General features: G+C 57.9%; 50 protein-coding genes and 1 riboswitch (2 of these 51 running past the window's edge). Of the genes, 26 read left to right on the top strand and 24 right to left on the bottom strand.

Annotated features, from left to right (window positions below; all coding sequences use genetic code 11):
- Positions 1-333, bottom strand: the 5' portion of a protein-coding gene (locus ACXKZD_RS13730) for a response regulator transcription factor (RefSeq protein ID WP_033756983.1). Its footprint begins 249 nt before the window's first position; only the first 333 of its 582 coding nucleotides appear in the window; it begins with the start codon at positions 331-333; its stop codon lies beyond the left edge, outside the window.
- Positions 334-431: 98 nt separating this feature from the next.
- Positions 432-800, bottom strand: coding sequence for a YbgS-like family protein (locus tag ACXKZD_RS13725; RefSeq protein WP_022626030.1), 369 nt, complete (start codon positions 798-800; stop codon positions 432-434).
- Between the two features lie 287 nt (positions 801-1,087).
- On the opposite strand from ACXKZD_RS13725, the gene aroG reads away from it, so the two are divergent.
- Positions 1,088-2,140 carry a 3-deoxy-7-phosphoheptulonate synthase AroG gene (gene aroG, locus ACXKZD_RS13720; protein ID WP_010669658.1) on the top strand — a complete coding sequence of 351 codons (1,053 nt, stop codon included), beginning with the start codon at positions 1,088-1,090 and terminating at the stop codon, positions 2,138-2,140.
- Positions 2,141-2,213: 73 nt separating this feature from the next.
- Here aroG and gpmA read toward each other — a convergent pair whose 3' ends face one another.
- The 6 genes from gpmA to modE form a co-directional block, all read right to left on the bottom strand.
- Entirely contained in the window at positions 2,214-2,966 is a 753-nt protein-coding gene (gene gpmA / locus ACXKZD_RS13715; protein WP_033756988.1) for a 2,3-diphosphoglycerate-dependent phosphoglycerate mutase, read from the bottom strand.
- A 151-nt stretch (positions 2,967-3,117) separates the two neighbouring features.
- Positions 3,118-4,152, bottom strand: coding sequence for a galactose-1-epimerase (gene galM / locus ACXKZD_RS13710; RefSeq protein WP_163640605.1), 1,035 nt, complete (start codon positions 4,150-4,152; stop codon positions 3,118-3,120).
- Positions 4,146-5,294, bottom strand: a complete 1,149-nt coding sequence (gene galK / locus ACXKZD_RS13705) for a galactokinase (protein WP_010669660.1) — start codon at positions 5,292-5,294, stop codon at positions 4,146-4,148. Before galK ends, galM begins: the two co-directional genes overlap by 7 nt.
- Positions 5,291-6,337: a galactose-1-phosphate uridylyltransferase gene (galT, locus tag ACXKZD_RS13700; RefSeq protein WP_089414463.1), complete on the bottom strand. Its 1,047-nt coding sequence runs from the start codon at positions 6,335-6,337 to the stop codon at positions 5,291-5,293. Before galT ends, galK begins: the two co-directional genes overlap by 4 nt.
- 237 nt (positions 6,338-6,574) lie before the next feature.
- On the bottom strand, positions 6,575-8,047 hold the full coding sequence (modF, locus tag ACXKZD_RS13695) for a molybdate ABC transporter ATP-binding protein ModF (protein WP_488981682.1): 1,473 nt from the start codon (positions 8,045-8,047) through the stop codon (positions 6,575-6,577).
- A 69-nt stretch (positions 8,048-8,116) separates the two neighbouring features.
- A complete protein-coding gene (gene modE / locus ACXKZD_RS13690) occupies positions 8,117-8,899 on the bottom strand; it encodes a molybdenum-dependent transcriptional regulator (RefSeq protein WP_245116813.1) in 783 nt (260 codons plus the stop codon).
- 136 nt (positions 8,900-9,035) lie between these two features.
- Here modE and ACXKZD_RS13685 point away from each other — a divergent pair, with 136 nt between their 5' ends.
- The 4 genes from ACXKZD_RS13685 (at position 9,036) to modC (ending at position 11,853) form a co-directional block, all read left to right on the top strand.
- Entirely contained in the window at positions 9,036-9,191 is a 156-nt protein-coding gene (locus ACXKZD_RS13685; RefSeq protein ID WP_010260183.1) for an AcrZ family multidrug efflux pump-associated protein, read from the top strand.
- Positions 9,192-9,335: 144 nt separating this feature from the next.
- Positions 9,336-10,109, top strand: a complete 774-nt coding sequence (modA, locus tag ACXKZD_RS13680; RefSeq protein ID WP_031293050.1) for a molybdate ABC transporter substrate-binding protein — start codon at positions 9,336-9,338, stop codon at positions 10,107-10,109.
- Positions 10,106-10,795, top strand: coding sequence for a molybdate ABC transporter permease subunit (gene modB, locus ACXKZD_RS13675; protein ID WP_010260189.1), 690 nt, complete (start codon positions 10,106-10,108; stop codon positions 10,793-10,795). Before modA ends, modB begins: the two co-directional genes overlap by 4 nt.
- Positions 10,795-11,853, top strand: a complete 1,059-nt coding sequence (gene modC / locus ACXKZD_RS13670; RefSeq protein WP_488981681.1) for a molybdenum ABC transporter ATP-binding protein ModC — start codon at positions 10,795-10,797, stop codon at positions 11,851-11,853. The genes modB and modC overlap by 1 nt, the downstream gene beginning before the upstream one ends.
- Here modC and ACXKZD_RS13665 read toward each other — a convergent pair whose 3' ends face one another.
- Positions 11,854-12,672 carry a pyridoxal phosphatase gene (locus ACXKZD_RS13665; protein ID WP_010260198.1) on the bottom strand — a complete coding sequence of 273 codons (819 nt, stop codon included), beginning with the start codon at positions 12,670-12,672 and terminating at the stop codon, positions 11,854-11,856. It abuts the gene before it with no gap.
- A gap of 155 nt (positions 12,673-12,827) precedes the next feature.
- Here ACXKZD_RS13665 and pgl point away from each other — a divergent pair, with 155 nt between their 5' ends.
- A complete protein-coding gene (pgl, locus tag ACXKZD_RS13660) occupies positions 12,828-13,829 on the top strand; it encodes a 6-phosphogluconolactonase (protein WP_022626021.1) in 1,002 nt (333 codons plus the stop codon).
- A 264-nt stretch (positions 13,830-14,093) separates the two neighbouring features.
- Here the strand turns inward: pgl and ACXKZD_RS13655 are convergent, their stop codons facing one another.
- Both ACXKZD_RS13655 and bioA read right to left on the bottom strand, forming a co-directional pair.
- On the bottom strand, positions 14,094-14,570 hold the full coding sequence (locus ACXKZD_RS13655) for a kinase inhibitor (protein WP_013357177.1): 477 nt from the start codon (positions 14,568-14,570) through the stop codon (positions 14,094-14,096).
- 75 nt (positions 14,571-14,645) lie between these two features.
- Complete coding sequence (gene bioA, locus ACXKZD_RS13650) at positions 14,646-15,950, bottom strand: adenosylmethionine--8-amino-7-oxononanoate transaminase (RefSeq protein WP_064689960.1); 1,305 nt, start codon at positions 15,948-15,950, stop codon at positions 14,646-14,648.
- An 85-nt stretch (positions 15,951-16,035) separates the two neighbouring features.
- Here bioA and bioB point away from each other — a divergent pair, with 85 nt between their 5' ends.
- Genes bioB through bioD form a run of 4 tightly spaced genes read left to right on the top strand, consistent with a single transcriptional unit; the run spans position 16,036 to position 19,625 of the window.
- The gene (bioB, locus tag ACXKZD_RS13645) at positions 16,036-17,067 is read left to right on the top strand and encodes a biotin synthase BioB (RefSeq protein WP_031593833.1); all 1,032 of its coding nucleotides are present in this window, start codon (positions 16,036-16,038) and stop codon (positions 17,065-17,067) included.
- Entirely contained in the window at positions 17,067-18,218 is a 1,152-nt protein-coding gene (gene bioF, locus ACXKZD_RS13640; protein WP_033771178.1) for an 8-amino-7-oxononanoate synthase, read from the top strand. Before bioB ends, bioF begins: the two co-directional genes overlap by 1 nt.
- Positions 18,202-18,957, top strand: a complete 756-nt coding sequence (bioC, locus tag ACXKZD_RS13635) for a malonyl-ACP O-methyltransferase BioC (protein ID WP_031593835.1) — start codon at positions 18,202-18,204, stop codon at positions 18,955-18,957. Before bioF ends, bioC begins: the two co-directional genes overlap by 17 nt.
- A complete protein-coding gene (gene bioD / locus ACXKZD_RS13630; protein ID WP_336998930.1) occupies positions 18,954-19,625 on the top strand; it encodes a dethiobiotin synthase in 672 nt (223 codons plus the stop codon). Before bioC ends, bioD begins: the two co-directional genes overlap by 4 nt.
- Before the next feature lie 146 nt (positions 19,626-19,771).
- Here bioD and ACXKZD_RS13625 read toward each other — a convergent pair whose 3' ends face one another.
- Positions 19,772-20,494, bottom strand: coding sequence for an ABC transporter ATP-binding protein (locus ACXKZD_RS13625; RefSeq protein WP_010260222.1), 723 nt, complete (start codon positions 20,492-20,494; stop codon positions 19,772-19,774).
- 893 nt (positions 20,495-21,387) lie between these two features.
- Here ACXKZD_RS13625 and uvrB point away from each other — a divergent pair.
- A complete protein-coding gene (gene uvrB / locus ACXKZD_RS13620; protein ID WP_010260230.1) occupies positions 21,388-23,409 on the top strand; it encodes an excinuclease ABC subunit UvrB in 2,022 nt (673 codons plus the stop codon).
- Here uvrB and ACXKZD_RS13615 read toward each other — a convergent pair.
- A complete protein-coding gene (locus tag ACXKZD_RS13615) occupies positions 23,393-24,316 on the bottom strand; it encodes a gluconeogenesis factor YvcK family protein (protein ID WP_010260233.1) in 924 nt (307 codons plus the stop codon). The genes uvrB and ACXKZD_RS13615 overlap by 17 nt on opposite strands.
- A gap of 204 nt (positions 24,317-24,520) precedes the next feature.
- Positions 24,521-24,654, top strand: a riboswitch (molybdenum cofactor riboswitch).
- Between ACXKZD_RS13615 and moaA the strand changes: the two genes are divergently transcribed.
- The 5 genes from moaA (at position 24,644) to moaE (ending at position 27,340) form a co-directional block, all read left to right on the top strand.
- On the top strand, positions 24,644-25,630 hold the full coding sequence (gene moaA, locus ACXKZD_RS13610; RefSeq protein WP_022626014.1) for a GTP 3',8-cyclase MoaA: 987 nt from the start codon (positions 24,644-24,646) through the stop codon (positions 25,628-25,630). (Overlaps the previous riboswitch by 11 nt.)
- A gap of 14 nt (positions 25,631-25,644) precedes the next feature.
- A complete protein-coding gene (moaB, locus tag ACXKZD_RS13605) occupies positions 25,645-26,160 on the top strand; it encodes a molybdenum cofactor biosynthesis protein B (protein ID WP_022626013.1) in 516 nt (171 codons plus the stop codon).
- A 2-nt stretch (positions 26,161-26,162) separates the two neighbouring features.
- Positions 26,163-26,648 (top strand): cyclic pyranopterin monophosphate synthase MoaC, encoded by a 486-nt coding sequence (moaC, locus tag ACXKZD_RS13600; RefSeq protein ID WP_010260240.1) that lies wholly within the window; start codon positions 26,163-26,165, stop codon positions 26,646-26,648.
- Positions 26,641-26,886, top strand: coding sequence for a molybdopterin synthase sulfur carrier subunit (gene moaD / locus ACXKZD_RS13595; RefSeq protein WP_022626012.1), 246 nt, complete (start codon positions 26,641-26,643; stop codon positions 26,884-26,886). Before moaC ends, moaD begins: the two co-directional genes overlap by 8 nt.
- Before the next feature lies 1 nt (position 26,887).
- A complete protein-coding gene (gene moaE / locus ACXKZD_RS13590) occupies positions 26,888-27,340 on the top strand; it encodes a molybdopterin synthase catalytic subunit MoaE (protein WP_010260246.1) in 453 nt (150 codons plus the stop codon).
- Between the two features lie 105 nt (positions 27,341-27,445).
- Here moaE and ACXKZD_RS13585 read toward each other — a convergent pair whose 3' ends face one another.
- Entirely contained in the window at positions 27,446-28,231 is a 786-nt protein-coding gene (locus ACXKZD_RS13585; RefSeq protein WP_010260249.1) for an OBAP family protein, read from the bottom strand.
- A gap of 106 nt (positions 28,232-28,337) precedes the next feature.
- Here ACXKZD_RS13585 and ACXKZD_RS13580 point away from each other — a divergent pair, with 106 nt between their 5' ends.
- Both ACXKZD_RS13580 and ACXKZD_RS13575 read left to right on the top strand, forming a co-directional pair.
- On the top strand, positions 28,338-29,432 hold the full coding sequence (locus tag ACXKZD_RS13580) for a DUF1615 domain-containing protein (protein ID WP_010669679.1): 1,095 nt from the start codon (positions 28,338-28,340) through the stop codon (positions 29,430-29,432).
- 246 nt (positions 29,433-29,678) lie between these two features.
- Positions 29,679-30,386, top strand: coding sequence for a Bax inhibitor-1/YccA family protein (locus ACXKZD_RS13575; RefSeq protein ID WP_010260256.1), 708 nt, complete (start codon positions 29,679-29,681; stop codon positions 30,384-30,386).
- 50 nt (positions 30,387-30,436) lie between these two features.
- On the opposite strand, the gene ACXKZD_RS13570 is transcribed toward ACXKZD_RS13575, so the two are convergent.
- Genes ACXKZD_RS13570 through ACXKZD_RS13560 form a run of 3 tightly spaced genes read right to left on the bottom strand, consistent with a single transcriptional unit; the run spans position 30,437 to position 33,404 of the window.
- Positions 30,437-31,402, bottom strand: coding sequence for a lysylphosphatidylglycerol synthase domain-containing protein (locus ACXKZD_RS13570; RefSeq protein WP_031594393.1), 966 nt, complete (start codon positions 31,400-31,402; stop codon positions 30,437-30,439).
- On the bottom strand, positions 31,402-32,646 hold the full coding sequence (clsB, locus tag ACXKZD_RS13565) for a cardiolipin synthase ClsB (RefSeq protein ID WP_010260263.1): 1,245 nt from the start codon (positions 32,644-32,646) through the stop codon (positions 31,402-31,404). Before clsB ends, ACXKZD_RS13570 begins: the two co-directional genes overlap by 1 nt.
- Positions 32,643-33,404 (bottom strand): endonuclease/exonuclease/phosphatase family protein, encoded by a 762-nt coding sequence (locus ACXKZD_RS13560; protein ID WP_022626009.1) that lies wholly within the window; start codon positions 33,402-33,404, stop codon positions 32,643-32,645. The genes clsB and ACXKZD_RS13560 overlap by 4 nt, the downstream gene beginning before the upstream one ends.
- Positions 33,405-33,583: 179 nt before the next feature.
- On the opposite strand from ACXKZD_RS13560, the gene ACXKZD_RS13555 reads away from it, so the two are divergent.
- The 4 genes from ACXKZD_RS13555 (at position 33,584) to ACXKZD_RS13540 (ending at position 37,784) form a co-directional block, all read left to right on the top strand.
- Entirely contained in the window at positions 33,584-33,976 is a 393-nt protein-coding gene (locus ACXKZD_RS13555) for a YbhQ family protein (RefSeq protein ID WP_031594396.1), read from the top strand.
- A gap of 217 nt (positions 33,977-34,193) precedes the next feature.
- Positions 34,194-35,573 (top strand): ATP-dependent RNA helicase RhlE, encoded by a 1,380-nt coding sequence (gene rhlE / locus ACXKZD_RS13550; RefSeq protein WP_163792476.1) that lies wholly within the window; start codon positions 34,194-34,196, stop codon positions 35,571-35,573.
- A 2-nt stretch (positions 35,574-35,575) separates the two neighbouring features.
- Positions 35,576-36,526, top strand: coding sequence for a tRNA dihydrouridine(16) synthase DusC (dusC, locus tag ACXKZD_RS13545; protein ID WP_488981680.1), 951 nt, complete (start codon positions 35,576-35,578; stop codon positions 36,524-36,526).
- A 70-nt stretch (positions 36,527-36,596) separates the two neighbouring features.
- Complete coding sequence (locus ACXKZD_RS13540; protein WP_033766739.1) at positions 36,597-37,784, top strand: MFS transporter; 1,188 nt, start codon at positions 36,597-36,599, stop codon at positions 37,782-37,784.
- Between the two features lie 21 nt (positions 37,785-37,805).
- Here ACXKZD_RS13540 and ACXKZD_RS13535 read toward each other — a convergent pair whose 3' ends face one another.
- The 4 genes from ACXKZD_RS13535 to ACXKZD_RS13520 all read right to left on the bottom strand — a co-directional run bounded on the left by ACXKZD_RS13535 (position 37,806) and on the right by ACXKZD_RS13520 (position 43,558).
- Positions 37,806-39,407: an inorganic phosphate transporter gene (locus ACXKZD_RS13535; protein ID WP_060679790.1), complete on the bottom strand. Its 1,602-nt coding sequence runs from the start codon at positions 39,405-39,407 to the stop codon at positions 37,806-37,808.
- Between the two features lie 187 nt (positions 39,408-39,594).
- Positions 39,595-40,716: a L,D-transpeptidase family protein gene (locus ACXKZD_RS13530; protein WP_010260287.1), complete on the bottom strand. Its 1,122-nt coding sequence runs from the start codon at positions 40,714-40,716 to the stop codon at positions 39,595-39,597.
- Between the two features lie 214 nt (positions 40,717-40,930).
- Complete coding sequence (locus tag ACXKZD_RS13525; protein WP_010669684.1) at positions 40,931-42,745, bottom strand: glycoside hydrolase family 15 protein; 1,815 nt, start codon at positions 42,743-42,745, stop codon at positions 40,931-40,933.
- A gap of 231 nt (positions 42,746-42,976) precedes the next feature.
- A complete protein-coding gene (locus ACXKZD_RS13520; protein WP_010260294.1) occupies positions 42,977-43,558 on the bottom strand; it encodes a DedA family protein in 582 nt (193 codons plus the stop codon).
- Positions 43,559-43,763: 205 nt separating this feature from the next.
- On the opposite strand from ACXKZD_RS13520, the gene ACXKZD_RS13515 reads away from it, so the two are divergent.
- The 3 genes from ACXKZD_RS13515 to ACXKZD_RS13505 all read left to right on the top strand — a co-directional run bounded on the left by ACXKZD_RS13515 (position 43,764) and on the right by ACXKZD_RS13505 (position 48,151).
- Positions 43,764-44,351 carry a Yip1 family protein gene (locus tag ACXKZD_RS13515; protein WP_010260296.1) on the top strand — a complete coding sequence of 196 codons (588 nt, stop codon included), beginning with the start codon at positions 43,764-43,766 and terminating at the stop codon, positions 44,349-44,351.
- A 178-nt stretch (positions 44,352-44,529) separates the two neighbouring features.
- Positions 44,530-45,477, top strand: coding sequence for a D-alanyl-D-alanine endopeptidase (gene pbpG, locus ACXKZD_RS13510; protein WP_010669685.1), 948 nt, complete (start codon positions 44,530-44,532; stop codon positions 45,475-45,477).
- A 226-nt stretch (positions 45,478-45,703) separates the two neighbouring features.
- On the top strand, positions 45,704-48,151 hold the full coding sequence (locus ACXKZD_RS13505; protein ID WP_488981679.1) for a DUF3772 domain-containing protein: 2,448 nt from the start codon (positions 45,704-45,706) through the stop codon (positions 48,149-48,151).
- A gap of 454 nt (positions 48,152-48,605) precedes the next feature.
- On the opposite strand, the gene ACXKZD_RS13500 is transcribed toward ACXKZD_RS13505, so the two are convergent.
- The 3 genes from ACXKZD_RS13500 to dld all read right to left on the bottom strand — a co-directional run bounded on the left by ACXKZD_RS13500 (position 48,606) and on the right by dld (position 54,700).
- Positions 48,606-51,257 (bottom strand): beta-N-acetylhexosaminidase, encoded by a 2,652-nt coding sequence (locus ACXKZD_RS13500; RefSeq protein ID WP_488981678.1) that lies wholly within the window; start codon positions 51,255-51,257, stop codon positions 48,606-48,608.
- Positions 51,258-51,305: 48 nt separating this feature from the next.
- Positions 51,306-52,703: a chitoporin ChiP gene (chiP, locus tag ACXKZD_RS13495; RefSeq protein ID WP_400368363.1), complete on the bottom strand. Its 1,398-nt coding sequence runs from the start codon at positions 52,701-52,703 to the stop codon at positions 51,306-51,308.
- Between the two features lie 293 nt (positions 52,704-52,996).
- Positions 52,997-54,700: a D-lactate dehydrogenase gene (dld, locus tag ACXKZD_RS13490; protein WP_187505320.1), complete on the bottom strand. Its 1,704-nt coding sequence runs from the start codon at positions 54,698-54,700 to the stop codon at positions 52,997-52,999.
- 155 nt (positions 54,701-54,855) lie between these two features.
- Here dld and bglX point away from each other — a divergent pair, with 155 nt between their 5' ends.
- A protein-coding gene (gene bglX / locus ACXKZD_RS13485) for a beta-glucosidase BglX (RefSeq protein ID WP_488981677.1) crosses the window boundary here: on the top strand, positions 54,856-56,951 show its 5' portion. The gene runs 202 nt beyond the window's last position; only the first 2,096 of its 2,298 coding nucleotides appear in the window; it begins with the start codon at positions 54,856-54,858; its stop codon lies beyond the right edge, outside the window.

Below are 56,951 nucleotides of genomic sequence, written 5' to 3'. Positions count from 1 at the left end.
AAGCAGCTGCGCCATGCGCTGGCTCTTCACCACATAACCGGCGGCACCCAGCGCCTGGGCACGACGCACATAGTGGCGGGTCTGCTGAGCAGAGTAGATCAATACCGGACAGTCGGGCCGATGGATCTTCAGGCGACGCAGGAACTCCAGCCCATCGCTATCCGGCAGGCCAATATCCAGCACGATGATGTCCAGTGGCTGCTGAAGCAGGGGACGGGCGGCTTTTTCACTGCTGGCAGAGAGGAGCTGAACCGGAATAGGCGACTGGCTCAGAGCGGCTTCAAGTGCCACTTCAACCAGCGGATGATCGTCAATCAGAAGCAAAACGGCCATGAAGGATTTCCTGTAAAATTCACAGGATTAGCATAGCGGAAGAGTGGGACAGAGGGGAGAAAAACCAGGAGAGCGTCAGCTCTCCTGGCTAAACAGAATTACTGGGTGGTGCCGTCGGTTTTGGTATCTACGTCACCGCCGCCCACTTTAGTCTGAACTTTTTTATTGATGTTCGGACATTTACCATCTTTACACTGGGCGTTCTGGTCCATTTCGTTAGCAGACATATTACCATGGCTGGTGGTGCTGCCGGACGTTGCAGGATTGGTATCGTTGCCAGTGTTATTAATTTTGCTGTTATCGACATTATTTGGCGGCAGATTCTCTTTCGCTCCGCCCGCTGCTGCACCTGCACTGGCTGCCTGATTCGATGTACCGTTATTGCTGCTGCTGTCTGCAGCCAGTACCGCACCGCTGCTCAGTGTCATTGCTGCTGTCAAAAAGAGTAAGGCAAACTTTTTCATCATTATGCTCCCGTTAATAAATGAAGATGCTTTAAGCCCAGAGGTGCAATTTCGGGTAAGAAAATCCCTGACGAAATATAATTCGCCGGTTGGCTTAAACAGGGTGATTTAATTTGGTAAGCGGGACGTTCCTCAGTGCTTACCATTAAAAAGTCTAGTCGCTAACCTGATTAATGCAAATATCACCCGCACATTTAACCCGCAGCGGGAATTTACACCCCAGGCGCTTCGGGCTACATTGGGCAGGTTGTGTCCGGCGGGCGCCGGGCCAGAAATAATATGGAATCAGTATGAATTACCAGAACGATGACTTACGCATCAAAGAGATTAAAGAGCTGTTACCTCCGGTTGCGCTGCTCGAAAAATTCCCGGCGACCGATCGTGCTGCACAGACCGTTTCACAGGCCCGTCAGGCGATTCATCAGATCCTGCAGGGCAAGGACGATCGCCTGCTGGTGGTGATCGGCCCCTGCTCAATTCATGACACTGAAGCGGCAAAAGAGTATGCCGACCGCCTGCTGGCGCTGCGTGATGAGCTGAAAGGCGAGCTGGAAGTGGTGATGCGGGTCTATTTTGAAAAGCCGCGCACCACGGTGGGCTGGAAAGGGCTGATCAACGATCCCTACATGGATAACAGCTACCAGCTCAATGACGGTCTGCGTCTGGCGCGTAAACTGCTGCTGGATATTAACGACAGCGGCTTACCGGCGGCGGGCGAGTTTCTGGATATGATTACCCCGCAATATGTGGCTGACCTGATGAGCTGGGGCGCGATTGGCGCGCGCACCACGGAATCTCAGGTACACCGTGAGCTGGCGTCCGGTCTCTCCTGTCCGGTCGGCTTCAAAAACGGCACCGATGGCACCATTAAGGTGGCGATCGATGCCATTAACGCGGCGGGATCGCCGCACTGTTTCCTGTCTGTGACGAAGTATGGTCACTCCGCCATTGTGGAAACCAGCGGCAATGGTGACTGCCATATCATTCTGCGCGGCGGCAAAGAGCCGAACTACAGTGCGCAGCATGTTGCAGAGGTCAAAGAGGGCCTGGCAAAAGCGGGTCTGCCACAGCAGGTGATGATCGATTTCAGCCACGCCAACAGCAGCAAGCAGTTCCAGCGTCAGATGGTTGTGGCAGACGATGTCTCACAGCAGCTGATTAATGGTGAGCAGGCGATTGTCGGTGTGATGATCGAGAGTCATCTGGTGGAAGGCAACCAGAGTCTGGAGAGCGGCGAGCCGCTGGTCTATGGCAAAAGCGTCACCGACGCCTGTATCGGCTGGGAAGATACCGACAAGGTGCTGCGTCAGCTGGCGGCAGCGGTTAAACAGCGCCGCGGTTGATTGCTGGCGAGACTTTGTCATAAATAAAAAAAGGCCAGACTTTCGTCTGGCCTTTTTGCATTTCAGCGAGAAATTACTTCGCTTTACCCTGATTCGCAACGGCTGCGGCTTTCGCGGCAATCTCGTCCTGGTCGCCCAGGTAGTAGCGTTTCAGCGGTTTGAAGTTTTCATCGAACTCATAAACCAGCGGTACGCCGGTAGGGATGTTCAGTTCGAGGATTTCATCTTCGCTCAGGTTATCCAGATATTTCACCAGCGCACGCAGTGAGTTGCCGTGTGCGGCAATGATCACTTTCTCACCGCTTTTGATGCGCGGCAGAATGGTTTCGTTCCAGTAAGGGATAACGCGGTCAATAGTCAGCGCCAGGCTTTCGGTGGTTGGCAGCTGCTCTGGGGTCAGTTTCGCGTAACGCGGATCATGGCCCGGGAAGCGCTCATCTGAACGATCCAGCTCTGGCGGAGTAACGGCAAAGCCGCGACGCCACTGCTTAACCTGCTCATCACCATATTTGGCAGCGGTTTCCGCTTTATCCAGACCCTGCAGCGCACCGTAGTGACGCTCGTTCAGACGCCAGGTTTTCTCAACCGGCAGCCAGGCCTGATCCAGCTCATCCAGCACATTCCACAGCGTGTGAATTGCACGCTTCAGTACTGAGGTGTAAGCGAAATCGAAAACAAAGCCCTCTTTTTTCAGCAGCTGACCTGCTGATTTGGCTTCGCCACGACCTTTCTCAGAAAGGTCAACATCATACCAACCGGTAAAGCGGTTTTCGTTGTTCCACTGGCTTTCGCCGTGTCGCACCAGAACCAGCTTAGTTACAGCCATAGCTTAACTCCTTAATACTGTGATGTTTCTGTGAGATTGGAAACCTGCTGCTGCCCGCCTGACACGCGAGCTGATTGCGCCATACCATAACGGAAAAGCGGGCAGCGCGTAAGCCTGTGTGTGACGCACTGCGCGTTTTTCAGCCGGAGGCTCAGCGTGGCGTGAAGCGATAACGCGTCACGGATTCCCAGCGATCTCCCGGCTGCAGCCAGCAATCAGGCTGAGGCCATTCATCATGATTAGGCGAATCCGGTAAAAATTCGCTCTCCAGCGCAATACCCTGAAATGCAGTATAGCTCGCCTGCTCACGGGCACGGGTGCCCGCCAGGTAGTTGCCGGAGTAGAACTGCAACGCCGGTGCCGAAGTGGTCACGCTGAGCTGCAGTCTGCCATCTTCCGACCAGAGTTCTGCCGCAGGCTGAGTGTCGTCGCCTGCGCTGTTGAGCAGAAACGCATGGTCATAGCCCTTCACCGCTCGCTGGTCGTCGTCTGCCAGAAACTCCTGTGCCACGACTTTGGCCTCGCGGAAATCAAAACTGGTTCCGGCAACCTCTTTCAGCGGCGCATTCGGGATGCCTTCGCTGTCGACCGGCAGATAATGGTCGGCGTGCAGTTGTAAGCGATGCTGGCGGGCGTCGCCATGATGCGCATCAAGGTTAAAGTAGGCGTGGTTAGTCAGATTGACCGGGCAGGGCTGATCGCAGCGCGCTTCATAGCTAATGCTCAGGCAGTTCTGGTCATCCAGCTGATAGCGCAGATCGGCAATCAGATTGCCGGGATAGCCCTGATCGCCATCGGGCGAATCAATGCGGTAGTGCACCTCGCTGTCAGACTGGCTGACAATCTGCCAGCGGCGCTTATCAAAGCCTTCCGGTCCGCCATGCAGCTGATGTCCGCCCTGGTTCGGCACCAGCTGGCGGTTCAGTTTATTCAGTTTTGCCCCGGCGATGCGGTTAGCGTAGCGGCCGACCGTCGCGCCCAGATAGGCATCCTGATGGAGATAGTCAGAGGGCGTGGCGCAGCCGAGCAGCGCTTCACGCACCGTGCCATCCTGCATCGGCACGCGGGCGGAGAGCCAGGTTGCGCCCCAGTCCATAAAGGTGGCCAGCATGCCGTTGGCATTGCGCAGCACCGTTATGCGCCACGGCTGACCGTCGGGCGCATGGGAGTTGACGTCGTTCAGCATTGGCCAGCTCCTTCAGAGGCTTTGCAGACGTAGAAGGTCTCTTTGATGCCGGTTGCTGCTTCATACTGCTCCGCTACGGCGGCTTTGACCTGATCGACCAGATCCAGTGGCATCAGCGCGACGATACAACCACCAAAGCCGCCGCCGGTCATACGCACGCCGCCGCGCTCACCGATCTGCGCTTTCACGATCTCTACCAGGGTATCGATCGGTGGCACGGTGATCTCGAAGTCGTCACGCATCGAGGCGTGAGATTCGGCCATCAGCTGGCCCATACGGGTCAGGTCGCCCTGCGTCAGCGCATCGGCTGCTTCCAGGGTGCGGGCGTTCTCGGTCAGAACGTGACGCACGCGTTTTGCCACCTGCGGGTCGAGCTGCGCCTGTGCCGCTTCAAACTCGGCCAGTTCAACGTCACGCAGTGCCTTCTTATTGAAGAAACGCGCGCCCGCTTCACACTGCTCACGACGCGTGTTGTATTCGCTGCCAACCAGGGTACGACGGAAGTTGGAGTTGATGATCACCACCGCGATATCTTCCGGCATCGACACCGGACGCGTGCCCAGCGTGCGGCAGTCGAGCAGCATGGCGTGATCTTTCCGGCCCAGCGCGGAGATCAACTGGTCCATGATGCCGCAGTTACAGCCGACGAACTGGTTTTCCGCTTCCTGACCATTCACGGCAATGGCGGCGCCATCCAGCGGCAGATTATAGAGCTGCTGCACCACGGTGCCGACCGCCACTTCCAGCGACGCAGATGAGCTGAGGCCCGCGCCCTGAGGCACGTTGCCGCTGATCACCATATCGATACCGCCGAAATCGGCATGACGCTGCTGCAGATGTTTCACCACGCCGCGCACATAGTTGGCCCACATCGGTTCCTGCAGGCTGACGATCTCTTCATCCAGCGAGAATGTGTCCTGCGCATTTTCATAATCCGCAGCGACCACCCGAATCTGGCGATCGTCACGGCGGGCACAGGCAATCACCGTCTGGTAATCGATGGCGCACGGCAGCACGAAGCCGTCGTTATAGTCGGTATGCTCGCCAATCAGGTTAACGCGGCCCGGTGCCTGAATGGTATGCGTAGCGGCGTAACCGAAGGTGTCAGAGAAAAGCTGCTGCGTGATGGTTTTTAAGCTCATTGTTGTGCCTCACGGAAGTGAACGTCGCTGACAGAACGCAGACGTTCCGCCGCCTGTTCCGCCGTTAAATCGCGTTGGGTTTCGGCCAGCATTTCATAGCCAACCATAAATTTACGCACCGTTGCTGAGCGCAGCAGCGGCGGATAGAAGTGAGCATGCAACTGCCAGTGATCGTTGGCTTCGTCGTTAAACGGCGCGCCGTGCCAGCCCATGGAGTAGGGGAATGAGCACTGGAACAGGTTGTCGTAGCGGCTGGTCAGCAGCTTCAGCGCCAGCGCCAGGTCGGTACGCTGCGCCTCATTGAGGTCGGTAATTCGTTTGACGTGCGCTTTCGGCAGCAGCAGGGTTTCAAACGGCCAGGCGGCCCACCACGGCACCACCGCCAGCCAGTGATCGGTTTCCACCACGGTGCGGCTGCCATCCTGCTGTTCGCGAGCCAGATAATCGACCAGCATCGGCGAGCCATGTTTAGCGAAATAGTCGCGCTGATGATCATCTTCACGCTGCGCTTCATTCGGCAGGAAGCTGTTGGCCCAGATCTGACCATGGGGATGCGGGTTGGAGCAGCCCATCGCCGCGCCTTTGTTCTCAAACACCTGCACCCAGGGATAGTGCTGACCCAGATCGGCGGTCTCTGCCTGCCAGGTACGCACCACCTCTTCCAGCGCGTTCAGCGACATCTCCGGCAGGGTTTTGCTGTGATCGGGCGAGAAGCAGATGACCCGACTGGTGCCGCGTGCGCTTTCACAACGCATCAGGATATCGTCGCTCTCAGGCGCGTCTGGCGTGTCGGTCATCAGCGCAGCAAAGTCATTGGTAAAGACGTAGGTGCCCGCATAGTCCGGGTTTTTGTCGCCGGTGATGCGGGTGTTTCCGGCACACAGGAAGCAGTCCGGATCGTGCGCCGGTAACGTATTGACCGCCGGGGTTTCCTGCGCGCCTTGCCACGGACGTTTGGCCCGATGAGGTGAAACTAAAATCCATTGATCAATCAGTGGATTGTAACGGCGATGCGGGTGATCGACCGGGTTGAATTTTTCCATGTTAGATCCTGGTAAGCGTCAAAAGCCAAAGAGGCATCGGTAAAAAGTAGCACATCAGCGCGCCCGAAAGCGTGATCAAGTCTGGATAAATGGTATCGTTTACACAAGCTGAATATTCTTATTTCGTGGCATTGTGTGCGGATATATGGCGTGAAAGGTGATGTGGAATGGTAGCGCTTACACAAGGGTGCTTTAAAACGCCGCAGCAGCGGCGTGGGGTGACGCGTTACAAGAGCCTTAGTGCAGGGTTTCCTGCTGATAGTGATAGCCGCCGTCATGGGCGATAAAGCTCAGGCGATGTGTGATGCAGGCGGGCGCATCTTCCGCGTGATGCGAAACAAACAGCAGCTGAGTCCGTCCCTCGCCAATCAGCACATCGACAAAGCGCCGCACCAGCTGGCGGTTAATCGGGTCGAGCCCCTGTAGTGGCTCATCCAGTATCAGCAGCGTCGGATGCTTAACCAGCGCGCGGGCAATCAGCACCAGCCGCTGCTGTCCCCATGAGAGCGAGTGGAACGGCGCATCGGCCTGTCCGTTATCCATCCCCAGCAGTGCCAGCCACTGCTGTGCCAGCGCTTTTTGCCGGTCAGAAGCCGCCTGATAGAGACCAATGGAGTCGAAGAAGCCCGACAGGATCACCGTGCGCACATTGGTGCTGACGCGGTAATCGAGATGCAGGCTGCTGCTGACATAGCCAATATGCTGCTTGATATCCCAGATGGTTTCACCACTGCCGCGACGGCGGCCAAACAGGGTTAAATCATTGCTGTAGCCCTGAGGATGATCGCCGGTCACCAGGCTGAGCAGGGTCGATTTCCCTGCGCCGTTCGGGCCGGTAATCTGCCAGTGCTCGCCGGCGTTGACCTGCCAGTTCAGCCCCTGAATTACTGGCTTATCGTTATACGAGACGGTGCCGTTGCGCAGGATAACGCGCGGCGCATCATCCGCCAGCGATGGCAGCTGATCCGGTACATCCGCCTCAGGTAACGCCATTCCCATCAGTTGTTCACTGTGTGCCAGCTGCGCCACCAGCGCTTCCGTTAAAATGGCCTGGCGTGGCCCACTGTGGGTGAGGGTGCACTCCGCCAGCACGCCAACCTGCTGAATGAAATCGGGAATATCGTCAAAGCGATTGAGCACCAGCACCAGGGTAAATGTCGGTTGCTGCAGGCCGCGCAGCGTGTCGGTCAGGCTGGCGCGCGACGCCACATCCAGCCCGTCAAACGGCTCATCCAGAATCAGCAAATCTGGCTGGTTCATCAATGCCTGACAGAGCAGGGTTTTGCGGGTTTCGCCGGTAGAGAGATATTTGAAGCGGCGTGAAAGCAGCGCTTCGATGCCGAACTGCTGTGCCAGCTGCTCGCAGCGCTCGGGCTGCTGCACCTCCGCCTGAATCACCTCTGCCACGGTCAGCCCGGTATCCTCTTCACCTTCGCTGAGCATATCGGTGTTGTTGCGCTGCCACTCCTGCGCCACCAGGGTTTGTAGCTGCTCCAGCGACAGCCGGACCGGCAGTCTGAAGTCGCTGCTGACTGAACCGGCCAGCGGCGGCAGTTCTCCAGAGAGTGCGCGCGCCAGTGATGATTTGCCGCTGCCGTTGGCACCGACAAACGCCCAGCTTTCGCCGCGCTGCAGTTCCACCTGATTCAGGCTCAGTATCCGGGTATCGCTAAGACGAAACGTGCCTTGCGAAATGTGCAATGAAGCCATGTTCTGTTCCATTTTTTGCATCGTGTCACTGAGTTGTAACCATTGCCCGTAATGAAGTCAAATCAACGGCTAGAGCAGGGTGGCGACGATGGCGTGTTCCGCATTGAAACTGGCGATCACGGCGTCGCCGGGCTGCAGCCTGAGTTGCTGCAGCTGATCGTTGCTCAGGGTCGCGCACAGGGTTTCGCCGCTGGCGAGCTTCATCAGCACTTCACTCATCTGCTCGCCGGGTTCGATGGCACTGACCGTCGCTGCCAGCTGATTGTCATCCTGTGCGGCGTCACGACTGATGCGGATCCACGGCGCCTTGATCAGCACCAGCACCTCTTTACCGGCGGCCAGTTGCAGGCGATCGGCGCTGCGCTCGGTCAGCGCCACATTAAGCTGCGTGACGCCATCGGCCAGTTGAATCAGCAGATGCTGGACCACCTGCTGCGCATCGTTACTGACGACGGTGCCAAACAGCTGGTTACGGGCGCTGGTCTGCAGCGAGAAGCGGGCGATGGCCGCCAGCAGACTGTCGAGCGGTAACGTATCCTGCTGTAGCGCATCAAAGGCTTTCTGCTGGATCTGCTCCATCAGCTGGAACAGCTGAATCAGGCGTTCACCGTAGCGGGTCAGCGTGGCACCGCCGCCGCCTTTGCCGCCGGTGGCCCGCTCTACCAGCGTTTCATCCGCCATCTGGTTCATCTCATTAATCGCATCCCAGGCACTTTTGTAGCTGATGCCGGCCAGCTTCGCACCCTGACTGATCGACCCGGTCTGCTGTACGCGTTTCAGCAGCTCAATACGTCGCGGATCGGCAAACAGTTTCTGTTGTAAACGGATATGAAGGGACAGTTCGGCTTCCATGACAGCTCCGGCAAAGGGTTAAGGCGAAGGCCGATGATAGCGGCGTTTTGTGACCAAAGTAAAAGCACGAAAAGGTCTGCGCAAAATTTTGCTGACCCGTTACAATCTCTTTTTTGTTAGCAGAGTGAGACTCTCCATGCTGGAATTACTTAAAAGCCTCGCCGTTGCCATACTGATGGTGCCTGTCGTGATGGCGCTGATGCTGGGCATGATTTATGGCCTGGGTGAAGTGTTTAACGTCATCTCTAAAATTGGTCATCGCGAAAAATCCTCAGCCCGTTCGCACAATTAATTGCTGCCACGCCCGCCATCTGCGCGGGCGTGGTCGTTTTTACCTCTTCTGATTTAACCTTTTGTTGCCCCTGCCGATAATTTACTGAACCTCACTGACATTGCGCTATATTATCCGCTACACAACGAATAGCCGGAGAAAATCATGTCATTTAAACACTATCGCTGGGGCGTCGCGGCCCTGATCACCGTTTCGCTGGCCGGACAGGCTGTGGCCGCCGACAACATTACTGTGTTTGCCGCGGCTTCACTGACCAACGCGATGCAGGATATTGCCAGCCGTTACAAGCAGGAAAAGGGGGTGACGGTGGTCTCTTCGTTTGCCTCCTCTTCAACGCTGGCGCGCCAGATTGAGCAGGGTGCTCCTGCCGATCTCTTTATCTCTGCCGATCAGCAGTGGATGGATGATGCGGTGGCGAAAAAAAGTGTGATTACCAGTAGCCGCTATACCCTGCTGGGCAACGATCTGGTATTGATTGCGCCACGCAGTGCCGCCGCGAAAGCGGTGACGCTGGACCCGCAGACTGACTGGAAAACCTTGCTGCACGGTGAGCGTCTGGCAGTCGGCGATCCGGACCACGTTCCTGCGGGCATCTACGCCAAAGAGGCGCTGCAAAAGCTGGGTGCCTGGGAAGGCGTTGCGCCTTCGTTAGCGCCAGCCAATAATGTGCGGGCAGCGCTGGCGCTGGTCGAGCGTAATGAAACGCCCTATGGCATTGTCTACGGGTCCGACGCGGTCGCCAGCGACAAAGTGCAGGTCGTCGGGCATTTTCCGGCAACCAGCCATAAACCCGTAGAATATCCGATGGCGATCGTGAACGATCACGACAACGCTGCCGTTAAAGCGTTTTATGATTATCTGAAAGGGCCTCAGGCCGCGGCTATCTTTAAACATTACGGATTCACACCGACGAAATGATACTCAGCGATCCCGAATGGCAGGCGGTACTGCTTAGCCTTAAAGTCTCTGGCATAGCCGTGATAGGCAGTCTGCCGTTTGGCATCCTGATGGCCTGGATTCTGGTGCGCTGCCGTTTTCCTGGTAAAGCGCTGCTCGACAGCCTGATCCACCTGCCGCTGGTGCTGCCGCCGGTGGTGGTGGGTTATCTGCTGCTGATTAGCCTTGGGCGGCGCGGCATCATAGGCGAAAAGCTTTATGACTGGTTCGGCTTCAGCTTTGCTTTCAGCTGGCGCGGTGCCGCACTGGCCTCTGCCGTGATCGCCTTTCCGTTGATGGTGCGTGCCATCCGGCTGGCGCTGGAGGCGGTGGATAGCCGGCTGGAGCAGGCGGCGCGCACGCTGGGCGCCGGACGCTGGCGGGTCTTTTTCACCATTACGCTCCCGCTGACGTTGCCAGGCGTGATCGTTGGAACGGTGCTGGCGTTTGCCCGATCGCTGGGCGAGTTCGGCGCCACCATCACCTTTGTTTCCAATATTCCCGGCGAGACGCGCACGCTGCCGCTGGCGATGTTTACCCTGATAGAGACACCGGGTGCGGAAGGGGCGGCGGCACGGCTCTGCGTCATCGCGATCGTGCTGGCGCTGGCGTCACTGCTGGCGTCGGAATGGCTGGCACGTGCAGGCCGTAAGCGGATGGGAAACTGATGCTATCACTCAACATTATGCAGCAGCAGGGCGATCACGTGCTGGAGGTCGACCTGCAGATCCCGGCCAAAGGGATCACCGCTATTTTCGGCGTGTCAGGCGCCGGAAAAACCTCCCTGATCAACGCGATCAGCGGGCTGACTCAGCCGCAGAGAGGACGGATCCAGCTGCACGATCGTCTGCTGTTTGATGCGGAGCAGAAGATTGCGCTGCCGCCGGAAAAACGGCGTATCGGTTATGTGTTCCAGGATGCGCGGCTGTTCCCGCACTATCGGGTCCGTGGCAACCTGCAATATGGTATGGCACCTAAGATGAAAGCGCAGTTCGACAGTCTGGTCTCTCTGCTGGGTCTGGAGGCGCTGCTGCCGCGCTTTCCGCTGTCGCTGTCGGGCGGGGAAAAGCAGCGGGTCGCGATTGGCCGTGCGCTGCTGACCGCACCGGATATGCTGCTGCTGGATGAGCCGCTGGCGTCTCTGGATCTGCCACGCAAACGTGAACTGATGCCCTATCTGCAAAAGCTGGCGAAGCAGGTTGAGATTCCGATGCTCTACGTTTCGCACAGTCTGGAGGAGATCCTGCAGCTGGCTGATAACGTGCTGGTGCTGGATGCGGGCAAGGTCAAAGCCTTTGGTCCGCTGGAGCGGGTCTGGAGCAGCAGCGCGATGCGGCCCTGGCTGCCGGTGAGTGAACTGACCAACGTGCTGCGGGTGCAGGTGCTGGAACAGCATCCCGACTATCCGATGACCGCGCTGTCGCTGGGCGATCAGCACATCTGGGTCAGCCGGGTGAATCAGCCGGTTAAAACCCCGCTGCGTATTCGCATTGCCTCGGCCGATGTCTCGCTGGCGCTGCAACCGCCGCAACACAGCTCGATCCGCAACATTTTACCGGCTCAGGTGGTGGAATTGCTGGAGGTCGGGGACCAGGTTGAGGTGAAACTGCGCATCGGCATCAGCGAACTCTGGGCGCGCATTACGCCGTGGGCGCGGGATGAGCTGGGCATCCGGCCGGATCAGTGGCTTTATGCCCAGATCAAAAGCGTCTCGGTGACGCCCTGATTACAACACGTACTGATAGAGGGTATCGGCAATACCGGTTTCAAGGTTGGTGCCGATCACCATTTTCGCCCGCGCTTTGATCGCCTCATCGGCATTGCCCATCGCCACGCCCAGTCCGGCCGTTTCCAGCATGCTGAGATCGTTATAGTTATCACCGAACGCGATCACATCGGACATACTCAGCCCCAGTGATTCAACCCACTGCGCCAGTCGTTTGCCTTTGCTGTTGCCGCCTTTGGCGATATCCACCTGATCGTGCCACGACCATTCGCAGGCCAGTCCCAGTTCCGCTTCCACCCTGGTGGCGAACTGCTGCAGTTCCGGGATGTTGTTGTGCGACAGGGCAAACTTCCAGATCGAACCGGCGTCGCGTGCCGCCTGGGCCAGGTCGGGCACCTGGCGGAACAGTGGACGCTGGTGGGCGGGCAGCGATTCGGCCCACTTCAGGGTGCGCATCACGTGGCCGGTCGGGGTCTGATAGAGCATCGCATCATCCACGTAGAGCAACCCGTGAATCTGCTGCTGATTCAGCATCTCAATCACCTGCAACGCCAGCTGCGGGTCGAGGGGATCGGACGCCAGCACCTTTTTCGCCTGGTAATCATACAAATAGGTGCCATTACAGCAGATTGCGGGTGTATCCAGCTGTAACGCCTGATAAAAAGGGTGGATAGCGCAGTGATGGCGTCCGGTCACGATAGCGACATGAACGCCCGCCTGGCGTGCCTGATTTAGCGCTTCGATTGACTGCGGCAGAATCGTTTTGGCTGGGGTCAGCAGCGTGCCGTCGAGGTCGAGGGCAATTACACGGTAGTTCATTAATCCTCTCGTTTTTCCTGGTTTGCAGGTGCTGAAGTCTACACCTCACCACGGCCTGGAGACAAAAAACAGGGCACAAATGATCCCAGCGCAGGGCAATAAAACAGGCTACAGTGATTCACAGATCATGATCAGGCAGCAAAAAAGGAGAATGCATGAAACAAGTTGTCTACACCGCCAGTCCCGAGAGCCAGCAGATCCACGTCTGGCAGATGAATGATGAGGGCGGGCTGACGTTGCTTCAGGTGACCGATGTCGCCGGCCAGGTTCAGCCGATGGTGGTGAGTCCGAACCGCGATTTTCTCTATGTCGGTGTGCGTCCCAATTTCCGCGTGCTGGCGTTTCGCATTGCCGCCGATGGCACGCTGACCGAAGCGGGTCAGGCGCCGTTGCCCGGCAGTCCGACTCACATTTCCACCGATCGCCAGGGCAGGTTCCTGTTCTGCGGCTCCTACAATGATGCCTGCGTCAGCGTCAGCCCGATTGGCGATGACGGCATTCCGCAGGCCCCGCTGCAGGTGATCAGCGGACTGGATGGCTGTCACTCGGCCAACATCGATAATGACAACAAGACGCTCTACGTGCCGGCTCTGAAGCAGGACCGTATCTGTCTGTTTAAGCTGGGCGAAGACGGTCAGCTGACGCCGCGTAAACAGGCTCAGGTCACGACAGTAGAAGGCGCTGGCCCGCGTCATATGCAGTTCCATCCGGGCGGCCAGTACGCTTACTGCGTGAACGAGCTCGACAGCACGGTTGAGGTGTGGGCATTAAATACGGGCGAAGGCGAAGCAGAAAGCGTGCAGACGCTGGATATGATGCCGCCTGATTTCAGCGGTACGCGCTGGGCAGCCGATATTCATCTGACGCCGGATGGCCGTTTCCTCTATGCCTGCGATCGCACCAGCAGCACGCTGGCGGTCTTCAGCGTCAGCGACCTGGGCGATGAGCTGACCCTGGAAGGGTTCCAGCCGACGGAAACGCAGCCGCGCGGATTTAATATCGATCACAGCGGACGCTATCTGGTGGCGGCGGGACAGAAATCTCATCACATCGAAGTTTATGCGATTACCGAACCGAAAGGGCTGTTAAAGCCGCTGGGACGTTATGCGGTGGGGCAGGGCCCGATGTGGGTTGTGATTCATCAGTTACAGGCGTAACCCGCTACGAGAAACGCCTCTCCTGTCAGGGAGAGGTATGAGATAGTTGACGAAGTCTGCCACAGCCCAGCTGTGAGATCGAGCAGACACAGGGAACGGCGTCAGATCGAAAAGACGCAAAAACCGCCATCCATGGCACGCTCTGCCCCCGCCATCCATGGCGTGGGACGCTTTCCTCTTCTGACGCCGTTCCCTGCGTTTTGAGCTAATACGTTGCTGCCAGGTCACCCAGCCTTGGGTTTGCCAGTAGTCTGGCGTGCTGAATTACTGATAATTCACGGTCAGCGAGGCGCTCGCCAGTGCGTGGAAATGCACATTAAAGCCGACCATTGCGCCACTGGCGCCTTCATCTACTTCAATCGTCTCCACATCCAGCGCATGCACGGTGAAAATGTAGCGATGGGTTTCGCCCTGTGGCGGCGCCGCGCCACCGTAGCCCGCCTGACCGAAATCGGTACGGGTCTGGATTGCGCCTGCTGGCAGTGATGCTTTGCCGGAACCGGCACCCTGCGGCAGTGACGTCGTGCTGGCCGGAATATTCGCCACCACCCAGTGCCACCAGCCGGAACCGGTCGGGGCATCAGGATCGTAGCAGGTCACCACAAAACTTTTGGTACCCTCTGGTGCCGCTTCCCAGGCAAGATGGGGAGAGATGTTCTCGCCCTGATAACCCATGCCGTTGAAAACATGCTTTTCAGGCATCTTCTCGCCGTCATTAAAATCCTGACTAAAAACGCGCATCACATCTCCTTAATTGTCGATGAATAGCCTGTCATCATAACCAAAAGCGCCGTCAGTGCCAGCGATCAGCCCGCTTCAGGCGGCAAAATGTTGAGAATGCTCCAGCGCGCCGCCAATCGCCTGCACCAGCCTGCTCAGCGCCTGCGGCGTGATGATGTAGGGTGGCATCAGGTAGATCAGCCGGCCAAAAGGCCGGATCCAGACGCCCTGTTCAACAAAGAACTGCTGCAGCGCCGCCATATTAACCGCCTGATGGGTTTCCACTACGCCAATCGCGCCCAGCACGCGCACATCGGCCACCTGCGGTGAACTGCGCAGCGGCAGCAGCTCAGCCCGTAACTGCTGTTCGATCGCCGCCACCTGGCGCTGCCAGTGACCTTCCGCCAGCATGGTCAGGCTCTCCGCCGCGACCGCGCAGGCCAGCGGATTGCCCATAAAGGTCGGGCCATGCATAAAGCAGCCCGCCGCGCTGCGACTGATGGTGTCCGCGACCTCGCGGGTAGTCAGAGTCGCCGCCAGCGTCATCATGCCACCGGTCAGCGCTTTGCCGACGCAGAGAATATCCGGGGTAATGCCCGCATGCTCGCAGGCGAAGAGTTTGCCGGTACGGCCAAACCCGGTGGCGATCTCATCTGCAATCAATAGCACGCCATAGCGATCACAGGCTTCCCGTACCTGCTGCAGATAGCGCGGATGGTAGAAACGCATGCCGCCCGCACCCTGCACAATCGGCTCCAGAATGACGGCTGCCAGTTGCCGGTGATGCTGTTCTATCAGCCTGGCAAAATCATCGAAATCAGGCTGGTGCCATTCATCATCAAAGCCGCAGGCCGGGGCCGCCGCAAAGTGATGCTCGGGCAGATAGCCGCGCCACAGGCTGTGCATCGAGTTCTCGGGGTCGCACACCGACATCGCTGCAAAGGTATCGCCGTGATAGCCGCGTTTCAGCGTCAGGAACTGCTGACGCGTCTCGCCACGCCCCAGCCAGTACTGCAGCGCCATCTTCATCGACACTTCCACCGCCACCGAGCCTGAATCGGCCAGGAAGACGCACTCCAGCGCCTCAGGCGTCATCGCCACCAGCTGACGGCAGAGCGCCACCGCCGCCGGATGGGTAATGCCGCCAAACATCACGTGCGACATCTGTGTGACCTGCTCTGTCAGCGCCCGGTTCAGGCGCGGATGGTTGTAACCGTGGATCGCCGCCCACCACGAGGACATCCCATCCACCAGCTCACGGCCATCGGCCAGTTTCAGCTGAAAACCCTGTGCGGCGACCACCGGGTAGCAGGGCAGCGGATCCTGCATGGAGGTGTAGGGATGCCAGATATGCTGGCGGTCAAAGCGGGCATCGTCTGAGGAGAAAACGGGGATAGTCATCGGAGTTGTAAACCAAAATAAAAAAATATAGTTTACAAGTATAACCCTGCTTTTCGTCGGGATGACACCCTTTTTGGAGTAAGTAATGGCTCAACGCTGGACAATTGCACAGGCGCAAGCGCTGTTTGATCAACCTTTTCTTGAACTGATGTTTAACGCGCAGCAGGTGCATCGGCAGCACTTCGATCCGCGCCAGGTGCAGGTCAGTACCCTGCTGTCGATTAAAACCGGTGCCTGTCCGGAAGATTGTAAATACTGCCCGCAGAGCGCGCGCTACAAGACCGGCCTGGAGTCGGAGCGTCTGATGGAAGTGGAAGAGGTGCTGACCTCAGCGCGTCAGGCCAAAGCCGCCGGTTCAACCCGTTTCTGCATGGGTGCCGCGTGGAAAAATCCGCACGAGCGCGATATGCCCTATCTGGAGAAGATGGTGGAAGGCGTGAAGGCAATGGGAATGGAAACCTGCATGACGCTGGGCACGCTCAGCGACGACCAGGCGCAGCGACTGGCGGGCGCAGGTCTCGATTTCTACAACCATAACCTCGACACCTCACCGGAATTCTACGGCTCCATCATCACCACCCGCAGCTATCAGGAACGTCTGGATACGCTGGGCAAAGTGCGCGACGCCGGCATCAAAGTCTGTTCGGGTGGCATTGTCGGTCTGGGCGAAACCGTTAACGACCGCGCCGGTCTGCTGGTGCAGTTAGCCAACCTGCCAACGCCGCCGGAGAGTGTACCGATCAACATGCTGGTGAAGGTTAAAGGTACGCCGCTGGCGGATAACGATGATGTGGAACCGTTCGATTTTATCCGCACCATCGCGGTGGCGCGCATCATGATGCCGACCTCGCATGTGCGCCTCTCAGCGGGCCGTGAGCAGATGAGTGAGCAGACCCAGGCGATGTGCTTTATGGCCGGGGCGAACTCGATTTTCTACGGCTGCAAACTGCTGACCACGCCGAATCCGGAAGAGGATAAAGACCGTGTGCTGTTCCGCAAACTGGGTCTTAACCCGGAGCATACTCACACTCAGCACGGCGATCAGCAGCAGGAGCAGCAACTCAGCGAGCAGCTATTCCATGCCGACACTGAACAGTTCTACAACGCGGCGCTGTAATGGGCTGGCAGCAACGTATCCGTCAGGCGCTGACGCAGCGCCGGGCGGCCGATGGCTGGCGGCAGCGACGGGTGATCGATCAGCAATCGACCCGCACGCTGCACAGCGGCGGCCGCAGCTATCTCCACTTCTCCAGCAATGATTATCTCGGCTTAACCCAGCATCCGGCGGTGATTGCGGGCTGGCAACAGGGCGCGGCGCAGGCGGGCGCAGGTGCCGGTGCTTCAGGGCATGTCACGGGTTATCACCGTCAGCACGCCGATCTTGAGGCGCAGCTGGCCGACTGGCTCGGCTACGACCGTGCGCTGCTGTTTATCTCTGGCTTTGCGGCCAATCAGGCGGTCATTCATCTGCTGGGCGAGAAAAACGATCGCATCCTGGCCGATAAACTCAGCCACGCCTCGCTGCTCGACGCCGCCAGCCATAGTCCGGCACAGCTACGACGTTTCCATCACAACGCGCCGGAGAGTCTGGCAGCCCGGCTCGCCTCTCCCTGCGAGGGCGAAACGCTGGTGGTGACGGAAGGTATTTTCAGCATGGATGGCGACAGTGCGCCGCTGGCCGCCCTGGCGCAACAGACGCGCCAGGCAGAGGGCTGGCTGCTGGTGGATGATGCGCACGGCATCGGCGTAGTGGGTGAGCAGGGGCGCGGCAGCTGCTGGCAGCAGGGCGTTAAACCGGAACTGCTGGTGGTCACCTTTGGCAAAGCCTTTGGCGTCAGCGGTGCCGCGCTGCTGTGCGACGCAGCCACCGCCGACTATTTTCTGCAGTTCAGCCGACATCTGATCTACTCCACCGCGATGCCCGCGGCGCAGGCGAGCGCGCTGCAGGCGGCGCTGCGTGAAGTTCAGCAGGGCGATGCCCTGCGGCAGCAACTGCAACAGAACATCGGGCATTTCCGGCGCGGTGCGGCCTCGCTGCCGTGGCAACTGATGGACTCCGGCAGCGCGATTCAGCCGCTCCTGGTGGGCGAAAATGGCGATGCGATGGCGCTCTCCCAGCGGCTGGCTGAGGCGGGCTGCTGGGTCAGCGCGATCCGGCCACCGACCGTGCCGCCGGGGACGGCCCGGCTGCGCATCACTCTGACCGCGGCTCATCGCCCCGAGGATATTGACCGGTTACTGGAGGCGCTGCATGACGCTGCGGGTTGACAAGCAGGCGGTGGCACGCGCCTTTGGCCGGGCGGCCAGCCATTACGATGCCCATGCGGCGCTGCAACGCCTCAGCGGCGATGCCCTGCTGGCACTGGCGCCCGCACAGAGCGGTCTGCAGCTGCTGGATGCCGGTTGCGGCACCGGCTGGTACAGCAGGCTGTGGCGCGAACGTGGCAAACAGGTAACGGCTCTGGATCTCTCTCCGCAGATGCTGCAACAGGCGCGGGACAATGACGCGGCGCAGCACTATCTGGCCGGTGATATCGACGCGCTGCCGCTGGCGGATAACACGATTGATCTGGTGTGGAGCAACCTGGCGGTGCAGTGGAGCGAGGATCTGCCCGGCGCGCTGAGCCAGTTCCGGCGGGTGCTGCGGCCCGATGGCACGCTGCTGTTTTCCACTCTGGGCGACGGTTCGCTGCAGGAGGTTCATGAAGCCTGGTCCCATCTGGATGCGCTGCCTCACGCCAACCGCTTTCTCAGCGAGCCGCAGATTGCGGCGGCCTGCCACGCAGAGCACCTGCGCTGTACCTCAGAGGTGGTGACCCTGCATTTTCCCGATGCGCTCAGCGCCATGCGCTCCCTGAAGGGGATTGGCGCGACCCATCTGCACCAGGGGCGTGACGGGCAGGTATTAACCCGACAACGGCTCAACCAGTTAGAGGCGCACTGGCCGCGCGATCGGCACGGCTATCGCCTGAGTTACCATTTAATCTATGGAGTAAGTGCATCATGAAACGCCTGTTTATCACTGGCACCGACACCGAGGTCGGTAAAACCGTGGCCAGCGGCGGGCTGCTGCAGGCGGCCGCCGCAGCGGGCTATCGCTGTGCGGGCTATAAGCCGGTTGCCTCAGGCTGTGAGATGACGTCAGAGGGCATCCGTAACAGCGATGCGCTGGCGCTGCAGCGCTACAGCAGCGTGCCGTTAACCTATCAGCAGGTCAATCCACTGGCGTTTCTTGAGCCGACTTCGCCGCACATCGTCAGCGCCGAAGAGGGCAGGCCGATTACCCATCTGGCGCTGTCGGCGGGTCTGGCGGCGCTGCAACCGCTGGCAGACTGGATTCTGGTCGAGGGCGCGGGCGGCTGGTATACCCCGTTGTCGGAGACGCACACTTATGCGGACTGGGTGGTCAGCGAAAAGCTGCCCGTGATTCTGGTGGTGGGGATTAAGCTCGGCTGCATCAATCACGCCATGCTCACCGCTGACGCGGTGCGGGCAAGCGGCCTGCCGCTGGTGGGCTGGATCGCCAACACCGTCGAACCGCCGGGTAAACGCTATCAGGAGTATCTCACCAGCCTGAAAAACAGGTTACCTGCGCCCTGTCTGGGCACCATCCCGTTTCTCACCGATGCGGCGCAGCAGGCGTCCTGTGGTCACTACCTGACGTTGCCGGAGTAACCGCGTAGCCTGGCTATTTTATTTGTCGTGCTGAATCCGGGCAGTGCTCACCATCCTCACGCGCTGTGCACACGCTCCGGTGGTTCTGCGCGCTCCGTCTTCAGCCTGCCTGCAACACTTACGCCCGGTGGGGCAGGCGCTGAATGTCAGGCCACCGTCAGCCATTTATCGACGGTGTGGTCATCAAGCTGTTCCATGCTGCCCTGCGCCACATTGCGGCCGCGGTGCAGCAGCAGGAAATAGTCCGCCACGCGACGGATCAGCGACAGGCGCTGCTCCAGCAGCAGGATGGTCAGCCCGTAGTCGAGGTTAAGCCGACGGATCAGATTGCCCATCTCCTCTTCCAGCCACGGCGACATCCCGTCGGTCGGCTCATCCAGAATCAGCAGTTTGGGCTGCAGCACCAGCGCGCGCGCCAGGGCCAGCTGTTGCTGCTGATCGATCGGCAGATCGCCACTGCGCTGCTGGCGCAGAGAGTAGAGCGCCGGGAAGAGGTCGAATACCATTTCGGGAATGGCGCGATGGCGGTCGCGCTGGCTGGCACCCGCCAGCAGGGCAATCAGCAGATTATCTTCCACGCTCATCTGGGTAAAAATATGGCGGCCCTGCGGCACATAGCCAATCCCCATCTGCGCCCGCTGTTCAGCCGGTTGCAGCAGCAGATCTTCCGGCGGCGAGCCATCCTCTTTCCAGGAGATAGAGCCGCTGTTAATCGGCAATCTGCCCATGATGCAGTTCACCAGCGTGGTTTTGCCCATGCCAGGACGGCCCAGAATGCCGGTGCAGGTGCCAGGCGACAGATCCAGGTCCACATCCCACAGAATATGGTTTTGACCGTAAAATTGATTTACCGAACGTAAACTCAGCATCTGACACTCTCCTTCCCGATCGTTAGCCTGATTGCTTCCGCGCTCTGTCGTCTGGCAAACAAGTCATCAGCAACGGCAGCCTCGCCATTGCAGCACAGTGCGCGTTCCGCGCGGTGACGCTACTGACTCCTGCAATTCCCAGGCCAGATCTAAAAACGGCCCTGTTTCCTGCTGCAGCGCCACGTATCAGGGATGAAAGGTGAGAAAAACTTATCAATTCCCCACGGTGACCACGCATCTGCACTTTTGCAGTGCCCTGGAGCGCTGTTTCTGGTGCAGACGTACTGTAACGTGGCAGGAAGTCCGATTAAGAATCTTAGTATGAGGCGTGCAAATTTGCGTACGACACCCGGTGACAGATTAAAATTGCAGAATAATCCGTCAGCAGGCGACGCGAAATTTAACGCAAAAAAAATTATTTTCACGGTAGTGAGAAGGCAGGGAAAAATTATACACAGCAGATGGCGTCGGGGCTGCCATCACTTATCCACCATTCCTGTGGATAACCTTGTGCATTAGGTAATGAAAACCAGTTGGAAGCGAGGAAATACGCGGCCTGGTAACATAATGACGAGAATCTGGCCTCATAGCCTTATGTCAGTAAAATCAGTTGCTTATCAAAAAACAAGCCTGAGAATTATCTGTCAGGTAACCGTACTGTAATTTTGTGACACTCTATTGACAAATGTTAAATCAGATCCCTGCCTGGGGATAACATTGCGCAACATGCTGAGCGATAACGCTGCCAGCCTGCAGGGACATCAGGTGCCATCCTGCTGGCGTTAACATTGCACCAATACTGTTTTTATATCCAGTATTATTTTCTGGCAAAATCACCATAGCAGAGTAAAATAAGTGCCTGCCCGCCGACTTCTCCAGCAGGAACTGCATTCATGAGCAAAGCCTTTAAATTGAACTCCGCCTTTAAACCTTCGGGCGACCAGCCTGAGGCGATACGTCGCCTGGAAGAGGGGCTGGAGGATGGACTGGCCCATCAGACCTTATTAGGCGTAACCGGCTCCGGTAAAACGTTTACCGTCGCCAACGTGATTGCCGACCTCAACCGTCCGACCATGGTGCTGGCGCCCAACAAGACGCTGGCCGCCCAGCTCTATGGCGAGATGAAAGAGTTTTTCCCGGATAACGCCGTCGAGTTTTTCGTCTCTTACTACGACTACTACCAGCCTGAAGCCTATGTGCCGAGCTCCGACACCTTTATCGAAAAGGATGCGTCGGTGAACGAACATATCGAACAGATGCGTCTGTCGGCCACCAAGGCGCTGCTGGAACGGCGCGATGTCATTGTGGTGGCATCGGTTTCGGCTATCTACGGTCTGGGCGATCCCGATCTCTATCTGAAAATGATGCTGCACCTGACCCGCGGCATGATTATCGATCAGCGCAGTATTCTGCGCCGTCTGTCAGAGCTGCAGTACACCCGCAACGACCAGGCGTTCCAGCGCGGCACCTTCCGGGTGCGCGGCGAAGTGATCGATATCTTCCCGGCGGAGTCGGACGATATTGCGCTGCGCGTCGAGCTGTTTGACGAAGAGGTTGAGCGTCTGTCGCTGTTTGACCCGCTGACCGGCCAGATCGATTCGGTCGTGCCGCGCTTTACCATCTACCCCAAGACGCACTACGTGACGCCGCGTGAGCGTATTCTGCAGGCGATGGAAGATATCAAAGTCGAGCTGGCGGACCGCCGCCGGGTGCTGCTGGAGAACAATAAGCTGCTGGAAGAGCAACGCATTACTCAGCGTACCCAGTTTGACCTGGAGATGATGAGCGAGCTGGGCTACTGCTCCGGCATCGAGAACTACTCACGCTACCTCTCCGCACGCGGACCGGGCGAAGCGCCGCCGACGCTGTTTGACTATCTGCCCGCCGATGGCCTGCTGGTGGTGGATGAGTCGCACGTGACCATTCCGCAGATTGGCGGCATGTACAAAGGCGACCGGGCGCGTAAAGAGACGCTGGTGGAGTACGGCTTCCGCCTGCCGTCGGCGCTGGATAACCGTCCGATGAAGTTTGAAGAGTTTGAGGCACTGGCACCACAGACCATCTATGTTTCGGCGACGCCGGGCAAATATGAGCTGGAAAAGTCGGGCGACGAAGTGATCGATCAGGTGGTGCGTCCTACCGGTCTGCTGGACCCGATCATCGAAGTGCGTCCGGTCGGTACCCAGGTTGACGATCTGCTGTCAGAAATCCGTCAGCGCGTGGCGATCAACGAACGTGTACTGGTGACGGTGCTGACCAAACGCATGGCGGAAGATCTCACCGAATATCTGTCTGAGCATGGTGAGAAGGTGCGTTATCTGCACTCTGATATCGACACGGTAGAGCGTATGGAGATTATTCGCGACTTACGTCTGGGCGAGTTTGATGTGCTGGTGGGCATTAACTTACTGCGTGAGGGGCTGGATATGCCGGAAGTGTCACTGGTGGCGATTCTCGATGCGGATAAAGAGGGCTTCCTGCGCTCCGAACGCTCGCTGATTCAGACCATTGGCCGTGCGGCGCGTAACATCAACGGTAAGGCAATTCTCTACGGCGATAAAATCACGCCGTCGATGGCGCGCGCCATTGAAGAGACCGAGCGCCGCCGTGAGAAACAGCAGCTGCACAACGAAGAGAATGGCATCGTGCCGCAGGGCCTGAATAAGAAGATCACCGATATTCTGGAACTGGGCAAAAACGTGGTGAAAACCCGCGGCAAAGCGAAACCAGCCCGTCCTGGCGAAGCCCAGGCGCTGGCCGATTTCCAGCTGTTAACGCCGCAGGCTCTGCAGAAGAAGATCCACGAGCTGGAAGGGCAGATGCAGCAGCATGCGCAGAACCTGGAGTTCGAACAGGCGGCCAACGTGCGCGATCAGCTGCATGAACTGCGAACGCTGTTTATTGCGGCCTCGTAGCGCCGTTAAAGCCCTGAATGGCATGTTCCAGCGCCACCCGTAACAGCTGGCGGTCGTGACGATATTGGATATCGGCGGCCTCCAGCGGTTCACGGACAATCAGCCGGTTTTCAATGCCACGGGTGTCCACCGCCGGGCTGACGACCAGCGCATCAATCACCCGCTTGCCGATATAACGCTCCATCATCTGCAGCTTGTCAGCCACTGAGAGACTGGCGGCGGCAGGACTCAGCTCGCGGCCCAGATTGCCGATAAACACCATAGTGGCAGGCGTGCGACGCAAGGCCTGCGCCATCTCTTCCATCAGCAGAATCGGCATCAGGCTGGTGTAAAAGCTGCCGGGTCCAATCAGGATCAGATCCGCTTCACCAACCGCCTGCAGCGCTTCCCGCGTTGGCTGGACGTTGGGATGCAGCATCAGCTCCTGCGGCGGCTGCTTCATCTCGTCAATTGCGGTTTCGCCATAAACCATGTTGCCTTCAACATCCATCGCCACCAGATCCACCGGCTGCTCCGACATCGGGATTAAAAAGGCGTCGACTTTAAGCAGGTTACGGATGATGTTGATCGCTTCCAGCGGACGAACGCTGAGATGATCCAGCGCCCGCAGCATCAGATTACCCAGGTTGTGTCCGGCCAGTTCGCCATTACCGGCAAAACGGTACTCAAACATCGCCGAAGCGACGCTGGGTTCTGCAATCAGCTGGTTAAGGCAGTTACGCATATCGCCCCAGGCGATACCACCTTCTGAGCGACGAATACGGCCGGTTGATCCGCCGTTGTCGGTGGTGGTGACGATGCCGGTGAGACGCGAGCCCAGCGGGGAAAGGGCAGACATGACGCGGCCTAAACCGTGTCCGCCTCCCAGTGCCACAACGCGATCAAGATCGGCCAGAGTGCGATTCATACTTCTCCTTAATATCCGTTCGCGTGGCGTGGCTCTAATCGCTAAGCCCGCGCGGATGACTTACGTCAAAATCTGGATCGCATTTTAACGTATCCTGTCGCGAAAATGCGGTGAAAATTCGATATGTATAAGAATATATAGCGAAAACAGCAAATGGAAGAGTGACGAAAATCACGCTACCATCATGCTTACCGCGCTGATCAACGGGTCAGCGTACACTCAAGCCTGAATGCCTACGTCTGCGGATAGGGGGTTCAGGCCGTAGCCATCGAGCTGCCAGGGTGCAGGAAGAAATGACTGCATCTCCCAATCTGGAAAGGTGTTCTGGTGTCACAATTTACTGATGCATACGCGCGTAAGTTCTATTACCTGCGCCTGTCGGTCACGGATGTCTGTAATTTCCGCTGTACCTACTGTCTTCCTGACGGCTACAAACCGCAGGGAATTCGTAACAAAAGCTTTCTCTCGCTGGATGAAATCCGCCGCGTCACGCGGGCCTTTGCCGCTGCCGGAACGGAAAAAGTGCGGCTGACCGGCGGTGAGCCGTCGCTGCGCCGTGATTTCACCGACATCATTGCGGCGGTGCGCGAAAACGCCTCCATTCGCCAGATCGCGGTAACCACCAATGGCTACCGGCTGGCGCGTGACGTGAAACAGTGGCGTGACGCGGGGTTAACCGCACTCAACGTCAGCGTCGACAGCCTGGATGCCCGTCAGTTTCACGCCATTACCGGTCAGGATAAATTCCATCAGGTGATGAGCGGTATTGATGCTGCCCTCGACGCCGGTTTTCGCCAGGTCAAAGTCAACAGCGTGCTGATGCGCGATCTCAACAGCCGTAATCTGGCTACGTTCCTCGACTGGATCCGCACCCGTCCGATTCAGCTGCGCTTTATCGAGCTGATGGAGACCGGCGACGGCGGCACGCTGTTCCGCGATCAGCACGTTTCCGGCATGGTCATCCGCGATCAGCTGATCGCCCAGGGCTGGCAGCGTCGGGAGAGCGGACGCAGCGACGGCCCGGCGCAGGTCTTTTACCATCCCGATTATGTCGGCGAGATTGGTCTGATCATGCCCTACGCCAAAGATTTCTGTGCCAGCTGCAACCGTCTGCGCGTTTCGGCGCACGGTAATCTGCACCTATGCCTGTTTGGTGACGGCGGTGTGCCGCTGCGCGATCTGCTGGCGTCAGACGACCAGCAGGCCGAACTGCAGGCGCGCATCGCCAGCAGCCTGGGGCAGAAAAAGCAGACGCACTTTCTGCATCAGGGCAACACCGGCATCACACAGAATCTCTCTTACATTGGCGGCTAATTTCAGGAGGCAGTATGGGTAAACCAGCCAGCGAATTTCAGGCAGTGCAGATTGCGGTGATGACAGTGTCAGATCGTCGCGATGCCAGTGACGATACCTCCGGCGACTATCTGCGCGAAGCCGCAGCCGAAGCGGGGCATGAGGTGGTCGATCACGCCATCGTGCCGGATAATCTCTATCGTATTCGCGCCACCGTGTCGCGCTGGATCGCCAGTGAAGATGTTCAGGTCGTGATTATTAATGGCGGAACCGGCTTTAATCTGAAAAACAGCACGCCGGAAGCGCTGCTGCCGCTGTTTGACCGCGAGATTGATGGATTTGGCGAACTGTTCCGGATGATCTCCTATGAAGAGATTGGCGGTTCGACATTGCAGTCGCGCGCGATTGCCGGTCTGGCTAATCAGACGCTGATCCTGGCCGTGCCGGGTTCCACCAGCGCCTGCCGCACCGCCTGGGAACGCATTATCGCTGACCAGCTTGATGCGCGCACCGCGCCCTGTAATTTTGTCTCACATCTCAAGAAACGGTAAGTATGTCTCAACTCACACACATTAACGCCGCGGGCGAAGCGCACATGGTGGATGTCTCCGCCAAGGCGGAAACCGTGCGCGAAGCGCGGGCAGAAGTGCTGGTGCTGATGCAGCCGGAAACGCTGCAGATGATTATCGAAGGCAGCCACCACAAAGGGGATGTCTTTGCCACCGCGCGCATCGCCGGCATTCAGGCGGCGAAACGCACCTGGGAACTGATTCCGCTCTGTCATCCGCTGATGCTGAGCAAAGTGGAAGTGAACCTGGAGGCGGAACCGGACCACAGCCGGGTCCGCATCACCACGCTCTGTCGCCTGACCGGCAAAACCGGCGTGGAGATGGAAGCGCTGACGGCCGCATCGGTTGCCGCGCTCACCATCTACGACATGTGCAAAGCGGTGCAGAAAGATATCGTTATCGATCAGCTGCGCTTAATCAGCAAGAGCGGTGGCAAAAGCGGCGATTTCCAGGCGGTCGCGCATGATTAAGGTGCTGTTTTTCGCCCAGGTCCGTGAGCTGACCGGCACCTCATCGCTTGAGGTCGGTGCTGATTATCCGGATGTGGCCGCGCTGCGCAGTGCGCTGGCAGAACGCGATGACCGCTGGGCGCTGGCGCTCGAGTCAGGCAAGCTGCTGGCGGCGGTTAATCAGACGCTGGTGCCGATGAGTCACCCGCTGCACGCCGGTGATGAAGTGGCCTTCTTCCCGCCCGTGACCGGAGGCTAAGATGGAAACGCAGATTCGCGTCGGCCCCGCGCCCTTTGATATGGCGGAAGCGTATCGCTGGCTGGCGGCCTGTGATGAAGATGGTGCTGTAGTGACCTTTACCGGCAAAGTCCGTAACCACAATCTGGGCAACGACGTCGCGGCACTGACGCTGGAGCACTATCCCGGCATGACCGAAAAAGCGCTGCAGGAGATTGTTGATGCGGCGCGCGAACGCTGGCCGCTGCAGCGCGTCACGGTGATCCATCGCGTGGGCGAACTGTTTCCCGGCGATGAAATCGTGCTGGTGGGCGTGACCAGCGCCCATCGCGGCAGCGCCTTTTCCGCTGCAGAGTTCATTATGGATTACCTGAAAACCCGCGCGCCGTTCTGGAAGCGAGAAGCGACAGAGCAGGGCGATCGCTGGGTGGATGCCCGCGACAGCGACCACCAGGCGGCTCAGCGCTGGGACTAAGCTGCATTAACGGCTTAGCGGGCAAAGGCGTCTGCGTCCGCTGAGCCGTTAACCGCAGACACGCCGCTGCCCGCATCACCAGGCATCACGACGCTCAGCGCGGGATTAAGGCTGCTTTAGCTGCTCAGCCGGACCAAAACCGGTCTGACCGTGGCTGTGTTCGCCGCCGCCGGCGGTGCGCTTCAGCTGAATGACTTGGCCCTGTTGCCAGGCATTGGCACCTGCCGCGGCAGGATGCGCCACGATATCCGCACGCTGGGCGCGGATCTTTTTGCTGTCGACGTCAAAACGACGATCGCGGTCCGCCAGCAGTCGCGAGTCCATCTGACCATCCTCCGTAAAGCCCATCATCAGCGCCGGAATGCCGATCGGCAGCGTTTTGTCGCGATCGGTGTGCCAGGTGTGCCAGGTTTTCCCGTAGGTGTTCACAATGCGCTTCATCAGGGCGTGGTCGGCGGCTTCCGGTAAGCCTGGTGCAATCAGCGTGCCCGATTTCACCTCATACTGATGGCTGTGCCAGAGCTTCTTTTCTTCGGGCGGCAGGGTGTTAAACAGCCGTTCGCTGATAATGTACTCCACGCCCATCAGCCGTGCATCACGCGTATTGCCGTCGTAAATCACCGCCTGCATCACATCGTCATTCAGCACGGTGACATAGTGGTGCGCCTCCATCTGACCGTTCTTATCGCCGTTATAAAAATGGAATCCGTCGAGATAGGTGTTGATGGCGTCGATGGGCGGACGTGACTGCATCACGCTGGCGCCGGTCTCCAGCACCTTAAGCGAGGAGGAGGTGGGGGCGCCCGGCGATTTTACCTGGGCAGGCGTATTATTGGCGCCGCAGCCGGTTAATAACAGGCTGAACGCCGCAACAGGCCAGAGTTTAAACATCGTAAGTTCCTTTAACGGTAAAAAAGATAACCTTAGTTCAGTTCTCGCCTGCCTGTGAAACTCTGGCAATGGTAGAGTAGAGCTTTGGTTCATTCTGAGGACAGGCATGTCATCCACCCCGATTCTGCAACGTCTGACACTGGTCGCCGCACTGGTGCTGGCAGGTTGTAGCAGCAAGAAAACCCCTGAGGCGCCGGTGCGGCAGCCTGAAGATGTCAAAGCGCAGATCCAGCGGCTGCTGCCGTCGCACGTCAGCAATAAAGCGGCGTGGAGCGACGATATCTACACCACCTTCCGCACTCAGCAGATCGATCCCAGCGCCAGCAACCTCTGCGCGGTGATCGCCGTGGCGGATCAGGAGAGCAACTTCAGCGCCGAGGCCGCCGTGCCGGGTCTGCCAAAAATCGCCTGGGGCGAGATCAACCGCCGTGCGGCGCAGGTGCACGTTCCGGCATTCCTGGTGCGTACCGCGCTGCAGATCAAATCGCCTACCGGTGAAAGCTACGCCGCCCGACTGGACAAAGTGCGCAGTGAGAAAGAGCTGAGCGCTATTTTCGATGACCTGATCGATATGGTGCCGATGGGCCAGACGCTGTTTGGTAATCTCAATCCGATCCACACCGGCGGGCCGATGCAGGTCAGCATTGCGTTTGCCGAAGCGCACGCCAAAGGCTACCCGTGGCCGATCGATGGCACCATCCGGCGTGAAGTCTTCACCCGTCATGGCGGGATCTACTTCGGGACGATGCACCTGCTCGGCTATCCGGCTGACTACAGCCAGCCGCTCTACCGCTTTGCCGACTACAATGCGGGCTGGTATGCCAGCCGCAATGCGGCCTTCCAGGCGGCGGTGTCGCGCGCCACCGGCATGAAGCTGGCGCTGGATGGCGATCTGATTCTTTATGGATCGGATGCGGCGGGCGGCACCGAACTGGCGGTGCGCACGCTGTCGAAGCAGATCGATATGAGCAACAGCGACATTCGCCGCGATCTGGAGAAAGGGGAGAAAGCGTCGTTCAGCGACAGCGAACTCTGGAAACAGGTCTTTACCCTGGCGGATAAAATGGCGGGTCGAAAGTTACCGCGTGAAATGCTGCCGGGCATCAAGCTGGAAAGCCCGAAAATTACCCGTAATCTCACCACGGCGTGGTTTGCGCAGCGTGTCGACAGCCGTTATCAGCAGTGCCTGTCGCGACGTTAAGCGGCATGTTGTGGCGCAGTTGAGCTGAGCTGTGCCACACTTAGAGCCAGTTCCGGGCGACTTTTATTGTTATTCTGGCCCTGAACTGTGCGCATCCTCATAAGGCCGTATGGGCCCGTGGCGGTTGTGTCGCGCTGTCGCTGGCCCAACGGGCTGAAACAGAAACAACGTATGCCTGCCAGACCAGGTTATTCATCCGGTTCCCTGTGTGGAGCCGGTCCTAATCCGTTTAACAAGAGGTGCATCATGGACCGATATCCACGAAATGATTCCATCGTTCAATCCGCATCTCGCGGTTTACAAGCCTATATGGCGCAGGTCTATGGCTGGATGACCTGCGGTCTGTTACTGACGGCGTTTGTCTCCTGGTACGCTGCGCGCACGCCAGCGATCATGGAGCTGGTGTTTGCTAACCGCATCACCTTCTTCGGACTGATTATCGTGCAGCTGGGGCTGGTCTTCTTCCTGTCAGGCATGGTGCATCGCCTGAGCGGGGCCGTGGCAACCGGGCTGTTTATGCTCTATTCGGCGCTGACCGGCCTGACCATGGCGAGTATCTTCCTGGTTTACACCAACTCTTCGATCGCCAGCACCTTCTTTATCACGGCGGGGATGTTTGGCGCGATGAGCTTCTACGGCTATACCACCAAACGCGATCTCAGCCGTTTTGGCAGCCTGCTGTTTATGGCGCTGATTGGCATCGTGCTGGCGTCGCTGGTGAACTTCTGGCTGAAAAGCCCGGCGCTGATGTGGGCGATTACCTACATCGGGGTGGTGGTATTTGTGGGGTTAACGGCCTATGACACGCAGAAGCTGAAAAATATCGGTGAGCAGATCGATGCCCGCGATACGGAAAACCTGCGTCGCTACTCGATTATGGGCGCACTGACGCTGTATCTCGACTTCATCAACCTGTTCCTGATGCTGCTGCGGATTTTCGGCAACCGCCGTTAAGCCTGAGGGAGTAGCGGGGGAGGCGCACTGTCTGCGCCTCCCCTTTTTTATTACGATTTTTGCAACTTCTGCTCGTTCTTCTGGCGCAGATGCTTCGCCCGACTCTCCAGCCCCAGATAGAGCACCAGCGCTAACAGCAGCGGCAGGATAAAGTAGAGCACGCGATAAGCCAGCAGCGCCGCAATGATAGTGCCATGCGAGGCGTGCTGACCGCTGAGTAACGCCAGGAAGACCGCTTCCAGTACGCCAATGCCCGCCGGAATATGAATGATTACCCCGGCAATACTGCTGATCAGCAGCACGCCCAGCACCATCGGATAACCGACGTCTCGTCCCAGCAGCAGCCAGATAATCGCCCCCATCACCATCCAGTTGGCACAGGAAACCGCAAACTGCAGCAGCGCCATGCGCAGCGAGGGCAGCTGCAGCGTCTGGCCTTTGATCGTCCAGCGACGCTGTTTTGAGAAGGCACAGGCCCAGAGGTAGACCGCCACCAGCACCAGCAGAGCGCCACCAATCAGCCGCAGGGTGGTTTCACCAATAAACCAGCCGCTGGGAATCGACACCATGCCCGCACTGAATACCACGCCCGCCAGCAGAATATAGCCCAGCCAGTTAGTGGCGATGCTCAGAGAGAAGATGCGGGTAATGGTGCCGCTATCCAGCCCTAACCGTGAATAGAGCCGGTAGCGCATCGCGACGCCACCCACCCAGGTGCTCAGCGTCAGGTTGAAGGCGTAACAGATAAACGATACCAGCATCACCTGCCGCTTCGCCAGCTTATGGCCGCAGTAGGCGCGTCCAATCAGGTCATAGCAGCCATACACCAGGTAACTCAGCACCACCAGTCCGGCGGCGGTCAGTACCACAAAGCGGTTGTAGTTAACGATGACGTCATAAACATCTTCCCAGTTCACTTTGCGGGCATAGACCACCAGCAGAACCACCACCGCGATGAAAAAGAGCACGGTGAGGATTTTTTTCGCCAGTTGCCAGCGTGGATGTTTTTTTGCCATCAGGATTTTGCTCCCGGGTTATCAGTTTCAACGCGATCCTGCGTCTCCATTTCAGGCTGTACCGGCTCACCCACCTGGGCCAGCAGCGGCGTATGCGCCGGCAGCCAGCCAGCGATGGCCGGGAAATGGCGCAGGAAGTGGAATACCACCACGCTTTTACTCAGTTGCCACCAGTTGCGCGGCGGTAAGCGATCTTCCTGCACGCGCTGGCAATCGTTGGCCAGCAGCGCTTCCAGGTTATCACGCAGCGTCTGGTTAAACGGTCTGTCGTGGATGATCAGATTGGCTTCAAGGTTAAGTGACAGGCTGAGCGGATCGAGATTGCTGGAGCCGACGGTGGCCCAGTAGTCGTCTTTTACCGCGATCTTGCCGTGCAGCGGGCGACGGATATATTCGTAAACTTCAACGCCGCCATCGACCAGATAGTTGTAGAGCAGCTCCGCGCCCACTTTCACAATCGGCATATCTGGCTCGCCCTGCACAATCAGTCGCACCCGGACGCCACGCTGCGCGGCGTTGCGCATCTCACGCAGCAGCCGGTAACCCGGGAAGAAGTAGGCATTGGCGATAATCACATCCCGCTTCGCCTCACGCAGCATCTCCAGGTAGTGGACTTCGATGTCGTCACGATGCTCGTCGTTATCGCGATAAACATAGAGCACCTGAGCATCGCCGGGCGTGGCGTTGACCGCCGGACGATGAGAGCGCGACCCCCACCAGCGGCGGGTATTCTGTTCGCTGCCAATCGCCTGTTGCAGATAGCGGGCGATGTCGCCCACCACCGGGCCTTTGACCTGTACCGCATAATCCTGTTTCGCTTCCGGGCCATAATCGGTGTTGTGCTCGGCCGAGAAGTTAATGCCGCCGACAAAGGCTACCACGTCATCCACCACCACGGTTTTGCGGTGCAGGCGGCGGAAAACGTTGGTGCGCATCCCCATCACCAGCGGACGCGGATCGTAATAGATGAAACGCACGCCAGCGCTGGTCAGGCTGTTAACAAATTTGTCGGAGAGTTCGGCAGAGCCATAACCATCGACCATCACTTCGACCCGCACGCCGCGCTGGGCTGCCGCCAGCAGTTCGCGGTGCAGGGCGTTGCCCACGTCATCCTCAAACAGAATAAAGGTTTCGATTAATACCGTACGTTCCGCCCGCTGGATCGCGCCAAAGACCCGCGGGAAAAACGCTTCGCCATTTTCCAGCAACAGCAGCCGGTTGCCTTCCTGCCAGCTAAAATTCATAGGTGAATCTCCACCGCCAGCGGCGCATGGTCGGAAAGATGGGACCAGGGCTTGCGCGGCAGCGCCCACGGATGACTGACGGTGGCGTTGCGGACATAGATGCGGTCAAGCCGCAGGATCGGGAAGCGCGCCGGGAAGGTGCGCGCCGGGCGTCCGGTTTTCATGCTGAATACCTCTTTCAGGCCTGCGCCATGTTTCAGAATGGAGTTAGCGCGTCGCTGCCAGTCGTTGAAATCGCCCGCCACCACCACCGGCGCGTCGGGCGGCAGTGAGTTAACCATTTCACATATTTTCTTCATCTGCGCGTGACGATGGGCCACTTTCAGACCCAGATGAACGCAGATGACATGCAGCGTGCCGTGCGGCTCGGGCAGGGCGATCTGGCAGTGCAGCATGCCGCGGTTTTCACTGCCCGCCACCGAGATATCCCGGTTCTCATAGTCGGCGATCGGGAAGCGAGACAGCACCGCATTGCCGTGATGCCCCTCCGGATAGACCGCATTACGCCCATAGGCGAAATCGTTCCATATGGTGTCGGCCAGAAACTCATAATGAGGAGAATCGGGCCACTCCTCATGGTTAAGGGAGTGGATGGCATGCGTGCCCATCACCTCCTGCAGAAAGACCACATCCGCCTCCGTTGCGCGAACGGCGTCGCGTAATTCGGGCAGGATGAAGCGGCGATTGAAAGGGGCGAAACCCTTATGTGTATTGATCGTCAGGACTTTTATTGAAAATCCTTGCTTGTTTTGTGGCATACTCGCGACGCACTCCTTTTCATCATCAATAGAATCAAAGTGTAGTCTTTGTCACAAATGGGTGGTGAAAGAGGGCGAAAATTAGGGCGTTATCCGAAAATTGTTTTACATTGAGGAAATCGTTTCCGGCTTGTGCCGGTAGCACTTGGGCGACCTGTTGGGTCTGCCAGGAGAACTGAATGAAATGGTCTAATCGTATTCAAATTATCACGGGTCAAACGTTGTTGCATATTGCTATGCATCTGCTGGTGATCGCTGCACTGATCTGGGGCTGGAAGCACAAAGCGCTGGTTGATGTCTGCAGTACGCTGGTGGCGATGTACGCACTGGTTTTTGTTGCCATGCTGGTGACACAGCGCATTGCCCGTTTACGTACTCTCGGCGATTATCTTGAAGAAGCGACCACCACTTACTACTTTGGCGCCGCCATGATGACACTGTTCCTGGTGTCGCGGATTTACCACAACAACCTGCTGCTGGCGTGTCTCGGCGTAGTGATGTTGCTGGGTCCGGCGCTGGTCTCGCTGCTGGCGAAAGAGCCACCGCGACGAATCGAAAACAAACGTAGTTAAGTTGAAGGCCACCGGAAGGTGGCCTTCCTGTTTTCAGGCGGTTAAGTTGTGTCAGGAAATGTGAGCTATCTCGCACACTTCTCTTAAAGCTGTTACACTCGCCCGCTTACGCATCGTAGTTTGCGCCCTTTTCACGCGTCAGCCCTGGCTGGCGTCACTATCCCTCTGAAAACTACACCGTGAATCACGGTCAGAGCGGACCGGAGTAAATCACTTAATGTCTTTTGACTCTCTCGGCCTGAGTGCCGATATTTTGCGCGCGGTCGCCGAACAAGGCTACAGCGAACCCACACCTATCCAGCGCCAGGCGATTCCTGTTGTGCTGGCAGGCCGCGATCTGCTGGCGAGCGCCCAGACCGGCACCGGCAAAACAGCCGGCTTTACCTTACCGATGTTACAAAAACTCTCTGCCACTGCCACGCCCATCCGCGGTCGTCGCCCGGTGCGCGCCCTGATCCTGACCCCAACCCGTGAGCTCGCGGCGCAGGTCGGCGAAAACGTCAGCGACTACAGCAAATATCTCTCGCTGCGTTCCATGGTGGTGTTTGGTGGCGTCAGCATCAATCCACAGATGGTAAAACTGCGTGGCGGCGTCGATATCCTGGTGGCAACGCCTGGACGCCTGCTGGATCTGGCACAACAGAATGCGGTTGACCTGTCACAGGTCGAAATTCTGGTGCTGGATGAAGCGGACCGTATGCTGGATATGGGCTTTATCCACGACATCCGTCGCGTACTGGCGCGTCTGCCGGCTAAACGTCAGAACCTGCTGTTCTCTGCCACCTTCTCTGATGAGATCAAAGGCCTGGCTGAAAAACTGCTGACCAACCCGGAAATGATTGAAGTGGCTCGCCGCAACACCGCCTCCGAGCAGGTCGCGCAGCAGGTGGCTTTCGTTGATAAGAAGCGTAAGCGTGAATTGTTGTCGCAGCTGATTGGCGAAGGCAACTGGCAGCAGGTGCTGGTCTTCACCCGGACCAAACACGGCGCGAACCACCTTGCCGAGCAGCTGGGCAAAGATGGCATCTCCGCCGCCGCGATCCACGGCAACAAGAGCCAGGGTGCACGTACCCGCGCGCTGGCCGACTTTAAGTCAGGCGGAATTCGCGTCCTGGTTGCCACCGATATCGCGGCCCGTGGCCTGGATATCGAAGAGCTGCCACACGTCGTGAACTATGAGCTGCCTAACGTCGCCGAAGATTACGTTCACCGTATTGGCCGTACCGGCCGTGCGGCGGCGACCGGTGTCGCACTGTCACTGGTCTGCGTCGATGAGCATAAACTGCTGCGTGATATCGAACGTCTGCTGAAGCGTGAAATCCCGCGTCTGGCCGTTGAAGGTTATGAACCCGATCCGAGCATCAAAGCGGAGCCGATCATCAACGGTCGTCAGCAGCAGTCTCGCGGCGGTGCAGGTGGCGGTGGCGGCGGCCGTGGTCGCAGCCAGGGCGGACAGGGTGCAGGCACATCGCGCTCATCTTCATCCGGCGAAAAGCGTCCTCAGGCGCGTCGTCAGAGCCAGGCCGCTCCTCAGGGCGATAGGCCCGCAGCCCGTCCGCGTCGTCCGGCAGCAGCGAAGCGTACCGGAAACGTCTGAGTATGAGGGTTTTACTGGCACCGATGGAGGGCGTGCTGGATTCACTGGTGCGCCAGCTGTTATCGGAAGTGAACGACTACGATCTCTGCATCACTGAGTTTTTGCGCGTGGTCGATCAACTGCTGCCGGTAAAATCTTTCTACCGTCTCTGCCCCGAACTGCATAACGCCAGCCGCACGCCTTCCGGCACGCGGGTGCGTATGCAGCTGCTGGGGCAGCATCCCGAATGGTTAGCCGAGAACGCCGCACGTGCGGTGGAACTGGGCTCATGGGGTGTGGATCTCAACTGTGGTTGTCCTTCTAAACTGGTCAACGGCAGCGGAGGCGGCGCAACTCTTCTTAAAGATCCCGATCTGATCTATCGCGGCGCGAAAGCGATGCGTGAAGCGGTGCCTGCAGATTTGCCGGTAACGGTGAAAGTGCGGCTCGGCTTGGACTCCAGCGCCCGCAGTCTGGAGATTGCCGATGCGGTGCAACAGGCCGGTGCCAGCGAGCTGGCGGTGCATGGGCGGACCAAAGAAGAGGGCTATCGCGCAGAGGCGATCAACTGGCAGGCGATTGGAGACATTCGTCAGCGGCTGCGCATTCCGGTGATTGCCAATGGCGAGATCCGGGACTGGCAAAGCGCGCAAGACTGTATGGCGGTAACCGGCTGCGATGCGGTGATGATTGGCCGTGGCGCACTGAACATCCCCAACCTGAGCCGGGTAGTGAAATATAACGAGCCGCCGATGGCCTGGCCTGATGTGGTGCGGTTATTACAGAAATACAGCCGGCTGGAAAAGCAGGGCGATACCGGCCTCTACCACGTGGCGCGTATCAAACAGTGGCTCGGTTATCTGCGCAAAGCCTATGGCGAAGCCGATGGCTTATTCAGCGAAATCCGTGCGTTAAAATCGTCGGGCGACATTGCACAGGCGATTGATCGTCACGCACATGTTCATGGTTTGTGATAAAAAATCAGGCGACCCTTTAGTGACCTGACGGTATAGTGGGAAAAATTTCCTGGACCCCTTGCCTGCTATGTCTGACTCCGCTGTGTTGAGCAACAGCCAGCTCAACAAACGAATCCTCTCCGTTATTATCTTCACCTTCTTCTGCTATCTCTCTGTCGGACTGCCGCTGGCCGTGCTGCCAGGCTTCGTCAAAAATCATCTTGGCTTCAGCTCCTTTATCGCCGGACTGATTATCAGCATTCAATACTTTGCGACGCTGCTCAGCCGTCCGCAGTCGGGCCGTCTGGCCGATCGCCTTGGGCCAAAGCGGGTGGTGATGCTGGGACTGCTCTGCTGCGGTATGAGCGGGGTGCTGACTATCGTGGCCGCACTGCTGAGCGGCTGGCCGTGGCTGAGTCTGGCGCTGCTGGCCATCGGACGGCTGTTTCTCGGCGTAGGTGAAAGCTTCAGCAGCACCGGCTCTACCCTGTGGGGTATGAATATCGTCGGGCCGATGCAGACCGCGCGCGTGATCTCCTGGAACGGTGTTGCGACCTATCTGGCAATGGCCGTCGGTGCACCGCTGGGTGTGCTGCTGAACAGTGAATTTGGTATGAGTGGATTTGCCGGGCTGATTGCGCTGATGGGCGTGGCGGGCTATCTGATGGCCAGCCGCAAAGCGGCGGTGACGGTCAGTGTGGGCGAGCGCATTCCGTTTCACCGCGTCTTCTCCCGCGTCTGGCTTTATGGCCTGGCGCTGGGCTTCGGCACCATCGGTTTTGGCGTTATCGCCACCTTTATCACCCTCTATTTTGCCAGCCGCGACTGGCAGGGCGCGGCCTATGCGCTGACGCTGTTCAGCCTGGGGTTTGTGCTGGTGCGTCTGGGATTTGGTCGCTTTATTACCCGTTTCGGCGGGCTGCGCGTGTCGCTCTTCTCTTTCCTGCTGGAGTGCCTGGGACTGCTGATTATCTGGCAGGCGGACAGCGCCTGGCTGGTAGGGGCGGGCGCATTCCTCACCGGCAGCGGATTTTCGCTGGTCTTTCCGGCGCTGGGCGTTGAGGCGGTTAAACGGGTTGAGCGTCAGGATCAGGGCTCTGCACTGGGCACCTATTCCGCTTTTCTCGATCTGGGCCTGGGCTTAACCGGCCCGGTGGCGGGATTGCTTATCGGACACTGGGGGATGCAGTCAGTCTATCTGGCGGCGGCGTTGATGGTGCTGGGAGCGCTGCTGATTACCCTGCGGCTTTACTGGCAGCAGCGGCTTATCGCCTGAATGACGATAAGCCGCAGACCGTTAAAAATGGCTGAACGCCCAGTAGAGCAGGGCAGAGAGCAGAATAGAAACCGGCAGCGTTAAAATCCAGGCGACGGCCAGGTTACGCAGCGTCGAGAGCTGCAAGCCGGAACGGTTCGCCGCCATGGTGCCCGCCACGCCGGATGAGAGCACGTGGGTGGTAGAAACCGGTAAACCGAAACCGTCTGCCGCGCCGATGGTCATCATCGCCACCAGTTCGGCGCTGGCGCCCTGGGCATAGCTCAGATGGGTTTTACCGATCCGTTCTCCCACTGTGACTACAATCCGGCGCCAGCCGACCATGGTGCCCAGTCCCAGCGCAATCGCCACCACCACTTTCACCCACATCGGAATAAAGCGGGTGGCGCTGTCGAGTTCCGTTTTCACTGCCTTAAGGTTGCGTTCCGTCTCCTGCGGCAGTCTGACCTCAGCGCTCTGCAGATGCTTGATCGATTCTGACGCCAGATACATCTGGTTGCGGGTATTGGTCACCGCCTGAGCTGGAATGTTTTCCATTGAACCGTAACGACGAATCTCATCGCCGACTTCGCGCAGCGTCATCGCCAGCGCGGGCAGCACGTCGGGATTCATGCTGTTGCTGCCAACAAAGCCGGTCAGTACCTCACGGGCCGGTGGAGGATTGGCTGAGGCGGGTTGCAGTTGCAGCAGCTGATGGGCGGTCACTTCGTTCAGCGCCGCGACGCGCGGGATCTGATCGGGTGGCAGCGATCGATTCAGGGCGTAGGCGATCGGCATGGTGCCCACCAGGATCAGCATAATCAGCCCCATCCCTTTCTGACCATCGTTAGAGCCGTGCGCAAACGACACGCCGGTACAGGTCAGGATCAGCAGGCCGCGGATCCAGACCGGTGGCGGCTGATTGCTTTCTGGCGCCTGATAAAGCTGGCGATTGCGGATAAACAGTTTCATCACCCACAGCAGCAGCCCGGCGCAGACAAAGCCGACCACCGGCGACAGCAGCAGTGCATAGCCGACCTTCAATGCCTGATCCCAGTCAACCCCGCTCAGACCGCTGCGTCCGTGCAGCATTGCATTGGCAACGCCGACGCCGATGATCGAGCCGATCAGCGTATGGGACGACGACGACGGCAGCCCTAAATACCAGGTGCCCAGGTTCCAGATAATCGCTGAGAAGAGCAGCGCATAGACCATGGCAAACCCGCTGCCGCTGCTGGCCTGCAGGATCAACTCCACCGGCAGCAGTGAGATAATGCCAAACGCCACCACGCCGCTGGAGAGCAGCACACCCAGAAAGTTACAGAAACCGGACCAGACCACCGCGACGCCGGGCGTCAGCGAATGGGTGTAGATCACGGTCGCCACGGCATTGGCGGTATCGTGAAAGCCATTCACGAACTCAAAGCCGAGCGCAATCAGCAGTGCCAGCCCCAGCAGAAAGAACGGCAGATAGCTGGTGACCGGCATATTGGTCTCTTCAACATCGCTGACCAGATTGAGGCCAGCGAACGCCAGTCCGGCAACCAGCAGAATAAAGAACAGCGGTTTACTGAAACGGCTATTTTTGCCGTTGAAATCGGGGCGACCTCGGGCTGATGAGGAGGAGAGACTGTTTTCGCTCATGGTGTACCTCTGGTGGCTGATGCCGGATGCTGATTTGCACCGGGTCAACGCAGTGTGATACGCGCTTTATATGACAGATTAATGATCGTCGGACGGGGCATTCTGAGCGGAGTGCGGGGAAAAACGCGGAAACGCAGGCAATAAAAAAGCCAGCGACAGGCGCTGGCTTCTGAAAGCAGGGCGGCAATTACGAGCTGGTATTGGCCGCGGCTGCAGGGGCTGCTGGTGTTACCGGAGCGGCCGGTGCGGCTGGCTCAGTGGCCGGCTGCTGTGGCTGCGCGGCATCACTGTTTGCGCCCTGAGAGGTGACTGGCGTCATTGGCTCTTCCTGTGGCACAGCCTGCGGATTTTCCGGCATCGGAACTGGCGCAGTCTGGATGTTGTTCTCCACGCCGTTCACTTTTACTGGCATACCGGTACGGCCCTGAATCGCGCCATTAACCTGATCCTGATTGACGCTGGCATCAACCAGAACTTTGCTCACCGCCTGATTCAGCGTAATCGGCACCAGCTCACGCGAGTTGAACTGCTCTTCGGTGGTCGACAGCGGGTTATGCACTTCTACATACCGTGAACCGTCTGGCTCCACGGTCGCTTTTACCGGCTGATCAACAAACTGTACGCGCGTACCGACCGGCACGTTCTGATACAGCCATTTGATATCGTCAGCGCGCAGACGCACACAACCATGGCTCACGCGCAGGCCGATACCGAAGTTGGCGTTGGTGCCGTGAATCGCATACAGACGACCGATATAGAGCGCATACAGGCCCATCGGGTTATCCGGGCCTGGCGGGAAGACCGCTGGCAGGGTTTCACCGCGCGCCGCGTAATCTGCATGCATGCCTTTGGTTGGCGTCCATGTCGGGCCATCTTTTTTACGTTCTACCGCTGTGGTCCAGTTAATCGGGGTATCTTTACCCAGTTCACCGATACCAATAGGCAACACCACCACGGTTTTGCTGCCTTTCGGATAGTAGTAAAGACGCATCTCCGCGCTGTTAATCACAATGCCTTCACGCGGTGCGTCCGGCAGGATCAGCTGCTGTGGGATGATCATTTTGCTGCCAGCTTTAGGCAGATAAACGTCAACGCCCGGATTGGCTTCCAGCATATTGCTGAGGCCCATCTGGTACTGCGCCGCAAAAGCTTCCAGCGGCAGTTTGCTGTCTTCAGGGACAGTAATTTCGATATTTTCGCCGATCAGACGACTGTTGGCCGGCGGTAACGGGTAAACCACAGCAAAGGCTGACTGGCTGAAGGCCGCCAGAGCCAGTGCGATTGAAGCGAAAGCGCGAATGATTTTCATATTTTACAATTCTTTATCGCCATATTTCAGGCTGTTCAGTGTGTCGAATTCATGCTGGCCAATGTGACCTGCTGCGCATTATATGTTCATTAATCTGACGTTGTGAATCGGGATTTTAACCTGCCTGCAATACTTTACGTAAATTCACCGCGGATGTTAGCGCATTTCCGGAAAGCAGGGCGCTAAAAATGGGGCTTTCCGGGCTTATCGCTGACTAAGGTTGCCACTGTGTTTGTTCGCCGCTGAGTTTGCGGTTCAGGAAAAAGGCGGCACTGATCAACGCCAGATGGGTCAGCGCCTGCGGCGTGTTGCCCAGCGCATGGCCGTGGCTGTCAAACTCCTCCGCGTAGAGGCCCAGTGGATTGGCGTAGCTCAGCAACTTTTCAAATTCAAAATGCGCTTCCTGAATCCGGCCCGCGCGCGCCAGACACTCGACATACCAGAAGGAGCAGGCTCCGAAGGACCCTTCTGAGCCTTTCAGGCCATCGGCGGGCGTCTCATGCGTATTGTAACGGCGCACCATACCGTCGCTGACCAGATTGGTTTTGATCGCATCCAGCGTGGCAATCCAGTCCGGGTCGGTGGCTCCCACAAAACGCACCAGCGGCATCAGCAGCATTGAGGCGTCGAGATGTTCGCCATGACGGGTTGAAGAGAAGTGACCCCGCTCACTGTTCCAGAAGTTAGCCCAGATATCTTCGCGGATCTCCCGGCGCGCCCGATCCCAGCGTTCATAAGGCATCGGCAGCGATCGCTTCATGCCCAGACGCAGCGCGCGATCCATCGCCACCCAGCACATCAGACGTGAATGCAGGAAATGTTCCGGTTCACCGCGCATCTCCCAGATACCGGCATCGGGCTGATCCCAGTTCTCACACAGCCAGTCGATCATTTTGACGACATGTTCCCAGCCGCGCTGAGAGATCGCCTCACCATATTTATTGGCCAGATAGACCGCATCCATCAGCTCGCCATAGATATCGAGCTGTGTCTGCTGCCAGGCGTCATTGCCGATGCGCACCGGACGGGAGTCGGCATAGCCGGAGAGATTCAGCAGCTCCATCTCGTGCAGTTCGGTGCCGCTGTCCAGCCGGTACATGACCTGCAGGCGCATCTCATCGTGATGGCTGTTTTCAACGCAGCGACCAACCCAGTGGGTAAAGTGTTTGGCTTCATCGATATAGCCCAGCCGCATCAGGGCATACATGCTGAACGAGGCGTCACGGATCCAGGAGGCGCGATAGTCCCAGTTGCGTTCACCGCCCAGCTCTTCGGGCAGGCCAAAGGTCGCAGCCGCCGCAATAGAGCCGTGCTGATGTGAGGTCAGCAGTTTGAGGACCAGCGCCGAACGCTGCACCATTTCGCGCCAGCGTCCCTGATAGTTACTGTGGGCGCTCCAGCGTCGCCAGTAGTTCAGCGTCTCTTCAAAGCAGTGTTCGGTGGTCAGCGCTTCGATATGCGCATCATCCACGCTGCCAAATTCAAACTGCGCATGTTCACCGGGTTGTAACGTGAAGAGGGCGGTCGCGCTCTCATCCTCCAGCGTCATCGCCACGCTGGCGGCGAGGCGCAGCGACGGCTGGCCCTCGGCATGAAAATCGATACAGCCGTTGTGCGCCTCTGCACGGGTCTGCGCCCGGGCGTAGTCGTGACGCGGTGAACAGCGCAGGCTAAAGGTCGCGCTGCCGCGAACCATTTTGACCCGCCGGATCAGACGCGGCAGCTTGTCCTTGTCATCACAAATCGGCATGTAGTCGGTGATCTCCGCCACGCCTTCATCATCCAGCCAGCGGGTCTGCAGGATGTTGGTATCGGGCAGGTAGAGCTGCTGACGTCGCGCATTGGGCCAGTCAGGGGCCAGGGAGAAAAGCCCGGCATCATCGCTGTCGAGCAGGGCGGCAAAGACCGACGGGCTGTCGAGTTCCGGCCAGCAGAGATAATCAATGGTGCCATCATTCGCGACCAGTGCGCAGGTGCGCAAATCTCCGATCACGCCATGGTCTTCAATCTTACGTTTTACCTTACTCATCCTCATCTCCCTGTCAGTGTCCATCCTAACTATAGCTGAGCCATCTGATGCGGCTTCGTTTGGGCACAGATGGTTAACGTACGGTTGAATGAGGCAGGGAAGGGGTGAGGGCGGGTGAGACATGGAAAATCGCCAGCAGGGTCGCCTGTCGCTGCTCAGCGTAGGCGACCTGTACCACCGCTCAGCTCACTCTCATAGCGGGTGGCGTCTGCTGGCGAATCCGTGGTTCATTTATTCCTGATCGGCACGACGATTGTGCCAGCGGCGGATCACCCAGCGCAGCGCAAAGGCGAATACTACTGCGCCGACCAGCCACAGCAGATGCTTCAGATGCTGGTCGAGTTTATGCAGCCACGGCGCGATGATGCCGCCCGCGAAATAACCCAGCGTGACAAAGATCAGCGCCCAGATGGCTGCCCCGATGACGTTAAGAATAAAAAACTTCATCGGATTGAGGCGGCTGGCCCCGATGATGATTGGGCCAATCAGTCGAAAGCCATACATAAAGCGCACGCCAATCACAAACAGGCTGGGACGGCGTTTAATCAGGCGGTTCGCCTTGACCACTTTGTCCTGATGCTTTTTAAAGCGGCGCAGGATCTGTGTGCCCCAGCGGCGACCGACCCAGTAGAGCAGTTGATCGCCGACAATACCGCCACCCATTGCGGCCAGCACCACTCCCACGTAATGCAGCAGCCCCTCATGCGCGGCGACGCCGCCCAGCAACGTAAATGTTTCCCCCTCGGCGATACAGCCAATAAAAAGTGCCAGATAACCGTACTGCGTAATTAATGCGTTGATATCCAGATGCAAAATGACCCTCCCTGTTCAGTGACTGTTTCTTCCAGTCTATACGCGATTTGGCTTCGCTTCCGCCCGTGCCTCATGGGTCCGTTTATTTATGCTGTTTTTTTGTCCGATCACCACGAAAGTTTCGCTGCCGTTTATACTTGAGAGGACGCTGCCCCCAAAGACGGATGCATCATCGGGCGGCCCACTGCATCAGAGGAGTGAATCTATGAATCATGTCTGGGGTCTGCTGGCGCATCCGAATCAGGAAATGCGTCATATCAAGCAAGAGAATGAGAGCGTATCGCACCATTACACCCACCATGTTCTGCTGATGGCGGCGATTCCGGTGATCTGCGCCTTTATCGGTACAACTCAGCTGGGCTGGAATCTGGGCGAGGGGCAATATGTGCAACTCAACCTGTTGACCGGGATTGGGCTTGGCATTCTGTTCTATCTGATTATTCTGGGTGGCGTCGCGGTAATGGGACGCGTAATTCACTGGATGGCACGTGATTATCCGCAGCGCCCCGGCGTACAGCGCTGTACGGTGTTTGCGGGCTATGTGGCCACACCGCTGTTTCTCAGCGGGCTGGTGGCACTCTATCCGCTGGTCTGGCTCTGCGTGCTGGCGGGCGCCCTGGCGCTGCTCTACACCGGCTATCTGCTCTATATCGGTATTCCACTGTTTCTTAATATCGACCGCGAAGAGAGTCTGCGTTTTTCCGGTTCAACGCTGGCCATCGGCGTGCTGGTATTTGAAGTATTACTGGCATTAACCGTGGTGCTGTGGGGATATGGACCGCATCTGTTCTGACCGACCGCTGCCGCCGCTCTGGCGGCAGTTCTCTTTTTACGCCCGGAAACACTCTCACCAGGAAATTTCTTAACCTTACGGGTATGATATCGCCGCCAGCCCGCGCTCCGACCTCACTGAAGCGGGCGGCCTGTGTCGGTCTGACACAGTACATATTCATAACCGGGTTTTTTCTACGATGCCTGCAAAAATTCGTTCTACCCTGCTTTCGCTGGCGCTGCTCGTTTCAGGGCAGATTGTTTCACTTCCGGCGCAGGCGACGACGTCGCTGTCGCAACTGGCGCCGATTGCTCAGCCGCAGATCGCCTCTGGCAGTGCGATGATTGTCGATCTCACGACCAATAAAGTGCTGTTTTCCAGCCACCCTGATCGGGTCAGGCCCATTGCCTCCATCACCAAGCTGATGACCGCAATGGTGGTGCTGGATGCGCATCTGCCGATGAACGAGATGATAACCGTCGATGTCAGCCAGACGCCGGAAATGCGGGGTGTATTCTCACGCGTTAAGCTCAACAGCCAGATCAGCCGCCGGAATATGCTGCTGCTGGCGCTGATGTCCTCGGAAAACCGCGCCGCCGCCAGCCTGGCTCATGCTTATCCGGGCGGCTATAACGCCTTTATCCGGGCGATGAACGCGAAAGCGCGGTCACTGGGCATGAAACAGACCCGCTATGTGGAGCCAACCGGCCTGTCGACGCAAAACGTCTCCAGCGCGCAGGATCTGGTTAAACTACTCAAAGCGACGCGGGAATATCCGCTGCTTGGTGCGCTCAGCACCACTAAAGAGGAGACGGCGGTGTTTGCCCATCCGAGCTATGCGCTGCCGTTCCGCAACACCAACCATCTGGTCTATAAAGATGACTGGCATATTCAGCTGACCAAAACCGGTTACACCGATGAGGCGGGCCACTGCCTGGTGATGCGCACCATGATTAATAATCGTCCGGTGGCGCTGGTGGTGCTGGATGCCTTTGGCAAATATACCCACTTCGCCGACGCTAACCGTCTGCGCAGCTGGATTGAGACCGGTAAAGCGGCGCCGGTGCCGGCTGCCGCACTGGCCTATAAAAAACAGAAGTCGGGCCAGGTTGCCAGTAATGGGGCCAGCAGCGCCGACGTTGAGTAGAATATAGCCGGTGTTGCGCGCTGCGGACACTGGCATTACCTGCAGGCTGAGCGGGTATCCGGGATGATGCAGGCAGAGGCGTACAGCGATTTTCACGCTTCTGTCTGCACCGAATTAGCCCGAAAAATGCCCGTTATTCCTATATTGCCATCCCTTGCAAAGCCCTACACTACGCGCGACTGGCGAGGGACGATCGCCTGATTTAAGCTGCCGGAATCTTACTCATATGTTTAAGCTACGATCCTTTTTTGCATTGTTAATGCTGGCGCTGGTGGCGTTTGCCCCGGCGCTGACGCTGGCCGCGGATGATAAGGCCACTGCTGCTCAGGAACAGGATGCTCCGCCGAAGCTGAATGCTGCGGTTGAACTGCCGAAAATGCAGAAGATCCTCGATAAAATCAAAAGTCAGGTCTCCGTTGATGCTGGCGAAAACAAGCTGACTCAGCTGAATGAAATGGCGCTTGAGCTCTCGGGCAGTGCCGACACGCTGGGCCAGGCGCTGATCCCCGATCGCCAGCAACTGGACGCCCAGTTGCAGGTTCTGGGGCCGGCACCTAAAGCTGACAGCGGCGTAAAAGAGACGTCGGAAGTGACGCGCAAGCGTAACGCGCTGGAGAGTCAGAAAAGCAAACTCGACGACCAGATCAAACAGGCCGAAGGCATTAAAAATGGCGCGCTGATGCTCTCCTCGCAGATTGTTAACCTGCGCCGCGATCAGCTGAAAAGCCAACTGGCGCTGAACTCCGGCACCATTCTGGGGCCGCGCTTCTGGTCACCGCTGCTCAATAGTCAGGATCTGGATGGCGAGAAAATCGGTGAATTCCTGCAGGAGTTGCAGGACACTGCGGCACTCTCATGGGAGCCGGGCTGGCGCGTGGGCAGTGTCTTCTGGCTGCTGGCTGCCATGCTGGTGATGACGGCTGGCCGTCGTTACAGCGAAGAGTTTCTGGCCTGGATCAGCATTCACAAACTGCCGGAAGGGAAGCTGCGCCGCAGTTTCCTGGCGGCAGCGATAGCCCTGACCACCCTGGTGGCTGTCGTCCTCACCTTTAACTTTATCGCCCTGGCCTTTACCCGCCGTGATGAGGTTTCTGAAAACGTTCAGGACTTTGTGGATCAACTGGTTCGGCTCAGTGTCTTTTGTGGCCTGATTGCCGGACTGGGACGCGCTTTCCTCTCTACCCGTCGACCCAGCTGGCGGTTACCGACCATCTCCAATGAAGTGGCGATGGCGTTAAAACCGTTTCCACCGATTACCGCCGTGCTGGTCTTTATCTTCCAGACGGTCGAAGCGTTTAACTACAGCGTCGGCACCAGCCTGAATACCACCATTTTTGCCAACGGGCTGACGGCACTGCTGATTGGTACTACCGCGCTGGCGATCAGCATGCGCACCAACCGCGTTCGTCGCCGTATGACCCAGGCGGGCACACCACCGGAGGCCCGTTCTACGCTGGTCGGACTGATCCAGATGGGTCTGACGCTGACCGGCATCGCTATTCTGGTGTCGCTGCTCATCGGTTACGTCACGCTGGCGCGCTTCCTGAGTTATGAAGTGATCTGGTGCGGCCTGCTGTTTGGTTCGTTCTACTTCCTCAGTCATCTGCTCAACGATGGCTGTGAGAGCCTGTTCTCGACCAGTAACGCAACCGGTCGCCGTATTCAGAGTTCGCTTAACATCAATGAGCGCCATCTGCAGCAAACGGCTACGTTGCTGACGGCCATCGGTAAAACCTTCCTGGTGCTGGTTGTGGCGCTGGCGCTGGTCAACGGGACCTTTGCCTCTTCAACGCCGATTGAACTGCTGCAAAAAGTGATTGAGTTCTGGGGCGGTAAAGGGCTTGAATCCCTGAATATCGTCCCGGCGCATATGGTGAATGCGATTATCTGCCTGATCGTCGGCATCTATGTGCTGCGAACGGTGCGCCGCTGGCTCGACACTGATTTTCTGCCGAAAACCACCATGGATGTGGGCATGCGGGTGTCGCTGGTGACGCTGTTCAGCAACATCGGTTATGTACTGGTCATCCTGCTGACGCTGTCGATCATGGGTCTGCAGTGGAATAAGCTGGCCTGGATCGTCAGTGCCTTGTCGGTAGGTATCGGTTTTGGCTTACAGGAGATTGTTAAGAACTTTATTTCGGGGCTGATTCTGTTGACCGAGCGGCCAGTGAAGGTTGGCGATCTGGTGAGCATCAGCGGTATCGAAGGGGATATCCGCCGGATTAACGTGCGCGCCACCGAGATCCAGCTGGGCGATAAATCCACGGTGATTGTGCCGAACTCGCAGTTTATCTCGCAGAACGTGCGAAATGCCACCATGGGTAATGCGCAGGGGGTGGTCACGATTACGCTGACGTTCCCGCTCGACATCGATCCGGCGAAAGTGCGCGATATCCTGCTGGAGGTCTACAACGAAAATGAACGCATTCTGGAGACGCCAGAGCCATCCGTTTCGTTTAAAGATCTGACTCAGCAGGGAATTATACTGAGCGTCACCGGTAACGTGGCGGGTCAGCGCCAGATCGCAGGGGCGAAGAGCGATCTGCTGTTCGATATTCTGACGCGTCTGCGTAAAGAGGGCATTCTGCTCTCCACACCGCAAACCATGATTATCGAGCGCCGTCAGCAGATGGCGGGAGCGGAGCCGGTACCCGAAGAGAAGCTGGTTTAGGTGTGAAAGGGCCGACTTCTGTCTAATGCTGATCAGTTAAGATCAGATTTGTAAAGGCTGCCACGGTCAAACGTGGCAGCCTTTTTTCTGGGCGAGCGAGCAGCAGCGGCGCTCAGGCCTTCACTATCGTGCCCTTTTTAACAATACACACTGAAGTTTCAGAGCAGGCTGGGGCCGGGCAGGGGCAGGTAATCCGCAGCGCTGAACAGAATGAGTCTGCCAGGAGAGCCCGCAGGACGCGGGCGAAAGGCGGGGCGGCACAGGATGTGCCATCCCCGGCGGTCCGTCAGGCAGGCGAATGAAGTGAAGGAACCGCGCAGCGGCGCGAGGACCGCCAGCCCCTGCCCGGCACCAGACTGCGTTATCCCCTGTCGCTTAACTGACTGCCATTAGACTTCTGTCGGCCTTTTTCATATTCAAACGCTGGCTTCTCAGCCCGTTCACACTTCGCTTTCTACAGGGATTCAACGCGGCTGGTGTGCTGCCCGTCTCGGCTCACCGAGCGAATTGCCACCGCACCGCTGACCTGCGGCGGTCTGGTGGCATCGTAGCGCTGCCAGTTTGTGCCCTTGTCCAGGCTGTACTCCAGCGTAACGCCCGGTAAGGCCACGTTCATCGACAGGATGCCATCAACGATTCTGGCTCCCGGCACCGGCAGGCGATAATCGATGCCCGCCTTATCCAGCTTCGCCAGTTCCCGCTGTCCCAGCAGATTGGCAAATCTCTGCCAGTCATTCAGACGCGCCTGCTGATCGACCAGATGGGTTTTGCCCCCCGCATACTCCTGACCTGCCTTGTAATCCTGCTCCCAGCTGGCGCGGTGCCAGCTTCGTTCCGCTACTGCAAACAGGCGAGGATAGATCATGTGCTCCATTTGAGCGTCAGTGCGTACCGTTTCGCTCCACAGCTGGGCCGAAATGCCGTAAGCACCGCTCCAGGGCTTCTCTGATTTGGCGCTGAAAAAGTTGCCATCGCGATCCACCGAGGTTTCAGCATTCTGCGGCAGGTTGTCCGGCGCGAACCCAAAGATTTTGCGCTCGTCGTTGAAGCGCGTGCCCCAGTAATAGCCGCGTTCCAGCGGGTTAACTTCATACGGAAAATCCAGATAGAGATAGTCGGGGCTGGAGATCACCACGTCGTAACCTTTCTGTGACCAGTCGCTGGCTGTGTCAAAACCGCCCCAGTAGAGGGTGTCCCAGAAGTTGACCGCGACGCGCGGTGTGGCAAAGGCTGCTGAATCTTTGGCATTTTTTAAACCATCCTGCCAGGCCTGCATTTTGCCAATACCGTGCCGGTTAACGATGTCACTGACGGTCAGGGCAAAATAGCTCGGCAGGTGCGCCAGATCGTCCACTTTGCCGCTCTTCACCAGCGCCTGACAAACCTGCGATTTCGCCCACGGCAGATCTTCTTTACTCCAGTCGCGCAGACCGGTGCCCGGTTTAGGGTCGCGTTTATCCGAGTAGCCAGCACCCAGCCGGATATTCTTCGCTTCGTCACCGCCAAAATGCCAGACGGTGAGCGGCTGTCCCGCTTCCCGGTGCATCGCCTGAACTTCACCGATCACTTTATCGACAAACCGCTGCGAACCCTCAATACAGGGATTAAGATAGCTCGTGCGGTCATAGAGCTGCACCGAGGTGGTATTAGAGTCGTCGGTGGGATCGATCAGGCGATACGCACTGGCCTGTTCAGCTTCTCCCTCCTTCATCAGCCGCTGATAGCGTGCTTCCATGGCGATGACGGCGGCACGGGCATGGGCGGGCATATCAATTTCCGGGATCACCTGGATGTGACGGGCCTGCGCATACTTCACAATCTCGATGTAGTCGGCACGACTGAAATAGCCGCTGCCGTTGTTATCGCTGAACGGACCGGAACCAAGCTGCGGCAGCAGGCAGCGCTGTTCGCTCAGGTCATGGCAGCGTTTAGCCCCCACGTCAGTCAATTCCGGTAAGCCGGGAATCTCAATCCGCCAGCCCTCATCGTCACTAAGGTGAAAGTGGAAGCGGTTCATCTTCCAGGCCGCCATCTGATCAAGCAGCCGCATCACTGCCTGTTTACTGTGAAAGTTACGGGCAACGTCAAGAAACGCGCCGCGATAGGCAAAGCGGGGCGAGTCATGGGCTTCCAGCGTGGCAATACGCGGCGCGCCTTCTGTAGGGATCAGCGAGAGAATCGACATCAGACCATAGAACGCACCGGCAGCATCGTAGCCCACCACGATGGCGCGGCGGGGAGTGATATCCAGATCGTATGCGCCCGGTTTAGCCTGTTTGCCGCTGAAGTGACCCGGTTTGATCTGCGTCCTGATGGCAAATCCATCAGGATCTTCTTTCAGACCAAGCAGGGTCAGACGCTGCTTTACCGCCTCACCGGTTTCACGGGTCAACCCGGTCAGAGACAGACTGACGCCACGGCTGAGATCGGCATCCTGCGGACGCAGTTTTACCGCAAGCGGCGTGGGTGTGATTTGACCGCGCAGCGCGGAAGCGGGCAGGGTGGCAACATCGCTGTTTTTATCAAACCGGCTGGCGGGTTGCATCAGGATATTCCGGTCATCGGCACTGCGTCGCCAGTTATCCCCTAGCGGCAACACAAACTGGCTGGGATCTTCATGATCGGTGCTGGCAATAATTTTGGGGGTGGCCTGCCCGGACGTCACATACCAGCGCGGCATCACATCCGTGGCAAACAACTGCCAGTATTCGTTAACGATCGGAATCTGCACCGATTCGCCCGCGCCAATGCCGGTGAACTTCTCAGTCGGCTCCAGCCGGGTCAGGTCGCCGACCAGATGGGTCATTTTAAACTGTTCGTTATCAACCCGCAGCGTCTGGTGGACGTTGCTCATGTAGATTGCCCAGTGTTTGTCGGTCAGGGCTGGGCCGTTATTGGTCAGGGTAATGGTGGCGCGATTGCAGGCGGCATAGTCGGCACCCAGCGCGGCGCAGTCGGTGCCATGAAGGGCGGCCTGATTATCGTTCACCTGATAAGTGACGCCAAACTGGCTGATCTGATTCACCACCTGCTGCGCTGACGAGCTGGCGTGGCCTGTGGCTGCAACGCCCAGCAGAGTGAGCGCGATAAGGCTTAACTTAAACATAATGATTCATCCTTGCTGCTGAAGAGATATCCGGGAGTCTGCAGGGCGTCAGAACAGCGTAAACGGCACGATAACCATAAATTTGATGTCCTTCTCGTCCTGAAAAATGTTGCCGTAACCGCCGCTGTAACTGGGCAGATTGCTGTGATTGTCGTAGCGGGTGTAATGCAGTTTAAACAGGGTATCTTTGGCGCGGCCCTGCTGGATTTGATAGATCAGATCAAGGTTCCAGGCGGACTCTTTCAGCCGCTGGCTCTGGTCAACGGTGGGCAGCGTGGCGGGTCTGGCATCCCAGCCCCAGACGTACGATGCGCCTACTTTCCATCCCGCCAGCTGCCACGGCGTTAAGTCGAGCATCGCCCCGGCAAAGATCGCTTTTTCGCCATTGGCGTTCCAGTCGGAACGGGCATCCCACCAGATATCCAGTCGTCCATTGGAGCTGGCGTAGCCTGGCGTCATGCGCTGCAGGAAGAAGCCCTGATTCCCCTCTGCTTTGACCCAGCTACCTTCGAGTCGCAGATCAACCGGGCCGACGGTATAGCCGACCGTGATCGCCTGTAACCAGGCCAGGCCGTCATAGACATCACGGGGATTAGCGGCACCGCCCGCTACTTTGTCGTGCGCCCCGTAAAACTGATAGCTGGTGTAGAGTGCATTGCCGCCGGGCGTGGCTGACCACGAGGCTTTGGCAAAATATTGATCCATATAATCCGCCGCCTGGCCAAATGCGCCCTCAAGCACCAGGTTATTCCTGAAGTCATATTTCATGCCGAACGAATGCAGGTAGCTGACAGGCGTTTTGCCATCAGCCTGACGAAAATTATATAAATCACGATACCAGGGCGCTTTATATTTGTCGCTCCACATCCAGGAGAGCGATAATGCACCGGCCTGCTGGAAATCATACAGCGCACCAATTTCGACGCCGCGATAGGTTCCGGGTAAGAAACTCCAGTGTGGCGCAATAATTGTCTGGCCGGTTGGCTGAATATAACCGGCGCGCAACCAGTAATCGTTATATTTTAATTTCAGTGCGGCTTTATAAACAGAAGCACCGCCGCTGTCGCCATTCCACTTTTCATCCCAGCGGGTACGCGCCTTACTGAAGCCAATTTCATTGGGTGCGGCGGGGCCGCTGTTGGAAAGCTCAGCAGCACCGAAAATGGCGAGGTCCAGACCAATCCACTCTCCGGCATAGCCTGACTGATAGTCAAGATTACTGTTGAGCGAGGCATGATGTAAATTAGCCCGATACTGTCCCTGATATTCACTGGTGGGATCGGTGTCTCTGCGATCTCGCTGACGCTGCCAGTAAAAAACATTACCTTTCAGCGATGAGTCCTCAATAAATCCGCTGGCGTAAGCCGGTGATGAACTTATTGCAGTTAACGCTATTAATACGGTGGCTATTTCAACTAACGCTAATGCGTAATTAATTTTTCGCATGATTATTCCTCCCTGAATGCAATCCGGATAATTAAGCAGAATATTATTATTGTGGCGGTAATCTATTTTTCGCGACGCGAATTATCAATTAGCAGCGTGGTGATTTGTGAACTATTGCGCAGAACCCGATGAGATAAAATAAAGCAGGTGCAATATGGGAGGGGAGATTAATTTTCTGATGAAAATGTTAGCTATTGGCAGGACTGTTGCAATGGGAAGCTGGTGGTGCGAACGGGCCTCCCGGTTGTATGACAATCAGCCTGCTCAGATAAGCAGGCTAATCCATAAGGCGATTAAACCTGCTTCACCGCCCATCCCTTTTGCTTACTGGTTTTGCCAATCCCAGGATTGAAGCTGTTGGTGGGATCGAGCTGGCGATAGAACGCCGCCAGCTGCGGTTTGGCCTGATAAAGATGTCCGACGTTATGTTCAGCGGGATATTCCGCGCCCCGCGCCTGAAGAATCTCCAGCATCTGAGCTTTGAGCGCATGCACATCGACGCCTTTTCTGACGATGTAATCCTGATGAAACACATGACAGAAGAAGTGACCATAGTAGAGACGATGGCTCAGCGAGGCGCGGATCTCATCGGGCAGGGTTTCGAACCAGTCCGCATCGTTACGACGCAGGGCGATATCCAGCGCCAGAATGTCCTCGACCTCATCAGAATGCACCGCGTGGTAGCGCACCGCCGCACCCGCCGCTGCAAAGCGATGCAGAAAGGCGTGCGCACCTTCTTTGCCTTCACACTCGAAGAATTCGCCACCGCCTTCACGGAAGTAGTCGCGCAGATAGTTACGCGCTTCCGCCACGCCGTCGCCAGACATCTTCAGCATCAGATGGTGTTCATATTTGTCGCGATACTGCTTCATGCGTTTAGGCAGATGCGCCGGAAACAGTTTACTCAGGCGCTGCAACAGGCGATCGCTGAAGTGCGGTTTAACGAAGGAGAGTTTGCTCAGCCAGGCATCAACCCGCCCCTTCAGCGTGAAAAACAGCGGCATCTTGTCGGTGCCCAGCTTGTCGATCATCAGGAAGGTATCTTTGCCGTAGACTTCCGCAATGTCATAGATGTCGCGGTGCATATATTCGCCTGCCACCGGCAGATGGATGAAATGCGCCAGCATGTGACGGCGGATATCGCTGAGAACACCGGGCTCGTTGGTGCCGATGTAAAACACCTGCTGCTGCGGTTCGCTGGCGAAGGTATCGAGTCGCACCGCGAAGACCGCCAGCTTCCCGGCACAACCGGAGGCTTCAAACAGGCGACGCGCATCGGCGTTATAGCGGGCGGGCGTATCCGCATCCACTTCACGAACCCGGTCGGCATATTCATGATCGGAGGCGTGACGGCCATCGTGCTGCACATCTTTGGGCTGCCAGCGGTCATCATCCAGCCGCCCCAGAATCTCTTCCGGCGACGTCCCAAGATCGATACCGAGATGGTTCACCAGCTTCAGTTTTCCCTGCGCATCAATCTGGGCAAACAGCGCCATTTCACTGTAGGCCGGGCCGCGCTTGATCAGCGATCCGCCGGAGTTATTACAGATGCCGCCCAGCACCGAGGCACCAATACAGGAGGAGCCAATCACCGAGTGGGGTTCACGCCCCAGCGGCTTCAGCGCTTTTTCCAGCTGGTAGAGTGTGCTGCCGGGGAACGCCAGCACCTGCTGGCCTTCGTCGATCAGCTGAAGCTTATCCAGCCGCAGGGTGCTGACAATCACCAGCGGACGATCGTAATCGTCGCCATGCGGCGTCGAGCCCTCGGTCAGGCCGGTATTCGCCGCCTGCATCAGGATAATGACATCGGCATTTACCAGCGTTTGCAGTACCCGCCAGAGCTCCAGCAGCGTACCGGGAAACGCCACCGCCAGCGCCTCGCCTTCGCCGGAGCGAAAGCCTTTGCGATAGCGCGCGGTCTGTTCAGGTTCAGTCAGCAGATGGGTAGGGCCGACCAGGCGGCGCAGGTCAGAAAGCAGGGCAGAGGTTTGTATCATGAGCAATTCCCTTGTCTTATCAGTGCGTCCTAACTGTAGCACGTCAACTCACCTCAACGCAGTGTGACAGCGGCAGCTACCTGCTATTCTCATCTTGTGGCACACTGCCGCCTGTTTATTCGATATTGCGCAGTTACTTAAGAGAACCCAACCTGATGAAATGGATTTACTCTGTTAGTCTCGCTGTCTCCCTCGCGATGCAACCCGCATTAGCTGAGACAGTGCCAGGTAACCACCCGATGACCGAACAGGCGCGGGATGCCTTCGTCAACCAACTGCTTAAAAAAATGACGCTGGACGAGAAGATCGGCCAGCTGCGTTTAATCAGCGTCGGACCTGATAATCCGAAAGAAGTGATTCGCGACATGATTCAGAAGAGTCAGGTTGGCGCGATTTTTAATACCGTAACCCGTCAGGATATCCGCGCGATGCAGGATCAGGCGTTGCAGCTCAGCCGCCTGAAGATCCCGCTGTTTTTCGCCTACGACGTTATTCATGGTCAGCGCACCATTTTCCCGATTCCTTTGGCCCTGGCGTCGAGCTGGGATCTGGATGCGGTGAAAGAGGTGGGGCGCGTCTCTGCCTATGAAGCGGCCGACGATGGCCTGAACATGACCTGGGCGCCGATGGTGGATGTCAGTCGTGAACCGCGCTGGGGCCGTGGCTCTGAAGGTTTCGGTGAGGATACGTATCTCACCAGCGAAATGGGTCGCAGCATGGTGCAGTCGATGCAGGGCAAAAGTGCTGCCGATCGCTACAGCGTGATGACCAGCGTGAAGCATTTCGCGCTCTATGGCGCAGTTGAAGGCGGACGCGATTACAACACCGTGGACATGAGCCCGCAGCGCATGTTCCAGGACTATCTGCCGCCCTATAAAGCTTCACTGGATGCCGGCAGCGGCGGCGTGATGGTGGCGCTGAACTCGATCAATGGCGTACCCGCCACGGCGGACAGCTGGCTGCTGAAAGATCTGCTGCGCGATAAGTGGAAGTTCAAAGGCATCACCATCAGCGACCACGGCGCAATCAAAGAGCTGATCAAGCATGGCGTCGCCAGCGATCCGCAGGAAGCGGTACGCATCGCCCTGAAGTCGGGCGTCGATATGAGCATGAGCGACGAATATTACAGCAAGTATCTGCCCGCTCTGGTGAAGAGCGGCGCCGTCACCATGGCGGAGATTGATGATGCGGCGCGCCATGTGCTCAACGTCAAATATGACATGGGCCTGTTTAACGATCCCTACAGCCATTTAGGTCCGAAAGAGAGCGATCCGCAGGACACCAATGCGGAAAGCCGTCTGCACCGGGCTGAAGCGCGCGACGTCGCGCGTAAAAGCATCGTGTTGCTGAAAAACCGCCTGGAAACGCTGCCGCTGAAAAAATCGGGCACCATTGCCCTGATTGGTCCGCTGGCAGACAGTCAGCGCGACATTATGGGCAGCTGGTCCGCCGCTGGCGTGGCGAAGCAATCTGTTTCGCTGCTGCAGGGCATGCGCAATGCCACCGAAGGCAAGGCTACGCTGCTCTATGAGAAGGGCGCTAACGTCACCGACAACAAAGGGATTCAGGACTTCCTGAACCTCTATGAGCAGGCGGTTTCCGTGGATACGCGTTCACCGCAGCAGTTGATTGATGACGCGGTCGCCAAAGCGAAGCAGGCCGATGTGGTGGTTGCCGCCGTGGGCGAAGCGCAGGGTATGGCGCACGAAGCCTCCAGCCGCAGCGACCTGGTGATCCCGCCGAGCCAGCAGAAGCTGTTAGCGGCACTGAAAGCCACCGGTAAGCCGCTGGTGATTGTGCTGATGAACGGACGCCCGCTGTCAGTGGTGAATGAAGATCGGATGGCCGATGCGATGCTGGAAACCTGGTTCAGCGGCACCGAAGGTGGCAACGCCATCGCCGATGTGCTGTTCGGCGACTACAACCCGTCGGGCAAGCTGCCGGTTTCCTTCCCGCGTTCAGTGGGTCAGATTCCGATCTATTACAACCATCTGCCAACCGGTCGTCCTTACAACTTTGCTAAGCCGAACAAATACACGTCGCACTACTACGACGCGGCTAATGGCCCGCTCTATCCGTTTGGTTACGGCCTGAGCTACACCACTTTCACCGTGTCGCCGGTAAAAATGTCCTCACCGACTATGCCGCGTAACGGCAGCATTGAAGCCAGCGTGACCGTGACCAACAGCGGTAAACGCGATGGCGCGACGGTGGTGCAGATGTACCTCAACGATCCGGTCGCTTCCATCAG

The sequence above is a fragment of the Pantoea sp. ABR1s genome (assembly GCF_057812235.1).
This window is presented reverse-complemented; position numbering and strand designations above follow the sequence as displayed.

Excerpts from the sequence above, each read along its gene's own strand:
- ACXKZD_RS13725 (WP_022626030.1), bottom strand. The coding sequence starts at position 800 with ATGATGAAAAAGTTTGCCTTACTCTTTTTGACAGCAGCAATGACACTG.
- aroG (WP_010669658.1), top strand. The coding sequence starts at position 1,088 with ATGAATTACCAGAACGATGACTTACGCATCAAAGAGATTAAAGAGCTG.
- gpmA (WP_033756988.1), bottom strand. The coding sequence starts at position 2,966 with ATGGCTGTAACTAAGCTGGTTCTGGTGCGACACGGCGAAAGCCAGTGG.
- galM (WP_163640605.1), bottom strand. The coding sequence starts at position 4,152 with ATGCTGAACGACGTCAACTCCCATGCGCCCGACGGTCAGCCGTGGCGC.
- galK (WP_010669660.1), bottom strand. The coding sequence starts at position 5,294 with ATGAGCTTAAAAACCATCACGCAGCAGCTTTTCTCTGACACCTTCGGT.
- galT (WP_089414463.1), bottom strand. The coding sequence starts at position 6,337 with ATGGAAAAATTCAACCCGGTCGATCACCCGCATCGCCGTTACAATCCA.
- modF (WP_488981682.1), bottom strand. The coding sequence starts at position 8,047 with ATGGCTTCATTGCACATTTCGCAAGGCACGTTTCGTCTTAGCGATACC.
- modE (WP_245116813.1), bottom strand. The coding sequence starts at position 8,899 with ATGGAAGCCGAACTGTCCCTTCATATCCGTTTACAACAGAAACTGTTT.
- ACXKZD_RS13685 (WP_010260183.1), top strand. The coding sequence starts at position 9,036 with ATGCTGGAATTACTTAAAAGCCTCGCCGTTGCCATACTGATGGTGCCT.
- modA (WP_031293050.1), top strand. The coding sequence starts at position 9,336 with ATGTCATTTAAACACTATCGCTGGGGCGTCGCGGCCCTGATCACCGTT.
- modB (WP_010260189.1), top strand. The coding sequence starts at position 10,106 with ATGATACTCAGCGATCCCGAATGGCAGGCGGTACTGCTTAGCCTTAAA.
- modC (WP_488981681.1), top strand. The coding sequence starts at position 10,795 with ATGCTATCACTCAACATTATGCAGCAGCAGGGCGATCACGTGCTGGAG.
- ACXKZD_RS13665 (WP_010260198.1), bottom strand. The coding sequence starts at position 12,672 with ATGAACTACCGTGTAATTGCCCTCGACCTCGACGGCACGCTGCTGACC.
- pgl (WP_022626021.1), top strand. The coding sequence starts at position 12,828 with ATGAAACAAGTTGTCTACACCGCCAGTCCCGAGAGCCAGCAGATCCAC.
- ACXKZD_RS13655 (WP_013357177.1), bottom strand. The coding sequence starts at position 14,570 with ATGCGCGTTTTTAGTCAGGATTTTAATGACGGCGAGAAGATGCCTGAA.
- bioA (WP_064689960.1), bottom strand. The coding sequence starts at position 15,950 with ATGACTATCCCCGTTTTCTCCTCAGACGATGCCCGCTTTGACCGCCAG.
- bioB (WP_031593833.1), top strand. The coding sequence starts at position 16,036 with ATGGCTCAACGCTGGACAATTGCACAGGCGCAAGCGCTGTTTGATCAA.
- bioF (WP_033771178.1), top strand. The coding sequence starts at position 17,067 with ATGGGCTGGCAGCAACGTATCCGTCAGGCGCTGACGCAGCGCCGGGCG.
- bioC (WP_031593835.1), top strand. The coding sequence starts at position 18,202 with ATGACGCTGCGGGTTGACAAGCAGGCGGTGGCACGCGCCTTTGGCCGG.
- bioD (WP_336998930.1), top strand. The coding sequence starts at position 18,954 with ATGAAACGCCTGTTTATCACTGGCACCGACACCGAGGTCGGTAAAACC.
- ACXKZD_RS13625 (WP_010260222.1), bottom strand. The coding sequence starts at position 20,494 with ATGCTGAGTTTACGTTCGGTAAATCAATTTTACGGTCAAAACCATATT.
- uvrB (WP_010260230.1), top strand. The coding sequence starts at position 21,388 with ATGAGCAAAGCCTTTAAATTGAACTCCGCCTTTAAACCTTCGGGCGAC.
- ACXKZD_RS13615 (WP_010260233.1), bottom strand. The coding sequence starts at position 24,316 with ATGAATCGCACTCTGGCCGATCTTGATCGCGTTGTGGCACTGGGAGGC.
- moaB (WP_022626013.1), top strand. The coding sequence starts at position 25,645 with ATGGGTAAACCAGCCAGCGAATTTCAGGCAGTGCAGATTGCGGTGATG.
- moaC (WP_010260240.1), top strand. The coding sequence starts at position 26,163 with ATGTCTCAACTCACACACATTAACGCCGCGGGCGAAGCGCACATGGTG.
- moaD (WP_022626012.1), top strand. The coding sequence starts at position 26,641 with ATGATTAAGGTGCTGTTTTTCGCCCAGGTCCGTGAGCTGACCGGCACC.
- moaE (WP_010260246.1), top strand. The coding sequence starts at position 26,888 with ATGGAAACGCAGATTCGCGTCGGCCCCGCGCCCTTTGATATGGCGGAA.
- ACXKZD_RS13585 (WP_010260249.1), bottom strand. The coding sequence starts at position 28,231 with ATGTTTAAACTCTGGCCTGTTGCGGCGTTCAGCCTGTTATTAACCGGC.
- ACXKZD_RS13580 (WP_010669679.1), top strand. The coding sequence starts at position 28,338 with ATGTCATCCACCCCGATTCTGCAACGTCTGACACTGGTCGCCGCACTG.
- ACXKZD_RS13575 (WP_010260256.1), top strand. The coding sequence starts at position 29,679 with ATGGACCGATATCCACGAAATGATTCCATCGTTCAATCCGCATCTCGC.
- ACXKZD_RS13570 (WP_031594393.1), bottom strand. The coding sequence starts at position 31,402 with ATGGCAAAAAAACATCCACGCTGGCAACTGGCGAAAAAAATCCTCACC.
- clsB (WP_010260263.1), bottom strand. The coding sequence starts at position 32,646 with ATGAATTTTAGCTGGCAGGAAGGCAACCGGCTGCTGTTGCTGGAAAAT.
- ACXKZD_RS13560 (WP_022626009.1), bottom strand. The coding sequence starts at position 33,404 with ATGCCACAAAACAAGCAAGGATTTTCAATAAAAGTCCTGACGATCAAT.
- ACXKZD_RS13555 (WP_031594396.1), top strand. The coding sequence starts at position 33,584 with ATGAAATGGTCTAATCGTATTCAAATTATCACGGGTCAAACGTTGTTG.
- rhlE (WP_163792476.1), top strand. The coding sequence starts at position 34,194 with ATGTCTTTTGACTCTCTCGGCCTGAGTGCCGATATTTTGCGCGCGGTC.
- dusC (WP_488981680.1), top strand. The coding sequence starts at position 35,576 with ATGAGGGTTTTACTGGCACCGATGGAGGGCGTGCTGGATTCACTGGTG.
- ACXKZD_RS13540 (WP_033766739.1), top strand. The coding sequence starts at position 36,597 with ATGTCTGACTCCGCTGTGTTGAGCAACAGCCAGCTCAACAAACGAATC.
- ACXKZD_RS13535 (WP_060679790.1), bottom strand. The coding sequence starts at position 39,407 with ATGAGCGAAAACAGTCTCTCCTCCTCATCAGCCCGAGGTCGCCCCGAT.
- ACXKZD_RS13530 (WP_010260287.1), bottom strand. The coding sequence starts at position 40,716 with ATGAAAATCATTCGCGCTTTCGCTTCAATCGCACTGGCTCTGGCGGCC.
- ACXKZD_RS13525 (WP_010669684.1), bottom strand. The coding sequence starts at position 42,745 with ATGAGTAAGGTAAAACGTAAGATTGAAGACCATGGCGTGATCGGAGAT.
- ACXKZD_RS13515 (WP_010260296.1), top strand. The coding sequence starts at position 43,764 with ATGAATCATGTCTGGGGTCTGCTGGCGCATCCGAATCAGGAAATGCGT.
- pbpG (WP_010669685.1), top strand. The coding sequence starts at position 44,530 with ATGCCTGCAAAAATTCGTTCTACCCTGCTTTCGCTGGCGCTGCTCGTT.
- ACXKZD_RS13505 (WP_488981679.1), top strand. The coding sequence starts at position 45,704 with ATGTTTAAGCTACGATCCTTTTTTGCATTGTTAATGCTGGCGCTGGTG.
- ACXKZD_RS13500 (WP_488981678.1), bottom strand. The coding sequence starts at position 51,257 with ATGTTTAAGTTAAGCCTTATCGCGCTCACTCTGCTGGGCGTTGCAGCC.
- chiP (WP_400368363.1), bottom strand. The coding sequence starts at position 52,703 with ATGCGAAAAATTAATTACGCATTAGCGTTAGTTGAAATAGCCACCGTA.
- dld (WP_187505320.1), bottom strand. The coding sequence starts at position 54,700 with ATGATACAAACCTCTGCCCTGCTTTCTGACCTGCGCCGCCTGGTCGGC.